The 57,671-nt window shown below is 64.5% G+C and carries 48 protein-coding genes (2 of these 48 only partly in view); 33 read left to right on the forward strand and 15 right to left on the reverse strand.

The genetic code is table 11. The features are described 5' to 3' along the window. The 5 genes in view from AC1X6S_RS08780 to AC1X6S_RS08800 are tightly spaced (at most 47 nt apart) and all read left to right on the forward strand, a layout consistent with a single transcriptional unit that may run on beyond the window. Window positions 1-308 carry the final stretch of an ABC transporter permease gene (locus tag AC1X6S_RS08780; protein ID WP_108962439.1) on the forward strand. Its footprint begins 655 nt before the window's first position, so the window shows 308 of its 963 coding nt (coding positions 656-963); its start codon lies off the left edge, out of view; it ends in the stop codon at window positions 306-308. Then, window positions 305-1,210 (forward strand): ABC transporter permease, encoded by a 906-nt coding sequence (locus AC1X6S_RS08785; RefSeq protein ID WP_483405370.1) that lies wholly within the window; start codon window positions 305-307, stop codon window positions 1,208-1,210. The genes AC1X6S_RS08780 and AC1X6S_RS08785 overlap by 4 nt, the downstream gene beginning before the upstream one ends. Before the next feature lie 7 nt (window positions 1,211-1,217). Next, window positions 1,218-2,414, forward strand: a complete 1,197-nt coding sequence (locus tag AC1X6S_RS08790) for a M24 family metallopeptidase (protein WP_483405371.1) — start codon at window positions 1,218-1,220, stop codon at window positions 2,412-2,414. 47 nt (window positions 2,415-2,461) lie between these two features. Further along, complete coding sequence (locus tag AC1X6S_RS08795) at window positions 2,462-3,376, forward strand: alpha/beta fold hydrolase (RefSeq protein ID WP_108962442.1); 915 nt, start codon at window positions 2,462-2,464, stop codon at window positions 3,374-3,376. Further along, window positions 3,304-4,395, forward strand: coding sequence for an Lrp/AsnC family transcriptional regulator (locus AC1X6S_RS08800; protein ID WP_483405372.1), 1,092 nt, complete (start codon window positions 3,304-3,306; stop codon window positions 4,393-4,395). The genes AC1X6S_RS08795 and AC1X6S_RS08800 overlap by 73 nt, the downstream gene beginning before the upstream one ends. Before the next feature lie 68 nt (window positions 4,396-4,463). Here AC1X6S_RS08800 and AC1X6S_RS08805 read toward each other — a convergent pair whose 3' ends face one another. The 5 genes from AC1X6S_RS08805 to AC1X6S_RS08825 form a co-directional block, all read right to left on the reverse strand. Beyond that, window positions 4,464-5,210 carry a CPBP family intramembrane glutamic endopeptidase gene (locus tag AC1X6S_RS08805; RefSeq protein WP_483405373.1) on the reverse strand — a complete coding sequence of 249 codons (747 nt, stop codon included), beginning with the start codon at window positions 5,208-5,210 and terminating at the stop codon, window positions 4,464-4,466. A 56-nt stretch (window positions 5,211-5,266) separates the two neighbouring features. Continuing rightward, window positions 5,267-5,923: a putative glycolipid-binding domain-containing protein gene (locus AC1X6S_RS08810; protein ID WP_483405374.1), complete on the reverse strand. Its 657-nt coding sequence runs from the start codon at window positions 5,921-5,923 to the stop codon at window positions 5,267-5,269. A gap of 3 nt (window positions 5,924-5,926) precedes the next feature. Then, entirely contained in the window at window positions 5,927-6,589 is a 663-nt protein-coding gene (locus tag AC1X6S_RS08815; RefSeq protein ID WP_483405375.1) for a cyclodeaminase/cyclohydrolase family protein, read from the reverse strand. Window positions 6,590-6,873: 284 nt separating this feature from the next. Then, entirely contained in the window at window positions 6,874-7,158 is a 285-nt protein-coding gene (locus AC1X6S_RS08820) for a hypothetical protein (RefSeq protein WP_483405376.1), read from the reverse strand. Between the two features lie 315 nt (window positions 7,159-7,473). Next, a complete protein-coding gene (locus AC1X6S_RS08825) occupies window positions 7,474-9,462 on the reverse strand; it encodes a beta-galactosidase (RefSeq protein ID WP_483405377.1) in 1,989 nt (662 codons plus the stop codon). Between the two features lie 234 nt (window positions 9,463-9,696). Here AC1X6S_RS08825 and AC1X6S_RS08830 point away from each other — a divergent pair, with 234 nt between their 5' ends. The 4 genes from AC1X6S_RS08830 (at window position 9,697) to AC1X6S_RS08845 (ending at window position 14,005) form a co-directional block, all read left to right on the forward strand. After that, on the forward strand, window positions 9,697-11,004 hold the full coding sequence (locus tag AC1X6S_RS08830; RefSeq protein WP_483405378.1) for an ABC transporter substrate-binding protein: 1,308 nt from the start codon (window positions 9,697-9,699) through the stop codon (window positions 11,002-11,004). 70 nt (window positions 11,005-11,074) lie between these two features. Then, window positions 11,075-12,067: a carbohydrate ABC transporter permease gene (locus tag AC1X6S_RS08835; RefSeq protein ID WP_232528894.1), complete on the forward strand. Its 993-nt coding sequence runs from the start codon at window positions 11,075-11,077 to the stop codon at window positions 12,065-12,067. Window position 12,068: 1 nt separating this feature from the next. Beyond that, window positions 12,069-12,962 (forward strand): carbohydrate ABC transporter permease, encoded by an 894-nt coding sequence (locus AC1X6S_RS08840; protein WP_483405379.1) that lies wholly within the window; start codon window positions 12,069-12,071, stop codon window positions 12,960-12,962. 26 nt (window positions 12,963-12,988) lie between these two features. Continuing rightward, window positions 12,989-14,005: a LacI family DNA-binding transcriptional regulator gene (locus AC1X6S_RS08845; protein ID WP_483405380.1), complete on the forward strand. Its 1,017-nt coding sequence runs from the start codon at window positions 12,989-12,991 to the stop codon at window positions 14,003-14,005. 148 nt (window positions 14,006-14,153) lie between these two features. On the opposite strand, the gene AC1X6S_RS08850 is transcribed toward AC1X6S_RS08845, so the two are convergent. After that, the gene (locus tag AC1X6S_RS08850; RefSeq protein WP_483405381.1) at window positions 14,154-14,969 is read right to left on the reverse strand and encodes a DeoR/GlpR family DNA-binding transcription regulator; all 816 of its coding nucleotides are present in this window, start codon (window positions 14,967-14,969) and stop codon (window positions 14,154-14,156) included. A gap of 104 nt (window positions 14,970-15,073) precedes the next feature. Here AC1X6S_RS08850 and melA point away from each other — a divergent pair, with 104 nt between their 5' ends. From melA to AC1X6S_RS08890, 8 genes are all read left to right on the forward strand, one after another. After that, window positions 15,074-16,402: an alpha-galactosidase gene (melA, locus tag AC1X6S_RS08855; RefSeq protein WP_483405382.1), complete on the forward strand. Its 1,329-nt coding sequence runs from the start codon at window positions 15,074-15,076 to the stop codon at window positions 16,400-16,402. Window positions 16,403-16,577: 175 nt separating this feature from the next. Next, window positions 16,578-17,531, forward strand: coding sequence for an SIS domain-containing protein (locus tag AC1X6S_RS08860; protein WP_483405383.1), 954 nt, complete (start codon window positions 16,578-16,580; stop codon window positions 17,529-17,531). 51 nt (window positions 17,532-17,582) lie between these two features. Beyond that, window positions 17,583-18,917: an ABC transporter substrate-binding protein gene (locus AC1X6S_RS08865; protein ID WP_483405384.1), complete on the forward strand. Its 1,335-nt coding sequence runs from the start codon at window positions 17,583-17,585 to the stop codon at window positions 18,915-18,917. A gap of 2 nt (window positions 18,918-18,919) precedes the next feature. Next, window positions 18,920-19,906: a carbohydrate ABC transporter permease gene (locus tag AC1X6S_RS08870; RefSeq protein WP_483405385.1), complete on the forward strand. Its 987-nt coding sequence runs from the start codon at window positions 18,920-18,922 to the stop codon at window positions 19,904-19,906. Next, a complete protein-coding gene (locus tag AC1X6S_RS08875; protein ID WP_483405386.1) occupies window positions 19,906-20,772 on the forward strand; it encodes a carbohydrate ABC transporter permease in 867 nt (288 codons plus the stop codon). The genes AC1X6S_RS08870 and AC1X6S_RS08875 overlap by 1 nt, the downstream gene beginning before the upstream one ends. Continuing rightward, complete coding sequence (locus tag AC1X6S_RS08880; protein WP_483405387.1) at window positions 20,772-21,803, forward strand: carbohydrate kinase family protein; 1,032 nt, start codon at window positions 20,772-20,774, stop codon at window positions 21,801-21,803. Before AC1X6S_RS08875 ends, AC1X6S_RS08880 begins: the two co-directional genes overlap by 1 nt. 28 nt (window positions 21,804-21,831) lie before the next feature. Further along, complete coding sequence (locus AC1X6S_RS08885; protein WP_483405388.1) at window positions 21,832-23,574, forward strand: hypothetical protein; 1,743 nt, start codon at window positions 21,832-21,834, stop codon at window positions 23,572-23,574. A gap of 463 nt (window positions 23,575-24,037) precedes the next feature. Next, on the forward strand, window positions 24,038-25,237 hold the full coding sequence (locus AC1X6S_RS08890) for an MFS transporter (protein WP_483405389.1): 1,200 nt from the start codon (window positions 24,038-24,040) through the stop codon (window positions 25,235-25,237). Window positions 25,238-25,727: 490 nt separating this feature from the next. Here AC1X6S_RS08890 and AC1X6S_RS08895 read toward each other — a convergent pair whose 3' ends face one another. The 3 genes from AC1X6S_RS08895 to AC1X6S_RS08905 form a co-directional block, all read right to left on the reverse strand. Beyond that, window positions 25,728-26,255: a helix-turn-helix domain-containing protein gene (locus AC1X6S_RS08895; protein ID WP_483405390.1), complete on the reverse strand. Its 528-nt coding sequence runs from the start codon at window positions 26,253-26,255 to the stop codon at window positions 25,728-25,730. A gap of 372 nt (window positions 26,256-26,627) precedes the next feature. Then, complete coding sequence (locus AC1X6S_RS08900; RefSeq protein WP_483405391.1) at window positions 26,628-27,569, reverse strand: hypothetical protein; 942 nt, start codon at window positions 27,567-27,569, stop codon at window positions 26,628-26,630. A 451-nt stretch (window positions 27,570-28,020) separates the two neighbouring features. Continuing rightward, entirely contained in the window at window positions 28,021-29,559 is a 1,539-nt protein-coding gene (locus AC1X6S_RS08905) for an MFS transporter (protein WP_483405392.1), read from the reverse strand. Between the two features lie 172 nt (window positions 29,560-29,731). Here AC1X6S_RS08905 and AC1X6S_RS08910 point away from each other — a divergent pair, with 172 nt between their 5' ends. The 6 genes from AC1X6S_RS08910 to AC1X6S_RS08935 all read left to right on the forward strand — a co-directional run bounded on the left by AC1X6S_RS08910 (window position 29,732) and on the right by AC1X6S_RS08935 (window position 37,090). Beyond that, window positions 29,732-30,574 (forward strand): DeoR/GlpR family DNA-binding transcription regulator, encoded by an 843-nt coding sequence (locus tag AC1X6S_RS08910; protein WP_483405393.1) that lies wholly within the window; start codon window positions 29,732-29,734, stop codon window positions 30,572-30,574. Between the two features lie 224 nt (window positions 30,575-30,798). Beyond that, the gene (locus tag AC1X6S_RS08915; protein WP_483405394.1) at window positions 30,799-32,136 is read left to right on the forward strand and encodes a Gfo/Idh/MocA family protein; all 1,338 of its coding nucleotides are present in this window, start codon (window positions 30,799-30,801) and stop codon (window positions 32,134-32,136) included. Beyond that, window positions 32,133-33,434 carry an ABC transporter substrate-binding protein gene (locus tag AC1X6S_RS08920; protein ID WP_483405395.1) on the forward strand — a complete coding sequence of 434 codons (1,302 nt, stop codon included), beginning with the start codon at window positions 32,133-32,135 and terminating at the stop codon, window positions 33,432-33,434. Before AC1X6S_RS08915 ends, AC1X6S_RS08920 begins: the two co-directional genes overlap by 4 nt. 3 nt (window positions 33,435-33,437) lie before the next feature. Next, window positions 33,438-34,412: a carbohydrate ABC transporter permease gene (locus AC1X6S_RS08925; RefSeq protein ID WP_483405396.1), complete on the forward strand. Its 975-nt coding sequence runs from the start codon at window positions 33,438-33,440 to the stop codon at window positions 34,410-34,412. 82 nt (window positions 34,413-34,494) lie between these two features. Next, window positions 34,495-35,292, forward strand: coding sequence for a carbohydrate ABC transporter permease (locus AC1X6S_RS08930; RefSeq protein ID WP_483405397.1), 798 nt, complete (start codon window positions 34,495-34,497; stop codon window positions 35,290-35,292). A 64-nt stretch (window positions 35,293-35,356) separates the two neighbouring features. Next, window positions 35,357-37,090: a DUF4832 domain-containing protein gene (locus tag AC1X6S_RS08935; RefSeq protein ID WP_483405398.1), complete on the forward strand. Its 1,734-nt coding sequence runs from the start codon at window positions 35,357-35,359 to the stop codon at window positions 37,088-37,090. A 112-nt stretch (window positions 37,091-37,202) separates the two neighbouring features. Here the strand turns inward: AC1X6S_RS08935 and AC1X6S_RS08940 are convergent, their stop codons facing one another. Further along, a complete protein-coding gene (locus tag AC1X6S_RS08940) occupies window positions 37,203-37,958 on the reverse strand; it encodes an SDR family NAD(P)-dependent oxidoreductase (protein ID WP_483405399.1) in 756 nt (251 codons plus the stop codon). 266 nt (window positions 37,959-38,224) lie between these two features. Between AC1X6S_RS08940 and AC1X6S_RS08945 the strand changes: the two genes are divergently transcribed. The 5 genes from AC1X6S_RS08945 (at window position 38,225) to AC1X6S_RS08965 (ending at window position 44,915) form a co-directional block, all read left to right on the forward strand. Continuing rightward, window positions 38,225-38,959: a YoaK family protein gene (locus AC1X6S_RS08945; protein ID WP_483405400.1), complete on the forward strand. Its 735-nt coding sequence runs from the start codon at window positions 38,225-38,227 to the stop codon at window positions 38,957-38,959. A 199-nt stretch (window positions 38,960-39,158) separates the two neighbouring features. Further along, the gene (locus AC1X6S_RS08950) at window positions 39,159-40,910 is read left to right on the forward strand and encodes an amidase family protein (RefSeq protein WP_483405401.1); all 1,752 of its coding nucleotides are present in this window, start codon (window positions 39,159-39,161) and stop codon (window positions 40,908-40,910) included. 57 nt (window positions 40,911-40,967) lie between these two features. Further along, window positions 40,968-41,702 (forward strand): cohesin domain-containing protein, encoded by a 735-nt coding sequence (locus AC1X6S_RS08955; RefSeq protein ID WP_483405402.1) that lies wholly within the window; start codon window positions 40,968-40,970, stop codon window positions 41,700-41,702. A gap of 387 nt (window positions 41,703-42,089) precedes the next feature. Beyond that, the gene (locus AC1X6S_RS08960) at window positions 42,090-43,187 is read left to right on the forward strand and encodes a glycosyltransferase (protein WP_483405403.1); all 1,098 of its coding nucleotides are present in this window, start codon (window positions 42,090-42,092) and stop codon (window positions 43,185-43,187) included. A gap of 333 nt (window positions 43,188-43,520) precedes the next feature. Next, a complete protein-coding gene (locus AC1X6S_RS08965) occupies window positions 43,521-44,915 on the forward strand; it encodes a tyrosine-protein kinase domain-containing protein (RefSeq protein WP_483405404.1) in 1,395 nt (464 codons plus the stop codon). Window positions 44,916-45,165: 250 nt separating this feature from the next. Here AC1X6S_RS08965 and AC1X6S_RS08970 read toward each other — a convergent pair whose 3' ends face one another. The 5 genes from AC1X6S_RS08970 to AC1X6S_RS08990 all read right to left on the reverse strand — a co-directional run bounded on the left by AC1X6S_RS08970 (window position 45,166) and on the right by AC1X6S_RS08990 (window position 51,987). Beyond that, window positions 45,166-46,302 carry a glycosyltransferase gene (locus AC1X6S_RS08970; protein ID WP_483405405.1) on the reverse strand — a complete coding sequence of 379 codons (1,137 nt, stop codon included), beginning with the start codon at window positions 46,300-46,302 and terminating at the stop codon, window positions 45,166-45,168. A gap of 67 nt (window positions 46,303-46,369) precedes the next feature. Next, entirely contained in the window at window positions 46,370-47,872 is a 1,503-nt protein-coding gene (gene murJ / locus AC1X6S_RS08975) for a murein biosynthesis integral membrane protein MurJ (RefSeq protein WP_483405406.1), read from the reverse strand. Beyond that, entirely contained in the window at window positions 47,869-49,116 is a 1,248-nt protein-coding gene (locus AC1X6S_RS08980; protein ID WP_483405407.1) for a glycosyltransferase, read from the reverse strand. The genes murJ and AC1X6S_RS08980 overlap by 4 nt, the downstream gene beginning before the upstream one ends. After that, the gene (locus tag AC1X6S_RS08985; RefSeq protein ID WP_483405408.1) at window positions 49,113-50,333 is read right to left on the reverse strand and encodes a glycosyltransferase; all 1,221 of its coding nucleotides are present in this window, start codon (window positions 50,331-50,333) and stop codon (window positions 49,113-49,115) included. The genes AC1X6S_RS08980 and AC1X6S_RS08985 overlap by 4 nt, the downstream gene beginning before the upstream one ends. Before the next feature lie 169 nt (window positions 50,334-50,502). Next, window positions 50,503-51,987, reverse strand: a complete 1,485-nt coding sequence (locus AC1X6S_RS08990) for a sugar transferase (protein WP_483405409.1) — start codon at window positions 51,985-51,987, stop codon at window positions 50,503-50,505. 209 nt (window positions 51,988-52,196) lie between these two features. On the opposite strand from AC1X6S_RS08990, the gene AC1X6S_RS08995 reads away from it, so the two are divergent. The 5 genes from AC1X6S_RS08995 to AC1X6S_RS09015 form a co-directional block, all read left to right on the forward strand. After that, complete coding sequence (locus AC1X6S_RS08995; protein ID WP_483405410.1) at window positions 52,197-54,008, forward strand: DUF4012 domain-containing protein; 1,812 nt, start codon at window positions 52,197-52,199, stop codon at window positions 54,006-54,008. Window positions 54,009-54,074: 66 nt separating this feature from the next. Further along, entirely contained in the window at window positions 54,075-54,623 is a 549-nt protein-coding gene (locus tag AC1X6S_RS09000) for a sortase (protein WP_483405411.1), read from the forward strand. Window positions 54,624-54,741: 118 nt separating this feature from the next. After that, window positions 54,742-56,064 carry a UDP-glucose dehydrogenase family protein gene (locus AC1X6S_RS09005; protein ID WP_483405412.1) on the forward strand — a complete coding sequence of 441 codons (1,323 nt, stop codon included), beginning with the start codon at window positions 54,742-54,744 and terminating at the stop codon, window positions 56,062-56,064. A gap of 13 nt (window positions 56,065-56,077) precedes the next feature. Continuing rightward, on the forward strand, window positions 56,078-57,130 hold the full coding sequence (locus AC1X6S_RS09010; protein WP_483405413.1) for an acyltransferase family protein: 1,053 nt from the start codon (window positions 56,078-56,080) through the stop codon (window positions 57,128-57,130). Between the two features lie 313 nt (window positions 57,131-57,443). Beyond that, window positions 57,444-57,671: the beginning of an arsenate reductase/protein-tyrosine-phosphatase family protein gene (locus tag AC1X6S_RS09015; protein ID WP_483405414.1), read on the forward strand. The gene runs 366 nt beyond the window's last position; only the first 228 of its 594 coding nucleotides appear in the window; the start codon lies at window positions 57,444-57,446; its stop codon lies off the right edge, out of view.

Below are 57,671 nucleotides of genomic sequence, written 5' to 3' on the forward strand. Positions count from 1 at the left end.
CCACCCTCGCCCAGGCCAATGGCGTTCCGCCGCGGAGGGTGCTGTGGAAGCACGCCCTTCGCAACGCGCTCCTGCCGACGACCACCCTCATCGGCCTTCAGCTCGGGTTCCTCGTCGGCGGCGCGGTGCTCACCGAGACCGTCTTCGCATACCCAGGCATCGGCCGTGGCATCTTCGAGGCGGTCACCCAACTCGACTTCCCGGTGCTCCAGGGTGCCTTCCTGATGCTGGCGGTCACCGTCGTCGTCATCAACATGATCACCGACATCGTCTACGGACTCCTCGACCCCCGGGTGAAAACAGCATGAGCATAGACAAAGCCGTTGGCGTCCCGATCCCCGACGTCGGCTCCGAACCCGTTGCAACCGAATCCGGCCGCGCCGGTGCTGCCACCTGGCGGGCGTTCCGCAAGGAACCGCTCGGCATCATCGCCGCCGTGGTCATGCTCGTGCTGCTTTTCGTCGCCGTTGCTGCGCCTCTCCTCGCCCCATACCCCGCCAGCTACGGCACCGCGGTGCTCAAGCCGCCGAGCGCCGAGAACTGGTTCGGCACCGACCCGCTCGGGCGGGACGTCTTCGGCGAGGTGATCTGGGGTACGCAGCAGAGCCTGCTCGTCGCCGTCGCCGCGAGCGTTATCGCGATCGCCGTCGGAACGCTCGTCGCCGTCATCGGCGCGTACTTCCGTCGCCTCGACGGTGCGATCAGCGTCTTCGTCGACCTGATGCTCTCGCTGCCGGTGCTGCCCCTGATGATCCTCATCGCCGCGCTGGTCGGGCCGAGCACGACCACGATCATCCTCGTGGTCGCCGCGTTCAGCTGGCCGGAGGTCACGAGGCTCGTACGCTCGCAGGCACTGACCGTCGTGAACCTGCCGTACATCGACGCGGCCCGGCTCATGACGACCTCGCCGGTCTGGATCATCACGAAACACGTGATCCCCGCCGTGACGCCGGTCATCGTCGTCTCGGTCGTTGTTACGGCGTCACGCGCCGTCCTCTCCGCGGCAGGCCTCGCCTTCCTCGGCCTCGGCGACCCGACCACCTGGTCGTGGGGCCGGATCCTCTACGAAGCACAGCAGTCCGGTGCGATGTCGAGTGCGTGGTGGCTCACCCTCTTCCCCTCGATCGCCATTTTCGCGCTCGTGCTCTCCGCGACGCTGCTCTCAATCGCGTACAACGACGCCCGCAACCCCAAGTCGCGGCGCAGGTAAGGAAACCATGACGGAACCCTCTCTCGGACTCTTCTCGCAACGGCTCGACGCGAGCTTCTTCGACGCGGTGCAGTCCGATGTGATCGGACGGATGCGTGACGCAGGGCTCGATGCGATCTTCACCGTCGATCCCGAAGACGTCGCCTACCTGACCGGCTTCTTCCACCACCCATGCGAGCGGCCCGTAGCGGTCTGGCTCGAAGCGACGGGGCGGTGCCTGCTGCTGGTTCCCGTGCTCGAACGCGACCACGCCGAGTCACAGAACGCCCACGCAGACATCGTTGACTATGCCGAGTTTCCGGGGCTGGAGAGCCCGTATGCGGTGCTCGCACGTGTGATCGATCCCGCTGTGCGCCGGGCAGGGCACTCGACGACGATCTCGTACGAACGCCTGGCGGCAGCAACCGAAACGCTTGAGGACGTCACCCTGATCCCCACTGGCCTCATCATGGAGGCAAGGTACATCAAGCATCCGGGCGAGGTCGCGCTCCATCAGGAGGCGGCACGCATCACGGATGCCATGATCGTCGCCGGGGTCGAACTCATCACCGGTGCCATTGCCGACGGCTCTGAGCTGCCGAGCGAGGCAGAACTCGCTGCCCACGTCGGCAGTGTCGGGACGGGCATGATGTACGCCCAGCACCGCGATGTCGTCGTCGTGTCGTTCATGGCTGGCGGCCTGGTCTATGCCGGTGCGAACAGCTCGCTTCCGCACGGCCTTCCGTCGAGCTACCGGCTGTCGAAGGGTGACACCTTCATGCTGTCGCTGGGCTGCGCCGTCGGCGGGAGGTTCGTCGAGGGTGAGCGCACCTTTGTGCTTGGCGAACCGACGCCGGAGCAGCGCCTGTTTCACGACACCATCCGCGATGCACAGCAGAGGGGGCTGGACACCATCCGTCCCGGTGTCGAGTGCCGCGAGGCCAACGCGGCCTGCCTCGACGTGATCCGCGAGGCCGGGTTCGGCGATTTCATCCTGCACCGTCAGGGACACGGCATCGGGCTCGGCATGCACGAGGCGCCGTGGCTCGAAGCCGGCGACGCCACCGTGCTCCGCGAGGGCATGGTCGTCTCCAACGAACCGGGCATCTACGTCCCGGGCCACGCCGGTTACCGCATCAGTGACAGCATGCTCGTCACAGCTGACGGGGCCAGGTCCCTCACCAGTTATCCGCGGAGTCTCGCGGACTGCACGATCCCGATCTAGCCGCCCAACGGCATCCGTTCGATTATGTATAGAGAGAGAAGACGCCCATGAGTAACGAGACAGTATCGCCCGAGTTCGCCAGGGCAACGACCGAAGCCGAGATGGTGGAGATCAACGGCAACAAGCTCGCCGTCGAGGTCCTTGGCCCCGAGGGTGCACCGGTGATCATCACCCACCACGGCGCACCCGGGCTGGGCTCGCGCGCTGAGCCTCGCGCGAGTTTCGGACGGCTTGCCGACGAATACCGGGTTGTCGTTTTCGATGCACGCGGGTCAGGCCAGAGCGAGGGTGCTGGTCCGTACACGCACGAGCAGTGGGCCGCAGACATCGAAGGACTGCGCGAGTGGATCGGCGCGGAGAAGATCGTCATGGCCGGCGGCTCGTACGGTGGCTTCATGGCGATGGAGTACGCGATCCGATACCCGGACAGGGTCTCAGCGCTCGTCTTGCGTGACACTGCCGCCGACAACAGCCACAGCGAGCTTGCGCGCGAAAACGCGCTCGCCACCGATCGAGTGACGATCGACATGGAGAAGTTCGACCGCATTGACTTTGGCCAGGTCCGCGACAACGACGACCTCCGTGACTGCTGGCGCGAAATCCTGCCGCTGTACGACTTCGACTACGACCCCGCGGCAGTCGAGCGCAAGGTCGAGGCGACCCCGTACCGGTTCGAGGCGCACAACTTCGCCTTTGCCCATAACCTGCCCGGATGGGACATCAAGCCGGACCTGGTAAAAATCACGGCGCCGACACTGATCACCGTTGGCCGCACTGACTGGATTACGCCAGTATCGTGTAGCGAGACCATTGACAATCTGATTCCCGACTCCACGCTTGTAATCTTCGAGAAGTCGGGCCATTCGCCCCAGATCGAGGAAGCAGAAGCATGGACGACGCACGTGCGGAACTTCCTGCACCGAGTCTTTCCGGCGACGGGAACGCCGACAACAGCCTCGTGAGCGTCAAGCTGCTCGATGAACTGAGCGATCTCGACCGGCGCATCATCGTTGCACTCCAGCACGACGGCCGCGCGAGCTGGCGTGCCATCGCTGAGATGGTCGACGGAACAGTGCCGACCGTGACCCGGAGGGGGCAGCACTTGCTCTCCTCCGGGGTGGTGAAGATCGTCGTGATGCCCACTCTCGGCAGCAGCGGCGCCGTTGACTCCTTCCTGGTGCGCATCAACTGCGCGCCTGGCACCCAGTTGCAGGTGGCAGAGGAACTGGCCGGCAACCGCGACGTGCGGTTCCTGACCATCGTCACCGGTGGGTACGACGTCATTGCTGAACTCGTCGTTCACGGTGGCGCCGCCCATTACCCACAGCTCATTCAGCAGCTGCAGTCCATCCGCGGCGTCGAGCGCTGGCGAAGCGACCTCATCATGCACGTCTACAAGGTGAGCTTCGATTGGAGCCGCCAGCTGTTCGACCGCACCATGCACCTTCCCGCCCAGCCGATTGAGACTCACGCTGCAGGGATAGGCAAGGGGTGCGCGCCCGACCACTTCGACGACCAGGACCGCAAGATCCTCGACTTCCTCAAACAGGACGGACGGATGGCGTTCAAGTCGGTTGCCGACGGTCTCGGGATGAACGAGTCGAGTGTGCGGCGTCGCTTCGAGCGTCTCCGGCAGAACGGGTGCGTCGACACGCTGGCGCTCGTCCCCGCATCCGCTCTGGGGATGGGGGCTGAAACCCTGCTCACCGTCGACGTTGACCCCGAGCGGCTCGAGTCGGTGGCACAGGAACTCGCGACCTACCCTGCGGTGCGCTACGTGGCGGCGACCCTTGACCGTAATTCGTTGTTCTGCGAGATCATCACCGCGTCGACCGATGATCTGCACCGCTTTATGACGTCGACGGTGTCGCCACTCGTCGGTGTGCGTGGCTGGACCGCGGCGATGGAGTTGCTCGTGCTCAAGCGCGGGTTCGTGGAGACGCCGTGGTGGCGCGCGCAGGTCGGAAAGCCGCAGGTGTAGGGCCGCGCATTCAGGGCCGGGGACCGGGGTGCGCTGTCGCGCCTCGAGCTAGCTTGGCTCTGAGCGGTTTAGAGCAGCGACCAGGCGACGATGAGCCCGTTGTAGGTGATGTGCGCGATGATGGCTGCACCGAGCCGACCCGTCGTCGCGGCGAGGATGCCGGTGCCGATTCCGACGACGAGCGTCGAGATTCCGACCACAGCGCCCTCCAGCCCGCCGTCGGTCTGCAACATGTGGACGCCGGCGAACACGAGGGCCGTCACACCGATGGCGACGATGACCGGGACCCGGGCGGCATTAGCCCTCGGTGAGAGCGCGCGGGCGGATGCTCGCACTAGCGCCCGTTGCATCAGCCCGCGGAAGAACAGCTCCTCGATGACCGGTGCGGCCAGCACCGGCGCGAGAATGGCGAACAGGAACCACCAGACGTCGTAGACGACGGGGCCGAACGTTGCCCCGCCGCTCGCGACCCGGCCGTAGAGAAGAATCTCGATCAGTGTCGTCGCCGCGCGCATCATGCCGCCGACGACGAGGCCGAAGAACAGGTCGATCCACTCGAACCGCAAACCGAAGTCGCGCGCGAGCGACCGGCGGCCCCGCAGGTACGAGGCGGCGACGACCGCACCGATCAGCGGGACCCACGCGGCGAGGTAACTCAGCGCGGTGCGGAGTTCCGGCGACGCCGGCCAGCCGCGGAGCGCAGCCCAGCCAACGGCCCACACGAGAACAACGGCGAGCCCAACGCCGACGGTCGCGTCGTTGAGCCCCCATCTCACCGGGCGGTCGTCGGCTGTGCCGGGGACAGTCGTACTCATACCCCAACGATAGGGCGCGCGCTGACGGTCGGGGATCAGGCGGGCGGACGGATCGCTTACCGGTCGGTCGCCACGGTCACGCGCCGCGCGAGGCCGGGGTAGTCGACGACCCATCCGTGTGAGTCGTACCGAATGTCTGCGCCGGTCGCCCCGTCGCCGAACCGGACGATACGCTCACCGAGGGCCGTATACGTCTGTGCGGATGCCACCACTTCAAGCGTTGGAGGTAAGACCCACGCGCTGACGAGGCTGGCGTGAGAGCCGCGCGGTGCGTTGAGGAGCCCGAGGCGGTTCACCGGCAGGGCGTTAGTGAGTGGCGACCCACCGATGTCGAGGTCGACCGCGGAGGACAGGGATTCCTGGTCCGAAATACCGGGCGGTGCCGGGGTTCGCAGACCGCTGCCGTCAAACGATGCCAGAGCGGGCGCCCCGTCGGTCTCTCCCAGAGCGGTCCACTTCGAGCCGGTGCGAGAGAGCTCCAGATCGCGAGTCCATCCCGCCCCCTCCGCGTGCGCGACCAACCGCATGGCCGACCAGGTGGCATCCGTCCAGAGTTCGTAGCTCAGTCGATAGGGCAGCGGATCGACCGCGTGTTGCGAACCACGCGCGTAGAGCCCGGTCGATGTGTCGAGTGTGACGACCTCGGACCCGGGAACATCGGTGCGCACCCACATCAGCACAACCGGCGGCGTTCGGCGATGCGCGGGCGACATCGGTCAGCCCTGGAGCTCCGCGGGCACGGCCTTGCCCTCGATGTCAGTGGTCAGCCGATCGATCCGACCGAGGATCTCATCGAGTTGCCGCACGGTTTCCCACAGCACCGGATGCTGTTCGCGAACGTCGTCGAGCGATTCGCCGCCCGAGGTAAGGGAGCCGAGATCGAAACTCATGTTGGTGCGCGCTCCGGCGACGGCCGCCCGGAGCGCCCCGCACGCGACGGCGACGTCGGCGACGAGAGCGGGGTTACCGTGCCTGGCGAGCCACTCCAGGTCGCCGACCGCGTCTGCGCCGGTGCGGCCCAGGTTGGCGGAGGTTTCGGCGGCGTTGACGGATGCCTCGCGGATGGCGTTCTCCCGCTCCTCGCCCGGTTCGAGACGGAACGCGCTGCCGAACGACTTCGAGGCGGCGGCATCCTCGTCGGCCAGGCGCAGGGCGGCGCGGCGGCCGGCGGTCGCGCGGTCCTTCAGGGCGTCGAGCTCCTGCTCGAGCGGACCGTCGACTGCGGTGTATCCGGCGACCATCGAGGTGAGTGCGTACGCCATGGCGAGCATGACGCCCGAGGCGGCCCCGCCCCCTGGTGAGCCGGTGGCGCGGGCGAGCGCATCCGTCCAGTCTTCGATGGTGGAGGCGGTGGCAGAGACTTTCGCTCGGTCATTCATGGGTCAAGTCTGGTCCCTCAGGCCTCGGAGCGCACGGCCCACCCACCCCGCCCCACCCAACCCGCCGAGCGCTCCACATCCATGCCCGCGCTGCAGAAGCTTCTGTAGCGCGAACATGGATGTGCAGCGGTGGATGCAGGTGCCCCCTCACGCAAGCTCCGTTCGCGCTTGAGTCCGCTCGCGCTTGAGCTCCGGTTGCGCTCAACGCGCCCGTGGCACGCGAAAAGGCCCCCTGCTCAGCAGGGGGCCTTTCACAGTAACGCTGTGTGTTAAGTCAGTGAGACTTAGCGACGAGCGTCGGTGTTGTTGGCGTCGCGGTCGTAGAACTCGCGGCTTCCGGACTTGGCGAGTCCGCGGCTGATCATGTAGCCGATGGTGAGGAGCGTTGCGTAAAGCCAAACGCTCTGAGCGCCGAAGCCCTGTCCGTCTTCGCCGTTGTCGACCATCGCGGAAGCGATGAACATCGAGATCAGGATGACGACGTAAGCGATGAACTCAGTGGTCTTGAATGCAGCCTTGGTCTCGGTGGAGAGGCGCGAGACGCGGCCGTTCGTGGTGGTGTTGCTCATGATGTCCCTCTTTCATGTGACGATCGTGGCGCACTTGCGCCTGAGCTATGTAAGCAGCCGGTGGGCAAGATGTGTGAATTGCCTGTTGCCCCTTGACATCGACGGGTGTATAAGCCATTCGCGTACGCGGGGGACTGTCTGCGTACGCGGGAGGGCGGCCCAGCGCGGCAGTTCCATGCCCGCGCTACAGAAGCTTCTGCAGCGCGGGCATGGATGTGCAGCGCCCGGCGCGGCGGGGCGGGCGCGGATGCGGGCGCGCACGGATGAGGGCGCGCACGGATACCGCGGCCGGGGCGGGGCGGATGCCCGGGGAGGCTACCGCCGCGCGGTCGCCACCACGCGCACCCCGCCAGCCGGAACCACCGAACCGGCCGACACCGGTTCACCCGTGACGACGTCTGTGCCCTCGATCGAAACCGGAGCAGCGGCATCCGCGTGGTTGATGAAGAAGGTGAAGCTCTCGGAATTGCTCGAGCGCGTGACGACCTCGAGGCCAGCGCGGGGCGCGTCGACCGCGACGCCGCTGTCGTCGAGCACCGCGGTTACGAACCCGCGCAGGTCGGAGCCGGTGAGCTTCGTCGAGACGTACCAGGCGGTGCCCGATCCGCGGGCGTTTCGGGTCATCGCGGGCTTGCCGGCGGCGGGGCCGTCGACGTAGGTCGCGACAGTCGTGGCCGTGTCGAGCACGATGTCGTCCGCCCACGCGCTGCCCGTCGACCCGTCGCTGAGCGCAACGGACTGCTCGGCGTAGAGCGGAAGGAACTCCTCGATCGACAGGCCGAGCACGTCGCGCAGCGCTCCCGGCGACGCACCGGCAGGGACCTCGTCGTTCTCCCCGACGATGCCGGAGAAGTACGAGACGACGAGTGTGCCGCCGCTCGATACGTAGCTGTCGATGTTCGCAGCGTCTGCCTCAGCGAGGAGGTAGAGGTTCGGCGCGAAGACCACGTCGTACCCCGACAGGTCCGAGCTCGGGTGCACGAAGTCGACGGTGACGCCCAAGCCCCACAGCGCGCCGTAGAACGCCTCGATGCGCTCGCGGTGTCCGAGTTCGACGGAGGGCCGCCACTCCAGGTCGAGCGCCCAGAACGACTCGATGCTCCAGACGATGGCAACGGATGCCGTCACCCGCGATCCGGCGACAGGCTCAAGTGCCCGGAGGTCGGAGCCCAGCTGCACGACCTCCTTCCAGATGCGCGTGCCGGTGCCGCCGTGGGGCAGCATCGCCGAGTGGAACTTCTCGGCGCCGAACCGGCTCGCACGGAACTGGAAGAACATCACGGCATCCGACCCTCTCGCCACGTGGGAGAGGCTGTTGCGGGCCATTTCGCCGGCGCGCTTGGCGATGTTGCGCGGCTGCCAGTTGACCGCCGAGGTGGAGTGCTCCATCAGGATCCAGGGCCTGGACCCGGCGAGCGAACGCGTGAAGTCGGCATCCATCGCCAGCAGCACGTGGTTGTCGGTGCGCTCGGCAACGAGGTAGTGGTCGTTCGCGACGATGTCGACCTCCTTCGCCCACTTCCAGTAGTCGATGGACGGGCAGTTCGTTGCCATGAAGTTCGTCGTGATCGGTGCGTCGGTGAATGCCCGGATCGCGTTGCGCTCGCCGATGAAGCAGGCGAGCAGGGCGTCGGAGGTGAATCGCTGGAAGTCGAGTCGCTGGGCCTGGTTCGACGTGCTCGCTGAGACCCGCGGCGCGTCGATCTCGTCCCACTCGCCGTAGGACTGGCCCCAGAACCGCGTTCCCCAGGCGCGGTTGAGCGCGTCGAGCGTGCCGTAGCGGGCCTGCAACCAGTCCCGGAATGCGGCCACCGAGTAATCGTCGTAGCTGTCGCTGATCGGCGCACCGTATTCGTTGTGCACGTGCCACATCACGACGGCCGGATGCTGCGCGTAGCGTTCGGCGAGTTTTGTCGCGATCGCAACGCTCGCGCGCCGGTACTCGGGTGAGCTCGGACTCACCATTCCTCGCGAACCGAAGCCGAGCGTGCGGCCGTCGCGGGTGACCGGGTGGGCGGACGGGTACTTCTTCCAGAACCAGGCCGGGGGAGCGGCAGTCGGGGTTCCGAGGTCGACGTCGATACCGGCATCCGCGAGGAGGCCGATGATGTCGTCGAGGAAGCTGAAGTGGTATTCGCCCTCACGCGGCTCGAGTACCACCCAGGAGAAGATGCCGATGCTGACGAGGTTGACGCCCGCCTCTTTCATGAGTGCGATGTCTTCGAGCCAGGTCTCGCGGTCCCACTGTTCGGGGTTGTAGTCGCCACCGTAACGAAGGCCTTTTGAACCGGGAATCCACGACATGTACTGATCTCCTTTGACACACGCACCCACTGTGCGCGCTCCCAGTTCTATCACAGCATATATCGCGGCCAATGACGCAGACAAGCTGTTTGACAACTCGATCGGCTGTGTGCCTTACTAGAACCGCTCACAGGTACAGTGCCGTTCTCCGCTCGAAGTCAACGATCCGACTTCGCAGGCTGCAGCACGCGCTGCACCGCCCCTGCACAACATCACAGCCACAAGGAGAACGACATGCGTTCATCAGTCCGCATGGGAGCGCTGGCATCCGTAGCCGCCGCAACCATGCTCTTCACCGGATGCTCCGCCGGAGGCGACTCCGCTGGCGGAGGCTCCGGTCCGGTCGAGCTCACCTACTGGGCCTGGGCCCCCAACCTCGACAAGGTCGTCGACATCTGGAACGAAGACAACCCCGACATTCAGGTCACCGTCAACAAGCAGGACGGCGGCGACCCCGCGATCACGAAGCTGCTCACCGCGATCAAGGCGGGCAGCGGCGCTCCCGACCTGATCCAGGCCGAGTACCAGAAGATCCCGACACTCGTGGCATCAGATGCTCTCGCTGACCTTTCCGAGAGCGGCGCAAGTGACGTTGCCGACCAGTTCCCGGCATCCGTCTGGGATTCCGTCACCCTCGGCTCCGACGCCGTGTACGCGATCCCGCAGGACACCGGCCCCATGATGGCGTACTACCGCGAGGACATCCTCGCCCAGCACGGCCTCAGCATCCCGACCACGTGGGAGGAGTACGCCGAAACCGCCCGTGCGCTGCACGCCGCAGACCCGACGAAGTACCTCGGCACGTTCTCGGCCAACGACGCGGGCTGGTTCACCGGACTCGCGCAGCAGGCCGGCGCCTCCTGGTGGTCCATTGACGGTGAGAGCTGGGGCGTCGAGATCGACGAAGAGCCCACGCAGAAGGTCGCTGAGTACTGGGGCGGTCTCGTCGAAGAGGGCGTCATCGACAACAAGCCGATGTATACCCCCGAGTGGAACGCCGGTCTCAACGACGGAACGCAGGCCGGCTGGGTCAGCTCCGTCTGGGGACCGGGCGTACTCGGGGGCAACGCGACCGACACCGCCGGCAAGTGGGTCGCCGCCGAGCTGCCGAACTGGGAGTCCGGTGAGGCATCCAACGGCAACTGGGGCGGCTCGTCGACCGCAGTGACCACGCAGTCGAAGCACCCGGAGCAGGCGATGGAGTTCATCGAGTGGCTGAACACGGACCCTGAGGCCATCCAGGCCCTCATCGACACGTCGGGCATCTATCCGGCGGCGACCGAGGCCGCGGCCGAAGCGCTGACCGAATCACCTGAATTCTTCAGCAACCAGGCCGACTTCTACGATGTCGCCGCCAAGGCAGCCGAGAGCGTATCCCCGTTCAGCTATGGACCGAACGTCAACGTGACGTTCAGCGCATATAACGACGAGTTCGCGAAGGCTGCCGAGTCGAAGAGCATCACGGCTTTCCTCGACGCGGTCGCTGCCATGCAGAAGATCACCACGGACGACCTCACGAAGAGCGGCTTCACCGTCAAATAGGTCGCCCGCACTAACACCCGCCACCGGGGCGCCTCAAGCGCCCCGGTGGCCTCAACCCCCGGAGATCTCCGTGACATCCCTCGCTGAACCCGCGCCGAAGAAGGCGCCATCCGCACCCGGAAAGAGCCGGCGAACGGATGCCGCCCGAAAGCGGCCGGGAAACTTCCGCACGCGGGTGCTCACCCCGTATCTCATGCTCGCGCCGGGCATCCTGCTGTTCACCCTGTTCATGCTCGCGCCGATCGTGTACACACTCTTCCTCAGCTTCCAGAAGAAGAAGGTCGTCGGCCTCGGTCTCGGTTCCGGTGGACAGACCCGCGTCTTCGCCGGTTTCGAGAACTACATCAGCACCTTCACCAACCCCGAGTTCGCGGCCAGCGTCGGCCGGGTCCTGCTCTACGGGGTCGTGCTCATCCCGACGATGCTCGCGCTCGCCCTGCTGTTCGCATTGCTGCTCGACTCGAAGCGCACCCGGGCAGCCGGGTTCTCCCGCATCTCGATCTTCCTGCCGTACGCGGTGCCCGCCGTAATCAGTTCGCTGCTCTGGGGCTTCCTCTACCTGCCGGCGGTCAGCCCGTTCTACTACATCTTCGACTTGCTCGGCTGGGACGTGCCGAGCATGCTGTCGAGTGGCCTCGTGCTCTTCGGCATCGCGAATATCGCGTTGTGGGGCGGCGTCGGCTTCAACATGATCGTCATCTACACGTCGCTCAAGGCCGTGCCAACCGAGATCTACGAAGCCGCGAAGATCGACGGTGCGAGCGAGGTGCAGATCGCGCTCCGCATCAAGATCCCGATTATCGCGCCCGCCCTGGTGATGACCGGTCTGTTCTCGATGATCGCCACGCTCCAGGTGTTCAGCGAGCCGACGATCCTCCGTCCGCTGTCGAACAGCCTCTCAACAAGCTGGTCACCGCTCATGCTCGTCTATCGTGACGCGTTCACCCGCGACGACATCTACTCGGCGGCAGCGACCTCGATGGTGATCGCGATCGCGACCTTCGCGCTCTCGTTCCTATTCCTCCGCATCGTCCAGAAGCGCGCTTTCGGACAGGAAGACTGACATGACCACTCTCTCCGCATCCCGGGTCCGGTCGACCGGCGCCGCGCCCCACGCGAAGGCCAAACGCGAGCCGATCAGTTTCGTCTCGACCGGCATCCTGATTCTTGGCGCCCTCTATTGCCTCTTCCCGGTGCTCTGGGTCGTCATGGCGTCGACGAAGAACGGCGCAGAGCTGTTCTCCACGTTCACCCTGATGCCGAGCACCCACCTGTGGGAGAACATCGTCGAGCTGACGCAGTATCGCGACGGCCTGTTCTGGCGCTGGATGCTGAACACCGCGTTGTACGCTGGCGTCGGTGCGCTCATCAGCACCTGGGTGTCGGCACTGTCCGGGTACGTGCTCGCGAAGTTCACCTTCCCGGGCAAGTCGATGGTGTTCAAGATCCTGCTCATGGGTGTGCTGGTCCCCGGCGTGATCCTCGCGATTCCGCAGTACTTCCTCATGGCGCAAGTGGGGCTGACGAACACCTACTGGGCCGTGTTGCTGCCGCAGCTCATCAGCCCGTACGGCATCTACCTGGCCAGGATCTACGCCGCGGCATCCGTACCCACCGACGTGATCGAAGCCGCACGCACCGAGGGTGCGGGGGAGATGGGGATCTTCGCGAAGATCGCCACACCGATGATGCTGCCCGGGCTCGTCACGATCTTCCTGTTCCAGTTCGTCGCTGTGTGGAACAACTTCATGCTGCCGTACATCATGCTCGGAAACGACAACCTGTTCCCGATCACCGTTGGGCTCAGCGGTCTGCTCAACCAGGGTGCGACGGCGCCTGCGCTCTACACGCTTGTGATCACCGGGGCGCTGCTCTCCGTCATCCCGCTCATCCTCCTGTTCCTGCTGCTGCAGCGCTTCTGGAAGGTGGACCTCGCCGCTGGCGCGGTGAAGGCGTGACGAACCGGGTCACCTATGCTGGGGGCGTGAGCACCCAGGGACCGCGTCGCAGGCCGACGATCGACGACGTCGCCGTTGAAGCCGGGGTGTCCCGCGGCACGGTGTCGCGCGTACTCAACGGCGGGCACTGGGTCAGCCCGGACTCGCTGTCGGCGGTGAATGCTGCGATCAAGAAGACCGGCTACCGGATCAACCCGCACGCGCGGAGCCTGGCGACGAGCAGGGCGAACTCGGTGGCGTTCCTGTTGACCGAACCGCATGAGCGATTGTTCGAAGACCCGAACTTCTCGCTGCTGATGCGCGGTGCAGCGCAGGCGCTCGAGCAGCGCGACATACCCCTCGTGTTGCTCATGGCCGGGACCGAGGCGGAGCAACGCCGGGTCACCGACTTCATCACCGCCGGGCACGTTGACGGGGTGTTGCTCGTCTCCTCGCACGCCGGTCGGCAGGGGTTTCTGTCGGAGCTCGTGCGGTCGAAGGTGCCGGCGATCGCCTGTGGCATCCCGCTGGGCTTTGAACGCAAGATCGGCTACGTCGCCGCCGACGATCAGCACGGGGCGCAGACCGCCGTTGAGTACCTGCAGGACCTCGGGCGCACGAGGATTGCGACGATCACCGGACCGCAGGACACATCGGGCGGGATCGGCCGGCTTGCTGGGTATCGCGACCAGCTCGGTGACGCGGTAGACGAGTCGCTCATTGCCATTGGCGACTACTCGCGGGCGAGCGGGGTGCGCGGGATGCGCGAGCTGCTCGAGCGTGACCCGTCGATCGATGCGGTGTTCGCGGGCAATGACCTGATGGCTGCGGGCGCGCTCGATGTGCTGGCAGAAGCGGGGCGGCGGGTGCCGGAGGATGTCGCGGTCGTCGGTTTCGATGACTCTCCTGTCGCCACCCAGACGAACCCGCAGCTCACGACGATGAAACAGCCGTTCGACCGGATCAGCTCGGAGATGGTGCGGCTCCTGCTCGAGGTGATCGACGGGAACCCGGCTGCAGCGATGACGCTGCCGACCCAGATGGTGCGGCGCGGCTCGGCGTAGGGCGCGCGTACGCGGTCTCCGTCGCGCGAGCGCGGCAGTTCCATGCCCGCGCTACAGAAGCTTCTGCAGCGCGGGCATGGATGTGCAGCGCCGGCGGATGAGCGCGCGGATGCGGGCGGGTGCGAGCGGATGCCGGGGGCGCGGGGCTTCAGGCCGCCACAACGTGCACATCGACACCGGCAGCGCGAATTGCAGCGACGGCGTCTGCGTCAGCGGAGGCATCCGTCACCAGCAGGTTGATGTCGGTGATGGGCGCGACCTCGGCGAGGGCGAGCCTGCCAACCTTCGACCCGTCGGCGACGACGATGGCGAACTGCGCGTTCTGAATCATCGCGTTGTTCGTGCGCGCCTCGGTCTCGTTGTGCGTCGTCACTCCACCGGATGCCGAGATTCCGTCGGCCCCGAGAATGGCGGTGCCCACATTCATGGCGTTGAACGTACGCTCGGCGAGCACACCGACGAGTTCGAGTGATTCGGCCCGGAGCGTTCCGCCCGTCATCACCACGCTCAGCTGTGGGTAGGTCGTGATGAGTCCCGCGATGGTGAGCGAGTTGGTGACGATCGTGAGTTCGCGGTGGTTTGAGAGAGCGTGGGCAACGGCAGACGTCGTTGAGCCGCCACAGAGCGCGACCGCGTGGCGACCGCCATTCGGGATGAGGCCCGCGACGTGCGCTGCGATCGTGCGCTTGGCCTCGTGGAATTTCGAGTCGCGAAGGGGAACGGGAAGCTCCGGATGAGACTCGATTGCGGCCGCTCCTCCGTGGGTGCGCAGCAAGAGTCTCTGCGCCTCAAGTTCCGCGAGATCGCGCCGAGCAGTCGCGGCTGAGACATCGAGCGTCTCAGCAAGATCGCTCAAACTAATCGTTCCGCGCTCCGACACGACCTCGAGGATGGCAAGCATGCGCTCCGATCGCTTGCCTGAGGCGGCTCGCAGCCGCGGAGTTCCGGTCCAGGGCAGTGTCACGGGAACCTCCGGCGGGTCGATGAGCGAGCAGTATGGTTGTTCACTTTAGCCATTTTTCGCTCAATTGGTTGCACGATTCGCGCAAGGCGGGCCAGACTCTCGGCATGCCTCGAATTGTTTTCATCGGCGCGGGAAGCGTCGTCTTCACCCGCCAGCTCCTCAACGACCTGTTGCGTTTCGATGACCTGCCGACGCTCAACATCGTGCTGCACGACATCGACGCCGAGCGCCTGGCTGTCGCCGAGGGCACAGCGCGTCAGGTCGCGCGCCGGCGCGGCAGGGCGCTCGACCTTGAGGTCACGGAGGATCGTCGAGCTGCGCTTGCCGGTGCGGACTTCGTCGTGAACATGATTCAGGTCGGAGGCGTCGCCGCCACGAAGGTCGATCTCGAGATCCCGGCGAAGCACGGCCTGCTCCAGACAATCGGCGACACGACGGGCGTCGGCGGAGTGTTCCGCGCGTTGCGCACGTTCCCCGTGCTCAGCGGGATTGCCCGCGACATGCAGGACCTGTGCCCTGACGCCTGGTTCCTCAACTACACGAACCCGATGGCGATGAACGTCTGGTGGACGTCGGTGGTCGCGCCGAACATCAAAACGCTCGGCCTCTGCCACAGCGTCTACTGGACCGTCAACGATCTCTGCGATCTCGTCGGTGTTCCGCTCGAGGAAACCCACTACCGCGCGGCCGGGGTTAACCACCAGTCCTGGCTCTACGAGTGGTCGCACAACGGTGAAGACCTCTATCCACGACTCCGTGCGCTCATCGAGTCGGACCCCGAGCTGCAGCGCCGGGTGCGCGCCGAGATCTTCCGGCGCATCGGCTTCTATCCGACCGAGACGAGTGAGCACTCGTCCGAATACCTGTCGTGGTTCCTGCGCGATCCGGCACAGATCGAACACTTCCGGATCGAACCGCTGCAGTACATCGGCATCAGCGACGATAACGTCGCGGAGTTCCACGCCGCCCGCGAGGCGCTCGACTCCGGCGCTGATCTCGAACTCGATGACGGAGCGGCCGAGTACGCGCCACAGGTGATCCACTCGATCCTCACAGGGACCGAGCGGGTCATCCACGTCAACGTCGTCAACGCTGGGCTCATCGACAACCTGCCCGAGGGTGCCGTAGTCGAGGTGCCCGCGCTCGTGAACGCGGAAGGGGTGCACCCGATCGCGGTCGGTTCGATCGCCGAGCAGGGGGCCGCACTCAACCGCACCTACCTCTCCGTCGCTGCCCTGGCAATCGAGGCCGCGCGCCACGGCGATCCGGAGCGGGTGCGGCAGGCGGTCCTCATCGATCCCAACGCCTCCTCGACGCTCACCCCGGCGCAGATATGGGCGCTGTGCGACGAGCTCACCGCGGCGCACGCGCAATACCTGCCTCGTGAACTCGGAGGCACCCTCGACCACGACCTGACGTCGGTCGGAGCGTAACCGACTTCACATTGTCGGAAGCGTCATCCCCCTCCACGATCGATCGATCGAGGAAGGGGAGGCGCCGTTTGTCGCGCCCGTTTCGCCCGCCGAAACCTCCTTGTAACAATCAATCACTCGAAATGATTAACTCAGACATTTTTCTTGTCAGGTGAGCAGTTCTCCCCGAGACTGTGTGACAACCCAACGACGGGTCGAGGACGCTCTCTCCCTCGCTCGACGGATCGCTCCCTCGACCATCGGACTCTCTATGACGATCACCCAGCTCGAGATCTCCAGTCAGCCCGCCACGTGGCGGGAAGCCCTCGGCGGCCTCGACGCGGCGCGCAATGCGCTCTGCCGCCGGGGAGAGAATGTTCTCGTCATCGGGTGCGGCACGTCGGCGTACGTCGCCGAGTCGTTTGCGGCACTGCGTGAGCAGGGCGGCTGGGGGCGAACGGATGCCGCATACGCGTCAGAACCGCGGGCATGGCGGGATTACGACACCGTGATTGCGCTGACCCGCTCGGGCACCACGACCGAAGTACTCGACGCTCTGCGCGAGGTTCCGTCCGGTGTCCACCGCATTGCGGTCACGGGGGTCTCGGAGTCCCCGGTCACCGAGCTCGCTGACAGCGTGCTCGGCCTTGATTTCGCCGACGAGCAATCCATCGTCCAGACCAGATTCCCGACGACATTCCTCCTTCTGGCACGGGCCGCGCTCGGGTACGACATCTCCGGGGTTGTCGAGCAGGCCGAGGCCGCATTGAGCGCACCTCTTCCGGTCAGCATCGAAGGAAAGAGCCACTTCGTCTACCTCGGGAGCGGCTGGACCTACGGCCTCGCCCAGGAGGCCGCGCTCAAGATCCGTGAGGCCGCACAGGCCTGGTCGGAGTCGTATCCCGTTCTCGACTTCCGTCACGGTCCTCTGGCCGTCGCGAGCGAGGCATCCGTCGTCTGGATCTTCAGTGACACCGATCCTGCGCTCGTCGAGCAGATCGAAGCGACCGGCGCGCACGTCGTCACCTCCGTCGCGGACCCACTTGTCGAACTCGTTCAGGCCCAGCGACTGGCCGTTGCGCTCGCCGAATCACGCGGCCTCAACCCCGACGCTCCCCGTCATCTCACCCGTTCAATCGTGCTCACCTGAGCTGCCCCGCTCGTTACCCCAAACGCCAACCCACCAGGAACAGAGGACACCATGAGGATCGGACGCCACACACGCACTGCCCGGAGTATCGGGCGCGTCTCCGCTATATTCGGCACCGTCGCGGTTCTGATCGGAGTGACAGCCTGCGGCGGATCTTCCCAGGGCGCGACGACGCTCGATGAGGACGCTGACGTCACGATCACGATGTGGAGCGGACAGACCGACGACGCCCAGAAGATCCTGGAGTCCCTGGCCGAGGAGTTCGAGGAAGAACACCCGAACGTGACCATCGATCTGTCGCCCGGCGCCTCGTCCACCGAGGACCTGCTCCAGAAGCTGTCCGCGGGGTTCGCCGGCGGGTCATACCCCGATATCTCCTACGCCTTCGGGTCGTGGGCGAGCCAGCTCGAACGCTCGAACCGCACCCTCGACATCACCGACCAGGTCGCTGAGGCCGACGTCGAGTGGGACGACTTCTCTGACGCCGCGCGCAAGACGGTGCAGCCGACGGGGGAGAAGACGATCGGGTTCCCCGCCATCGTCGACAACCTCTCGCTCATCTACAACAAGACGGTGTTCGACGCTGCCGGTGTCGCGTATCCGACCGCCGACTGGACGTGGGAGGACTTCCGTGCGGCGGCTGCTGAATTGACGGATGCCGCGACCAACACTTATGGATACGCCTACTCCGTCTCCGGATCGGAGGAGACCACCTGGCAGTTCTGGCCGCACCTGTGGCAGCGCGGTGGTGCAATCCTCAGCGACGACGAGAAGACCGCGGAGTTCGCATCCGATGCAGGAGTAGAGGCACTGACCTTCCTGCAGGGCATGGCGGTCGATGACAAGAGCGTCTACCTCGACCAGACCGACACGAAGTTCGCGCAGCTCTTCGCAACCGACCGGATCGCGATGATGACCTCGGGCCCGTGGCAGCTGTACGACCTCAACACCGCCGGCACGAACTACGGCGTGACCGTTCTGCCGGGAACCGATGGCGACCACACCACAGTCTCGGGACCGGACATTTGGGCGCTGTTTGACCACAAGGACAAGAACCGCGAGTACTGGGCGTTCGAGTTCACCAAGTGGCTCACGTCGGCGGAGCAGGATGAGCGCTGGAACGTCGAGGTCGGCAACCTCCCGATCCGGGCCTCGTCAGCGGATTCTGAGGCGTTTGCCGCCCAAGTCGAGAACTATCCCGGACTCGACATCATGGCCGAGAACAACGCCAACGCGAAGCAGGCGCGACCGACCGTTCCGGGTTACGTCGGCCTGTCGGAAGCGATCGCGGATGCCATCGCCGAAGTGCTTCAGGGGCAGGGCGAACCGCAGGCCGCTCTCGAGGAAGCGGCTGAGCGCGCGAACTCCGCGCTGAGCGAAGAGTAATAATGACGGCGTCTCTGTCCACCGGTAAGGACAGTCGCAGGCGCGCCGGCAAGACCGGTGCGCCTGCGCTCACCTTCACGGTGCCGACAGCCCAGCGGCAACAAGCGCAACGCAAAGCCAGCCGTCGGCGTGCACTCGACGGCTGGACCTTTGTCGGGCCGGCGACCCTCATCATTCTCGGGCTGTCGATCTTCCCGGCCGTGTGGGCGTTCGTGCTGTCGCTGCAAAAGTGGGACGGCTTCAGCGATCCGCAGTTTGTCGGGACCACGAACTACGAGCGGCTCGTCAGCGACGACAAGTTCTTCGACGCGATCACCCACACGGGGCTGTACACGATCCTCTTCGTCCCGATGTCGGTGCTCGGTGGGCTGTTTCTCGCGGTCGCACTGAACCGGAACATCCGTTTCATCGGGCTGTATCGCACGGCCATCTTCGTGCCGTTCGTCGCGTCGGCCGCAGCAACCGGCATCCTGTCCACCTACCTGTTCAACCCGCAGTACGGAATCGTCAACAACGTGCTTCGGATGCTTGGGCTCCCGCAGCAGGGATGGCTTGAAGACCCGGCCCAGGCCATGGTCGTCATCGCGATCATGTCGCTCTGGGGGCAGGCCGCATTCACGACGGTCATCTACCTCGCGGCGTTGCAGGACATCCCGCCTGAACTGCTTGAGGCCGCCCGCATTGACGGGGCCAGTCGCTGGCAGGCCTTCTGGCATGTGGTGTGGCCGCAACTCGCTCCGGTCACTGTCTTCGTCGCCATCTGGCAGGTCATCGGCGCGATCCAGCTCTTCGACCTTGTCTATACGACGACCAGGGGCGGGCCGCTCGACGCGACGAAAACAATCGTGTACTTCCTCTGGGAGCGCGCCTTCCGCGGGCTCGAGTTCGGCTACGGCTCGGCCGTTGCGTATGCCCTCTTCGCCCTCACTCTCGTGATCACCCTGTTCGTCGTCTGGTACTCGCGGCGCCGCAACCTGGAGGCCTTCTGATGAGCACGTCCCTGCTGAACCCGGCAGTTGAGCTCGCGACGCCGAAGAAACGAGGTCGCGGCTTCAGTGGCTGGCACTTCTTCCTCGCCCCGGTCGCACTGCTGTTCCTCCTGCCGTTCGCGCAAATGTTCCTCGCCGCGCTGTCTCCTGCTGAGGAACTCGTGAGCTTCCCGCCGCCGCTCATCCCGTCGCGGCTCACCCTCGACGGGTTTGCTGGTCTGTTCGCGGACTCGGACATTCTGCTGTGGCTCGGCAACACGGTGATTGTCTCGAGCGCCGCGATTCTGTCGCACATCGTCCTGTGTTCCCTGGCCGGGTACGGCTTCGCCCGGATGAAGTTCGCCGGTCGCGGCCTCGGCTTCTTCCTGATCCTCGGCACGATCATGATCCCGACCCAGCTTCTGATGATCCCGACCTACATTCTGTTCGCCCGGCTCGGTCTGATCGACGGCCTCGGTGCGGCGATCGTGCCGTGGCTGGCATCCGCTTTCGGGATCTTCCTGATGCGCCAGTTCTTCCTCTCCCTCCCAGCAGAACTCGAGGAAGCAGCGATCATCGACGGTTGCAGCAAATGGCAGGTGTTCTTCCGGGTCGTCCTCCCACTCGCGAAGCCGGCGATCGCCACCCTCGCGATCTTTACCCTCCTGAGTTCGTGGAACGACCTGGTCTGGCCCCTCATCGCGATCAACAACGAGAACGCGTTCACGCTGCAGCTCGGCATCGCCAACTTCCAGGGCACCCGCCGCACCCAGTGGGACCTCCTCATGGCCGGCAACGTCATCGCGACGCTTCCGCTGATTCTGTTCTTTCTGGTCGCGCAGCGGCAGTTCATCGCGACGATGTCGTTCTCCGGAATGAAGGGTTGATGGGAGGCGAACGGATGCCGTCAGCTGGCGACTCCCCGGACGGCTCGGTTGACGTGCTGGTCGTCGGCGACGCCAACCCGGACCTTGTGCTCCGGGGCGACGTCGTTCCCCGGTTCGGCCAGGCCGAGCAGTTGCTCGACGCCGCCGACCTGGTGATGGGCGGCAGCGCCACGATCGCGGCGTGCGGACTGGCCCGGCTCGGGGTCTCGACCGCCGTCTCCGCCGTTGTCGGCGACGACGTGTTCGGCCGATTCACCGTCGGATTGCTCCGGGATGCCGGACTCGACGTGTCGGGCATCCGGGTGGACCCGGTCATCCCGACCGGGTTGAGTGTCATCCTCTCGAGCGCGTCCGATCGTTCGATCCTCACCCTTCCCGGAACGATTCCGGCGCTCACCGCAGCCGATATCGATGCGGCGGTGGCTCGTCTCCGTCCCCAGCACGTCCACGTGGCATCCTTCTTCCTCCAGCCGGGTCTTGCCGCCGAGCTGCCCGCGCTGCTGGGGCGCATTCGCGCTACCGGGGCATCGGTCAGCCTCGACACCAACTGGGATCCGGCCGGGCGGTGGGAGGGTCTCGCCGAGGTGCTTCCCCTCGTCGACGTGCTGCTGCCCAACACCGAAGAGGTGCTCGCGATCGCTGAGGCTCTTCCCGGTGCCGGTTCTGCAGCGGGTGACGATCCGGTCGCGCTCGCAGCGGCGCAGATTTCAGCGTTCGGTCCCGTCGTTGCGGTCAAGTCGGGCAAGGCGGGCGGCCGGGCGTTCTCGCCGGACGGCCATGAATTCGCCGCGCCAGGGCTGACGCTCGAGGTTGTCGACACGACCGGTGCCGGTGACAGCTTCGATGCCGGTTACCTCGCGGCGCTGATCGCCGGGGTTTCGGACGAGACCGAGCGGGTGCGCTGGGCCGCGGTTGCCGGGTCGCTCTCCGTCCGTGCGGCCGGTGGCACCGGCGCGCAGGCGACGCGGGCCGAGTTGAACGCACATCTCGGCACTCGCCGCGGCGCGCACTTCGGTACGGTGAGGTCCTGAAACGGATGCCACGACGACGGGAGATCGCATGGCGAACGCCGATCGAGACGGGCGGCCCGCCCGTTCCCGGCTTCTGCCGCGCCGTGTGGCTGCGTTTGTCTCTCTCGTTGCGGTCACCCTCGTGACGGCGTGCGCGAGCCCGGTCCCGGCTGCCTCGACGCCGCCGGCCCCTCCGGCCCCGAACGCGGACGGGCCAGCATTTGAGTTTCTCGATTCGGGAAACGGCGTCGAGATTCGACCGGGCGACGACTGGAGCCTGCCGGCATCCGCACGACCGGCGCCGAATTCCGGGTTCTTCTCGGAGGAGGCATCCGTTTCGGACCACGTGTTCGTTCGATCCGTCGATGTCAGCTGGCGGCAGATCCAGCCGCGGCAGGGAGACCTCGACCGCGGCGCGAGTGGAGAGGCACAGGGCCTGAGTTTCGACTCGCTCGACGCGCAGCTGGCCGGACCCGACCGGTTCTGGATGCGCATCTTCGCGAGCGGTGAGAGCTGGGCGCCGGAGTGGGTGGCCGAGGAGTGCGGTGTCTCGACCTACGGGCCGGATTACGACGGCGAGAGGCACCTGCCGATCTGGGATGAGTGCGTGTGGGGTCATTTGCTCGACACCTACCGGCGGGTCTTTGTCGACGGCGGTCTCGCCGCCGATCCGCGCCTGTCGTTCGTTTACGTTCCCGGCGCGTTCACCTGGGCCGAGTTCGACTACGAAATGGTGACCGCCGCCGTCGAGGCTGGCGACCTCGATCTCGAGACCTACCTCGCCTGGTACGACCACGCCTGGACCGACCTTGCCGAGTTGTTCGGCGAGAACGCGAACAAGCTCGTCTTCACCGGCGAGGACTACCCCTTCGGTCCGTTCGGGGCCGACGACGACCTGCTCGCGGCGCAGGCGGTCGACGCGGGTCTCGGCATCCGTACCGGCATCACCGAGCTGTCGAACTTTCACCTGAGCGAGGCGCCGGCGTACGGGTCGCACATCCTGCCGAATGGGCACCTCGCGCTCGACGACTCTCTGCCGGTGCACGACGGCACGCGCGTCGTCGCCACCGAGAACGAGTGCTACAACGACTGCGGCTATGAGACCGACGACCCGTACTACGCCGTTCGGCAGTCGAACCTCAAGGCGCTGCAGTTGCGCACGAACTGGATCTACGTCGTGCCAGGCCCGTCGTACTTCGCCGAGTATCCGGAGCACTGGGACTGGGTGCGGCTGTCGATGGGCGCGACGGCGGCGACGTCGGCGGATGCCTGGGCCGCGTTGCGCGATGCCGAAGACACCTACTGGGCGGGCGACGAGGTCGGGCCGTTTGGTGACGGCTCCGAGTCGTGGACCAGCCGCCCGTGGGTGCGCAACCTGGAACGCTGGCTCGTGCAGGTCGATGAACCGGGTTCGGTCGCGCACCGCTCGGACGACGACGTGCATGTGGAGGTCTTCGAACCCGACAACGGGACTGCTCACGAGGGCTTGCGAACGGATGCCGCTGGCGGCGACACCGGATTCGTCTTCGAGCTCGATTCCCGATTCACGGCGGCATCCGAGGCGTGCGTGGTCAAGGTGACGTACCTCGACTCGGGGACCGGCGCGTTCACCGTGGATGTGGGGGACTGGTCGTCGCCACCGGTCGAGCGCACCGGGGATGGTGTCTGGAAAACCGCGACAGTGGCGGTTCCGTCGGGAGCCCTCGCGGAGCATCCGTCGTTCAGGGTTTCGCTCGCGGCCGACGCCGATGACCTGACGGCGCGGTTCGTGCGGGTGGTGCGGTCCTCGTGACGAGCGCGGCACTTCCATGCTCGCGCCGCAGATACTTCTGTAGCGCGGGCATGGGTCTGCAGCGGTGGGTGCTGGCCTGCGCTCAGGGCCGGTCGGCGTCCGGTTCGTGGGGGAATGAAACGGATGCCGCGGGTCGACGTGGCGGACGGCGACGACCGCACGGTGCGGTTCGTGCGGGTGGTGCGGTCCTCGTGACGAGCGCGGCACTTCCATGCTCGCGCTGCAGATACTTCTGTAGCGCGGGCATGGATCTGCAGCGGTGGGTGCTGGCCTGCGCTCAGGGCCGGTCGGTGTCCGGCTCGTGGGTGAGTGAAACGGATGCCGCACGTCGACGTGGCGGACGGCGACGACCTCACGGCGCGGTTCGTGCGGGTGGTGCGGTCCTCGTGACGAGCGCTGTACTTGCATGTTCGGGCTGCAGATACTTCTGTAGCGCGAGCATGGATCTGCAGCGGTGGATGCTGTGAGTACGGAGGAGACGCGCTCGGAGCTGCGTGCGACGACGCCGTTCCCCGTGGTGCCGCTCGTGGCCCTCGCCGTCGCCGTGTTCGTCAGTGTGACGACGGAGTTTCTGCCGACCGCCGTGCTGACGCCGATGGCGCGGGACTTGCACGTCGATCCCGCAGCGCTGCCCCTCCTCGTCACGGTGTTTGCGGTCGCCGTTGTGGCGCTCACCCCGTTGCTCGTGCGGCTGACCCTGCGTTTTGAACGCCGCAGCCTCCTCATGATCGCGCTCGCCGTGATGGCGCTCGCGAACCTGGGCGCCGCTGCAGCGGGAGGGATGCCGATGATCGTGCTCGCGCGCATCGTGGCCGGCGCGGCGCACGGGCTGTTCTGGGCGGTGACCGGCAGCTACACCGCCCAGCTCGTGCCGGGGCATCGCCTGGCGCAGGCTGTGGCGATCACCGGTGCCGGCGTCAGCGCGGCGTTCGTGCTCGGTGTGCCAGCGGGAGCGGCGCTCGCCGACGGGTTCGGCTGGCGGATGCCGTTTGTCGTCGTCGCGGCTGCCCTGCTCCTCGTCGTTGGGATGCTGCGGCTGGTGCTTCCGCGGGTTCCCGGGGTTGAGCACGGTCCGACCGCCGGCGGAACCGGGGGAGCGGACCGCTCACGCGGCCGGGTGCTCGCGCTCTGTGGCATCGTCGTTCTCGTGATGGGGTCGCAGTACGCGCTGTTCTCACTCGTGAGCCCCTACCTGCTCGACGTCGTCGGCATCGCACCCGCCGCGCTCCCGATGGTGCTCGTCGTCTACGGCGTGCTCGGCATCGGCGGGCTCATCGGTGCGGGAGTGGCGGGCACGCGCTGGCCGCACGCGACACCGGTCGCACTCGTCGCCGGACTCGCGGTCGGGGTCGCGCTGCTTGCGCTCGCCGCGGATCGGCCTGTACTCGGTGTCGTGGGAGTCGGGGTGTGGGGGATCGCCTTCGGCGGTGTGCCCGCCATTCTGCAATTCGCGGTGCTGGCTGCGGCATCCGAGGAGCTTCGCCCGCGGGCATCCGCCTGGCTCACCAGCACGTTCAACGCGGCGATCGGTGGCGGCGCGGCGGCCGGGGCCGCGATTGCGTCGCTGGCGGGAGCTGGGGTGCTGGCGTGGGCCGCCCTTCCCGGGCTCGTGTTCGCGGTGGTGGGGCTGTTGCTGCTCGCCCGCTCGCGTGAGGCGCGTTGATTGAGACGTGCTGGGCGATTCGGCGTCGAGCGCGGCAGTTCCATGCCCGCGCTACAGAAGCTTCTGCAGCGCGGGCATGGATGTGCAGCGTTGAGAGAGGGTGCGGGTGGCGGTGAGGGATGAGAGCGCGTGCGGATGCCGGGGTGCGGCTAGCCACGATGGGGGCATCACACCCGCAGAGCGGATCGATCGCACGGCGTCAGCCCCGGCCCGCAGGCATCCGTTTTCAGCAGAGCGGATCGATCTCACGGGGCCAGCCGCGGCCCGCAGGCATCCGTTTCTGCAGCGCTGAGCGAGGGTGCGGGTGGCGGCGAGGGATAAAGGCGCGTACGGATGCCGGGGCGCGGGGATTCAGGTAGCCACGATGTGCGCATCACACCCGCAGAGCGGATCGATCTCACGGCGCCAGCCGCGGCCCGCAGGCATCCGTTTCTGCAGAGCGGATCGATCGCACGGCGTCAGCCCCGGCCCGCAGGCATCCGTTCGCGTGTTAAATCTCGGCGGGAGTCTTCTCTGCCGTGGGCTGGGCGTGGTTGCGGCTCGCGCGTCGTTCGCGACGGGACGGGGTGGTTCGGGACAGCGGGTACTTCTCGTCGAGGTGGGGTTCGAGGTAGAGCCGGCGAAGCGCGAGCAGGATCATCGTGCCGCCCACCCAGTAGCCGAGGAACAACACCATGCCCTGGGCGAAAGTGAAGCTGACCAGGGTGAGGACGATGCCGATCCCGAGATAGAGCCAGCGCCAGGCGCCGGTGATCCGGTCGCGCGCGGCCTGCTGGTGCGCGGTGCGGTCCTCGAGTGAGTCCACCCGGCTGTTCAGTTCCGCGTCGTCGATCGCTGAGAAGAGGTCGCGCACCGAAACTCGGAGGGCGTCCGCCACCAGGGACAGGGTTTCCAGACTTGCGTCCTCGCCCGCCTCCAGACGCTGAACCGTCCTGAGTCCGATTCCGCTCTCGGTCGCGAGTCGCTCCTGGGTCCAGCCCTGTGCCTGTCGAAGCTCAATAATTCGTGTCTTATTCATAGAACCCATGCTCGCTCCGCCCGGTTCGGTGGCACCACGCCAGGAGGACGCCAGTGTGCCGCCACCTGCCCGCCAGCGTACCGCCACCGGATTGTGCAGGGGACGGGCTCGTCCGTGAGCGGGTGGTCGGTCGGTGCGCGAGCGCTGGATAGTGAGCGAGCGCTGCACTTCCATGCCCGCGCTACAGAAGCTTCTGCAGCGCGGGCATGGATCTGCAGCGCTGGGCGCGAGGTGGGCCAGCGAGCAGGGCGAGCGGCTGCCGGCGCGGGCACGGGCGACGGCGAGGGAGAGCGGGGAGCGGGGAGCGACCAGGGTCAGCGGGCGACTGCCAAGGTCAGCGGGCGCCTGGCAGGGTGCAGGTCGACGCACGCGTCATGGGCGCCGCTTCGACGAGGGCAGCCCGTCGAACGTGAGCCTGTCGTAGAGCCGGCGCGGCGGATAGAGGTCCCGCGGCTCCCAGCGCGAGAGGCGGCCGACCACCTGGCGCAGCTCGTTCTCGCGGTTCTTCTCGTCGATGACGGCCTTCTCGGGTGTGCGTCCGTGAAGGTAGCGGGGATCCGTGTATTTGGCTCGCCCGTCGCACTCCCCGGCGTGATCGAAGTCGTTCCAGTAAAAGTCCGGCCTGGCTGTGCGTCCGCTCGGGAGGCGGAACTCGACCTGAAGCAATGGAGGGGGAAAACCGAGAAGGTGGATCCACACACGGCTGTGCGACTCCTCCGGTGAATCCGATTGGCTCGTCGCGAAAGCCGCCGCCGCGTGCGCCTTGCGGTAGCCCCGTTGACCGGATGCCGCTTCGACGCAGCGGGTGATGGCATCCGTCGTGGTCAGGGCACCAGCGTGGCGCGCCTCGTGCAGTGCGGAGTCCATCGCCACGACGCCGTCGGCAAACGGCAGGTCGCGCGCGAGATCGACGACCGTCTGGGCGGGAGTGGTCAGGAACAGGCCGTCGAGCTCAACGATCTCAACAGACGTGAGCGGGCGGCAGTGGCGCTTCACCGCACCGGATGAGCGGCCGCCGCGCGATTGGTCGGTCGTCACGTCGATTCTCTCCGGCCAGGAACCCAGAATCCGGATGCCCCAGAGGGCGGCGGCTGCGTAATGGGAGTACAGCACTGTGCCTCGCGCTCGACCCGCGGCCTCCAGAACCTTGAGTCGGTGCTGCTCGTGGCGCGCGAGGCCGCCCCAGAACGCCGAGGGGGCGTACGAGCCGTGGGCGATGCGCACTATCGCGCCGTTGCGGGACGATCGGCGAAGTGTCGAGTCGTTGGCCCCCGTGGCCAGCTCCTCGTGTCTGCGGATGATGAAATCGGGCACCCCTCAACTGTCGGCCGCTTCGAGGGGTGGCGGGCGGCATCCGTTCGATGGGGGATAGACGAACGAATGCACGCTGCTGTGAAGGAGTCGCGGCCCGGTGTTGGGTGCCCGGGCGCGGATGGGAACGATGGCATCCCCCCGGGCGTCGAGCGCGGCACTTCCATGCTTGCGCTGCAGTTACTTCTGCCGCTTGGGCATGGATGTGCAGCGCTCGCGGGGGAGGGGTAGTCGAGTTGCAGCGCTCGGATGAGAGATGGTCGGGGACGCCCGCGGGCACACTGGCGCGCGGAGGGGCGGCCCCGTGCTGAGCGCGGCACTCCCATGCTCGCGCTCCAGTTACTTCTGCCGCTTGGGCATGGATGTGCAGCGCTCGGCAAAAGGCGGGACGGATGTGAGCCCGCGAGGCCCGGATGTGCAGCGCTCGGACGGTTAGGGAGGGCCGGCGCCGCCGCTACCGCGCGTCGGCCCCTCGCTTCGCGTCGTTCGCGTCGGCCCCTCGCTTCGCGTCGTTCGCGTCGGCCCCTCGCTTCGCGTCGTTCGCGTCGGCCCCTCGCTTCGCGGCGTCCGTAGCACTCGTAGCACCCGTAGCACCCGTAGCACCCGCGGCACCCGCGGCGTCCGCGTCGCCCGCCGCGTCCGCGGCACCCGCGTCGCCCGCGGCGTCCGCCCCGTCCGCGGAACGCCCACCCGCCGGACGCTGCGCCCGAGCCGCCGCAATCGCCGCCCGCCCCGACGGCAGCAACACGGCCACCGCCATCACGAGAATCGTCACGATTCCGGCGATGACGAGGAGTATCTGCACGCTGATCACGTCGGCCAGCGGCCCGAACACCGTCATGCCGATCGGGGTCGCCAGCGCCATCACGATGCCGACGTAACTGAACACCCGCCCGTGCATCTCGGGTTCCACCGTCTCCTGCACGAGGGTCATGAACGGCGCGGAGAACAGCGGAACGAGCAGCCCGAACGCAAACATGAAGGCGTAGAACAGCCACAGGTCGGGCGCGAGCCCGAGCGCGATGGTGAAGGCGGCGAAACCGAACGTCGCGAACAGGATGAGCGGCATCCGGCCGAATTTCGCCAGCACCGTCGCCACCAGAACCCCTCCGAGGATCATGCCAACGCTGAACGCGACCTCGAGCACCGTCACCATCCAGACCTCGGTACCGAAGGTGCGCGCGATCAGAAGTGGCGTGATGAACGACGGCGCAACGGTCAGCAGGAAGATGATGGCGAACACGCCGAGCAGCCAGCGAACCACCCGGTGCTGCCAGATGTACCGCATTCCCTCGACCAGGTCCTCGCGGTAACTCGTGGTCTTCGACGCAATCGACGCGAGCGTCGGCACCGAGACGAAGGCGAGGAAACCGACACCGATCACGGCGGTGACGACGTCGATAAAGAACACGGGCACGATGCCCCACAGCCCGAAGACGGCACCAGCGGCAGCGGGCGCGAGCAGCGCCATCGCCGACTGAATCGACCCGAACAGCCCGTTCACCCGCATCAGGTTCTCCGCCGGCACGATCTGCGGGATCATCGCCTGCACTGCCGGGGTCTGGAACCCCGCCCCGATCGATCTTGCTCCCACAGCGAGCAAAATCACCCAGAGGTCGGTGATGCCGTTGAACATCGCGATCGCGAGCACCAGCGTCACCGCCGCGATCGTGCTGTCGGCAATGATCACGAGCACACGCCGGTTCATCCGGTCAGCGACGACACCGCCAAAGATCGACACAACGCCCTGCGGAAGGAACGCGGCGAGGGCATAGAGCGCGATCGCAAAGCCCGACTGGGTCGCGAAAGTGACGTACCACATCACCGCGTACTGCACGATCATCGACCCGAACAGCGAGATGGTCTGGCCGCTGAGAAAGAGCGCGACGTTCCGTTTCCAGTGCGGGGGCACAGCGGATGCCTCGGCGCCGGTCGCGAGGATGCCGTCAGCGGATATGTCGTCAGTAGACGATGAGGCTGGCTCAGAACTCACCGGTTAAGGCTACGGGTCGCCGCTGACATGGGCCACCCGCCGCGGCTGCCATCAAAGCCCGACTTCGCGCCAAGTTCCCCACCTCATACTGGAAATGATCGATATGGTCAGACTTGATCAATTTCAATCACGTCGTGTCGGATGTGATGACAGCGTGAGAAGGAGGGTCGCCGTGATTCAACAGGGCCGCCTCAATGTCGTACTCGAACTCGTCGGTGAACGGGGCAATGTGTCGATCGCCGAGGTCAGCCAGGCGCTCGGCGTCTCAACGGCCACGGTACGCCGCGACCTCAACGCGCTCGCCGAGCAGGGACTCGTGACCCGCACCCACGGCGGGGCGTCCGCGCTCGGCTCGGCATACGAGCTCCCGCTGCAATACAAGATCGCGCGCCAGGCCGAGGCCAAGGTCGCGATCGCCAGGGCCGTCGCCGACCTCATCAATCCGGGGGAGTCCGTCGGCCTGAACGGCGGCACGACGACGAGCGAGGTCGCACGGATGCTCGGACGGAGCGAGCGACTCCGCGTCGGTCCCGACAAGGTCGGCGTCACGATCGTCACCAACGCCCTCAACATCGCCTACGAGATGTCGGTGCGCGACCACATCAAAATCGTGGTCACGGGCGGTTTCCCGCGCCGTCAGTCGTACGAACTGGTCGGCCCGCTCGTCGGTGCGGCCCTGCGCGGCTTCAGCCTCGACACCGCAGTGCTCGGCGTCGACGGGCTCAGCGCCGCATTCGGCGCGACCACCATTCACGAGGGAGAAGCGGATGCCAGCAGCGAGATCGCCGGCGTCGCCCAGCGTGTGATCGTGGCTGCGGACTCCACCAAACTCGGGCGCAGTACCTTCGCCCGCATCTGCCCGCTGAACGCGATCGACATCCTCGTCACCGATGCCGAGGTGTCGCCCGGGTTTGCCGCTGACCTCGCCGCGGCTGGCGTCGAACTCGTCGTGGCCGCACCCGCTGAGGCGGGCGACACGGATGGAGCCGGCCCGACGACGAGAGCCGCGGACTGACCCGGCCGGAGCGGCGGCGCAGAGCCCCGCCCCCGGCATCCACTGAAGTCCCAGCACTGCACCGGCGCAGTGTTACGGCCAGGTAAATAAGCGAAACCGATCCTTCCCTACCGAGGGTGAGCAGCATTAGTGTGCTGTTTTGTGATCATTTCTATATCAAACGTGACAAACTCGCGCAACATGGTGCAAGATGGCAGAAGACACAACGAAGTGGAATCCAGCAGATGAATCTCAGTTCAACTCGCGGCACCAGCGACGCCGGTGACGGGCACGGCGCAGGCACCGGCAACGGCAGCAGCACGGGCACCGGCAACGGCAGCAACGGCAGGGCCGCGGCGCCATCCCTGGCCGTCGCCGTCATCGGAACCGGCGCCCGCAGCGTGATCGCGCACCACGTCGCCGAGGCACGTCCCGGCGCACGGGTCGTCGCTGCCGTCGACACCACCGAACCCGGCCGCGACCGGGCACGCTCCCTTTTTCCTGACGCGACGGTCTACGAGTCGCTCGACGAGCTCATCGCCGCCGGCGGAATCGACGCGGCGATCGTCACCACCCCCGATCACACCCACGAGAACATCGCTGTCGCCCTGCTCGAGGCCGGCATCGCCGTCTACCTCGAGAAGCCACTCGCCATCTCCCTCGAGGGTGCCGATCGGGTGCTCACGACAGCGGCCGAGACGGGCACCCCGCTGTACGTCGGCCACAACTTCCGACACTCCGGCGTGGTCCGCGTGATGCGCGAGATCATCGAACGCGGCGAGATCGGCGAGGTCAAGGCCGTCTGGGTCCGCCACTTCGTCGGCAACGGCGGCGACTACTACTTCAAGGACTGGCACGCCGACCGATCCAAGACAGGCACCCTCCTGCTGCAGAAGGCCAGCCACGACATCGACATCGTGCACTATCTCGCCTCCGGGTACACCCGCCGCGTCGTCGGCATGGGCGACCTCATGGTCTACGGCGACATCACCGACCGCCGCGAGCGCCCGGGTGAGGTCATGGAGGACTGGTTCTCCTACGACAACTGGCCGCCGGCCGCGCAGACCGGACTCAACCCCGTCGTCGACGTCGAAGACGTCTCGATGATGCTGATGACCCTCGACAACGGCGTGCAGGCGAGCTACCAGCAGTGCCACTTCACCCCCGATTACTGGCGCAACTACACGGTCATCGGCACCGAGGGTCGCCTGGAAAACTTCGGCGACACCGCTGGCGGCACCGTCAGGGTCTGGAACCGCCGCCACGAGTGGCAGGAATCGGGAGACGCCGAGTACCCGATCGAGGGCGTCGCGAGCGGGCACGCGGATGCCGATTTGCTCACGATGACAGAATTCCTGGCCCACGTGCTCGACGGCGCCCCCACTATCGTGTCGCCCATCGCCGCACGCGAAGCCGTCGCTGCCGGGTCGCTCGCCGCGGCATCCCTCCGTGCCGGTTCCACCCCCATGACCGTCCCGGACCTGGCGCCGGCGGTTCTCTCCCACTTCACCTCCCGTACTGCCCCCTTGCACCACCCGACAATCACAACAGACGCGCTACCCAGTGAAAGGACCACCTCATGACCTCGTCCACCCCCTCCGCCCGGCGGTTGACCGCCGGAGTGGCCGCAGCCATGGGCCTCATGCTCGCGGTCAGCGGCTGCAGCTCGGATGCCGGAACCAGCGACAGCGGCGAATACGGCGCCCCCGATAAAGACCTGAAGGCATCCATCACCTACGGGCTGTGGGACAAGAACCAGGTGTCCGCGATCGAAGAGAACATCGACGCGTTCAACGAGCTCTACCCGAACATCGAAGTGAACGTCAACGTGACGCCGTACTCCGAGTACTGGACCAAGCTGCAGACGCAGGGTTCGAGCAAGACGCTTCCCGACGTGTTCTGGATGAACGGCCCGAACATCGGCCTGTACGCGTCCAACGGCCTGCTCGAGCCGATCGCCGACGCGGTTGACGCCGGCGACATCGAGCTGTCGAACTATCCGGAGTCGCTCGTCGACCTCTACAACGTCGGTGACGAGCAGTACGGCGTTCCGAAGGACTTCGACACGATCGGCGTCTGGACCAACAAGGCACTGTTCGAACAGGCCGGGGTCGAACTGCCGAGCGAGGACTGGACCTGGGACGACTTCCAGACCGCGGCCACCGACATCTCCACCGCACTCGCGGCTGAGGGAATCTATGGCGGCGCCGGCGGCATGGACGGCCAGACCACCTACTACAACACGATCTTCCAGGCCGGCGGCTCGGTCATCGACGGTGACACCTCCGGGTACGCTTCGGAAGGATCACAGGCCGGCATCCAGTTCTGGAGCGACCTCATCGCGAGCGGCGGGTCACCGTCCATCCAGCAGCTGACCGACACCACGGCAGACCAGTGGTTCACCTCCGGCAAGCTCGCCATGTACTGGGGCGGCAGCTGGTTCCGCTCGGCGCTGACCGACCTCCCGTTCGCCGGTGACATCACGGCGCTTCCGCTGCCCACGGGCGAGGAGCAGGCCACCGTCATCCACGGTGTCTCGAACGTCGTCTCCGCTGACTCCAAGAACAAGCAGGCCGCCCAGGCGTTCCAGGTCTTCCTCGCCAGCGAAGAAGCCCAGCAGCAGCAGGGTGACGCCGGCGCGATGATCCCGGCATTCACCGGAACACAGGATGCCTTCACCCAGTCGATGCCTGACGCCAACCTGCAGATCTTCCTCGACGCTGTCGAGTACTCGAAGCCCCTCCCGGTGAGCAACAACTCTGCCGTCTGGAACGCATTCGAGACCGAACTGCTGCCGCAGGCGTTCTCGGGTGAGCGCCCGACCGCTGAGGTCACCGCGGAACTCGCCGAGCAGATGGATGCGGCTCTCGCCGAGGAGTAACCAGTGACAACCGAAACGCACACTCCCGGCTCGCCCGCCCCGACCCGCACGGGTCGGGCGGCGCGAGCCGGGAGCGGCGCCCCGCCCCAGACACCGCGGCGTCGCTTCGCCGGTGACGGCATCTGGCCGTGGCTCTTCCTCGCACCACTGGTCGGCGGGATCTCGGTGTTCTACTTCTGGCCGATCCTCCAGACCGCGTTCTACTCCCTTACGGACTGGGGAGCATTCGGCGGGTGGGACTTCGCCGGATTCGAGAACTACGTCGCCCTGTTCGCCGACCCGGCGCTCTACCTCTCCTTCGGCAACACCCTGCTCTACACGGCAATCGTGCTGCTCGGCATCCCGATCGCCGTCTTCCTCGCCAGCCTGCTGAACCTGCCTGGCCTCCGTTTCGCGTCGCTCTACCGGGTGCTGTTCTTCCTCCCGTACGTGGCGATGCCGACGGCGGTAGCCATGGTCTGGCGCATCATTTTCAACGGCGACTTTGGACTCTTGAACTATGGGCTCGGTTTTCTCGGCATCGACGGACCGTACTGGATCAGCACCCCCGGTGCCGCAACAGTCGCCGTCGCGATCGTCGGCCTCTGGTCGTCGCTTGGGTTCGCGATGATCGTGCTCGCCGCCGGACTCAAGAGCATCCCGCCCGAAATGTATGAGGCATCCGAACTCGACGGAGCAACCAGGTGGCGGCAGTTTCGTTCGATCACCGTCCCGCTGCTCACGCCGAGCATCTTCTTCATCTCCATCGTCACGATCATCTCGAGCTTCCAGGTCTTCGACCTGCTCTACGCAATCCTCGGCAGCTCCAACCCGGTGCTGCCCAAGAGCATGTCGCTCGTCTACTTCTTCTATCGCGAGGGTTTCGTGAACAACGACAAGGGTTACGCGGCGGCGATCGCCATGGTGATCTTCGTCATCATCGGAATCGTGACCGCGATCCAGTTCCGCTTGCAGAAACGGTGGGTCCAGGTTGACTGAGGCAGTGGCATCCGTTCGGGTTCCTCCCGCAGCGAGGAAACCGACCCCGCGTCGCCGAGCCCCGCGTCGCGGCGGGTCGCACGTGTTCGCGCACATCATCCTCGGCGGAGGCGGGCTGCTGATGGCCTTCCCGTTCGTGTGGCAGATCATCATGTCGCTGTCGACGAACGCAGAGGTGCAGAGCGTCACGCCCGTGTTCTGGCCGGCCGAACTGCAGTGGCAGAACTACGCCGCCGTGTTCACCCGCCTGCCGTTCCTGGAACAGCTGACGACGTCGGTGGTGATCACGGTGATCCGCACGGTCGCCCAGATCCTGTTCTGCACCCTCGCCGGGTATGCGTTCGCGCGCATGCGGTTCCGGGGCAGGGGCATCCTGCTCGCGCTCGTGCTCTCCATCCTGATGGTGCCGTCGCAGGTGTACCTGCTGTCGCAGTACCAGATCGTGCAGAACCTCGGCCTGCTCAACACGCTCGGCGGCCTGGTGCTGCCCGGCCTGTTCAGCGCGTTCGGCACCTTCCTGATGCGCACCGCGTTCCTCGCGATGCCGGTCGAGCTCGAAGAAGCGGCCCGCCTCGACGGTGCGAACCCTTTCCAGGTCTTCTGGAAGGTCATGCTCCCGCTGGCCGGCCCGACGATCAGCGTGCTCGCGATCACCACAGTGCTGTGGTCGTGGAACGAGCTGCTCTGGCCGCTCGTTGTCACCACATTCAGCGATCGGATGCCGTTATCGGCGGGGCTCGCAACGCTCATTGGTGACCGCACCACCGACTACCCGGTTGTGATGGCAGCGAGCCTGCTCGCCATGGCACCCGTGTTGATCATGTTCGTTGTTTTGCAACGTCGGGTCATCGACGGCCTCGCTTCCAGCGGGCTGAAGTAACCGGCATCCAGTACGCAATTTTCCGTTCCACACAAAGCATCATCCGACTCAAAGGAGATCCACCGTGCACCAAAGGAAACATCACAAGAGATTCGTACCGATCGGAATCGCACTGGCGGGGATTGCGGCGTTGGCCATCCCGTCCGCCGCGATCGCCGCGCCGGGGGACGTCACCGTTCAATATGAAGAAAGTGCGGGGGTCATCGCCAACCCCGAGCGCGGGTTCTATGACCACACCGAAACGCACTACCGGGCTGACGGTTCCGGTTATGTGCCGCTTGTCCGTGCGGAAATCGAGGCGTTCCGCACCGAGGGTGTCACCCAGATCCTCCGGGTGTTCTACCTGGAGAAGTTCGTCAACACCCCGACGCTTGACCCCGAGTTCCTCGCCCTCGTCCAGGCCGACTACGACACGGCGCGCGAGGCTGGCATTTCCGTGATCACCCGGTTCGCCTACGTGCAGGGCGGCGCCTGGCCATACGAGCCGCCGCACGGTGACGCACCGCTCGACATCGTTCTCGCACACATCGAGCAGCTCACGCCGATTCTCCGGGCGAACGCGGATGTCATTCCCGTCGTTCAGAACGGACTGATCGGCCTTTGGGGCGAGGGCTACTACACCGACCACTTCGTCGCAGACCCCGCCAACCCCGGTGTCGTCACGGAGGAGGACTGGGCCAACCGGTCAGCGGTGACCGATGCGCTGCTCGAGGCGCTTCCCGAAGACCGTTCGGTTCAGGTGCGTACGATGCTCTCGAAGCAGGAACTCTTCGACGTGCCCACCGGCGCGGCGGGCGCCATCACGCCCGCCCAGGCGCACGACGGCAGCGACATCTCCCGCGTCGGTCACCACAACGACTGCTTCCTCGCGGCGCCCGATGACTGGGGAACGTTCCTGTCCGACCCGATCGAACTCGACCAGGAGTACCTCGAGGCGGACAGCAAGTACGTGCCCATCGGTGGTGAGACCTGCAACGTCAACCCGCCGCGCTCCGAGTGGGCGAGCGCATCGGCAGAGATGGCGCGCTACAACTACAGCTACCTCAACCGTGACTACAACCAGGCGGTCCTCAACACCTGGGGTGCCGAGGGCATCGAAGAGACAGCGCAGCGACTGGGCTACCGCTTCGTGATGACCGAGAGCACTGTCTCGGCGGATGCCGACGGCGCGACCCAGCTCACCCTCGGGGTGCGCAATGACGGTTGGGCAGCTCCGTACAACCCGAGGACCGCCGTTCTGGTGCTCGAGGGTGACGCCGGCAGCTTCGAAGTGCCGTTCACCGACAACGACGATGCGCGCATGTGGATGCCGGGTACGACCACAACGCTCACCGCATCGTTCGCGGGTGTCCCCGACGGGGAGTACCAGGCGTACCTCGCTCTTCCAGCGGGAGATGCCGGCACGAGTGTGGACGCCCCCCTGGCCGGTCAGGCCGTGAGCGACGACCCGCGGTTCGCCATTCAGGCCGCGAACGTCGGCACCTGGGATGCGACCACCGGTCTCAACGCGCTCGGCCAGACGGTGACGATCGGCGCCGCGGCTCCGGTGATCACGCCGGCTCCCGTTGACCCCGCGGATCCCGCACCTGAAGTGCCGGCCCCGGCCGCGCCGGGCGCTGCTCCTGGCACCGTCGCTCCGGTCGTGACCGGTGACGGGACGACGGATGCCCGCGACCGGCTCGTGAACACCGGTACCGAGACCAGCCCGCTTGGCCTCGCCGTCGCTGCGGCGGTTGCGATGCTGATCGGCACCGGTGCGCTCGTCGCGCTCCGTCGCCGACAGAGCCAGCTCAGCTAGGCCGGCGCTCGCCGAAACGCCGAACGGGCACCGGATGTCGTCATCCGGTGCCCGTTCGCGTGTGTCACGCCAGGTCAGCGGTCCGTGACCGGTCCGCTGATCGATGAGACGTTTAGACGGTGGTGTAGCCGCCGTCGACCAGCACGTACGCGCCGGTCATGAAGCTTGCCTTGTCTGACAGCAGGAACGCTGCGACGTTGGCGATTTCCTCGGGACGGCCGAGGCGTCCGAGCGGGTGCTTGCCCTTGAGGCCCTCGAGCATCTCAGCGGGAGCGGCTTCGAGCAGCGGGGTGTCGATGTAGCCGGGGCCGACGGCGTTGATGCGCAGGCCCTGTGCTCCGTACTCCGCAGCGGCGTTCTTGGTGAGGCCGACGACCGCGTGCTTTGACGCGGTGTACGCCGACGAGCCGAGGGCTGCGACGGTGCCGTGGATCGAGGCCATGTTGACGATGCCGCCTTCGGCCGCACCGGACTCGAGGATGGCGGGGATCTGGTACCGCATACCGAACAGCACACCGTTGAGGTTGATGCCGATGACGCGTTCCCAGTTCTCGAGGTCGGTGTCACCGGTCAGGGCGGGGGCGCCACCGATGCCGGCGTTGTTCACCGCGTAGTTGAGGGCGCCGAAGGTCTCGACGGCGAAGTCGACGGCCTTCTTGCTGTCTTCAGCGATCATGGTGTTCGACTGGAACGGAACAGCGGTTCCGCCAGCGGCGGTAATCTCGTCGGCGACGCGGGTCGCGCTCTCGAGGTTGATGTCAGCGACGACGACCTTGGCGCCGTTGCTGGCGAGTTCCTTGCTGATCGCTTCGCCGATGCCTGAGCCGCCACCGGTGACGAGTGCGGTCTTTCCTTCAAAGTTGCCCATTGTGTTTCCTTGCTCGGGACAGAGTCCCGCGTTTCTGGATAGGGGCGGTTCTTCCGAACCGTCTAGAGGCATAACGGCCTCCGAGCCCAGCCTATTTCATCACTCTGCATAGACTTCCCCGCCAAACCTGAGCAAAGCTTCCGTTCGGGTGGCGTCGTGCGCTGATCGGCAGCTGGCCGCGTGTCATCCGCCTCTGGCTGATCACCGGCAACGGCACTGTCATGGTGCCGACGCCGAGTGCGTTGCCACATCACCAGGAGGCGACAATGACGAACCCCCCAGCCAGTACCCCTGCGGCACAGTCGGCGACCGCTGCCCGCGACACCGGGCTGGTGGCCGCGCTTCTCGTCCTGTCGATATCCACCGGCATCCTCGATGGCGTGAGCTATCAGGCGCTCGATCAGGTCTTCACCGGCAACATGACGGGCAACGTGCTGTTTCTCGGATTCGCACTCGGTGGGCAGCAGGAACTCCCCGTCGTCAATCTGCTCGTCGCCCTCGGAGTCTTCTTCCTCGGTGCGGTCACCGCGGCCCGAGTCCTTCGGATCAGGCCGACACACGATCGGGTCCCGCTCGCGACGACCGCGACCCTCGCGTGTGGCGCCGTCGTGACCCTGGGCGTCGGTGTCGGGTGGGCGGTGATCGGGCCGCCGAACGACGCCGCGATCGTCGTGATCACGGGGGTGCTCGCCTTCGCCCTCGGCGCCCAGGCCTCGGCCCTCAAGCCGGTGGGCATCAGAGACATCAGCACTGTAGTCGTCACCATGACCATGGTGAACCTGGCCCACGACGGCTGGCTCTCCGGCAAGCACGACCCGCACTGGCTGCGCAAGCTTCTCGCGATTCTCGCTATGGGGCTCGGCGCCTTCCTCGGTTCGGCGCTCTACTTCTCCTTCGGCGCCCCGGTCGCGACGTGCGCCGGCGCCGTCGTGATGGGGTGCGGAGCCGTGGTGCTCAGGGTGGTGTCGAACCGGGTGTCGGCATCCGGAGCACGGTTGTAACGCCGTCGCCCGATTGAGCCAGCCCTCGAAACCCCGGCGTTACACCCCCGCAACACGGGGCTGTGAGCATCGGAATCACGCCGCAGAATGCGTCGTCACGCCGCGCTCTGCGCGTCGATTCCTTGCCTGCCCCGAGAGGAACACCTTGAGTCAGCCACCACGGCACCGATTCCGAAAATTCGTTCTGCTGCCGGGAGCGATGGTCGCAGTCGCGGCCACCAGCCTCGGCGGCCTCACCGTCGCCACTGCGGCACCGTCAGACACCACGGGACTGAACTTTCTCGCTCCCTTCTATATAGAGGCAGATCTCACCGGAGACGACGCTGTCGATGAGGTCGATATCGCCCAGCTCATGGCGGCGCTCGGCAGCACGAACGCCGACCCGACCTGGGCGGGCGTGAGGGTGGCCGACTTCGACGGCAACGGAACGATCACCGTCACCGATGTCGCGCAGCTGAGCCAGCGTGCGCTCTACGACGACGGTCCGTTCTCCGCGGTCGAGGCGAGCACGATCGACGCACAGAAGGCGATGAACGCCGGTGTGATCAGCGCCGTGTCACTGACGAAGATGTACCTCGACCGAATCGCCGCATACGACGACCAGGGCGAGAAGCTCAACTCGATCATCTCGGTCAACGAGCACGCGTTGGAGATCGCTGCCCAGCTGGATGCGGAACGCGCCGCGGGCGGTCCCCGCAGCATGCTCCACGGCATCCCGGTAATCGCAAAAGACAACTACAACACTGTCGATATGCCGACGACCGCCGGGTGCACCTGCCTGAAGAACAACCAGACGGATGCCGACAGCCAGATGGTCGAACAGATGCGCGCTGACGGGGCGGTCATTTTGGCGAAGGCCAACCTCGACGAGTTCGCATTCAACCTCACCACCGACAGCTCGCTCGGAGGACCGACGATGAGCCCGTACGTCCGCAACCAGAACGCGGGCGGATCCAGCGGAGGAACCGGCGCATCCATCGCCGCCAACCTCGGCATCATCGGACTCGGCACAGACACCGGCGGATCGATCCGGGTGCCGTCGTCGTTCAACCAGCTCGTTGGCGTTCGGCCGACGGTTGGCCTCGCCAGCCGTGACGGCATCATCCCGCTCGCACTGTCGCAGGACACCGGTGGCCCGATGACCCGCACGGTTGCCGATGCGGCGATTGCGCTCGACTCGGTCGTCGGGTTCGACTCCGAAGACCCGATCACCGCAGAGTCCAACGGCAACATCCCGGGCACGTACACGTCCAGCCTCGACGACTCAAGCCTCGAGGGTGCGCGGATCGGTTACGTTCCGTCCATCGTCGGCTCGAACCCAGCGGTGTTGCGCCTGTTCAACCAGGCGAAGGCGGACCTCGAGGCGCAGGGCGCGACCGTCGTCGAGATGGTGATCCCCGACCTCGCCACAGTGCAGGGCTACTCGAGCGGAAGCACCAACGAGTTCAAGCACGACCTCAACGAGTACCTCGCCAAGTTCGTCACCGACCCCGACGTGCCGTACGAGACGCTCACCGAGATCATCGCTGCCAACGACTACCAGTACCCGTCGCGCACCAACACGTACAACGCCAGGGAGCGGGTGACCGAGGAGCAGTACCAGGCCTGGATCACGCAGCACAACGCCGAAATTGCCAATGGCGAGTCGATCCTCACCGGGGCGATGAACACGTACAACGTGTCGGCGATGATCTATCCGACGACGACCGGCCAGTACAGCGCCGGCGCCAACAACCGCCTCAGCCCGTATGGCGGGATGCCGGCCGTCACCGTTCCGATGGGGATGTCGTCGACCGCGATCGACGGAAGCGCGATCGACGGAGCGCCATCGAACATCGAGTTCCTCGGCCGGTCATACGCCGAGTCGACGCTGCTCGGGTTCGCGTACGACTACGAGCAGGCCACGAAGCACCGCACCTCACCGTCCCTCTTCCCGGAACTGGTGGGTTAAACCATGGCGACGATACGGCGAGTGCAACAGCAGACAGAACTGAAAGGTAACGAGTCCATGTCATCAGCGGGGAGCATCCGTCGACGAGTAACATTCGCGGGCCCGGTGTTCGCCGCGATGGTCGGCGGCCTGGTGCTGGCCGCACCGCTGTCGGCAACGGCGGTTCCGAGCGTCGCGACCTTTGCGGTTGCGGTGTCGGATGCCACGGTGCAGGTCGGCGAGACTGTGGACGTCACGGTGTCGGTCACGGGTGCGGTCGACGTGTACGCGTATGAGCTCGCGCTGGGCTTCGACCCGGACGTGCTCGAGTATGTCGACGGCAGCGCGCAGACCCCGGTGTCGGGAGTCGGGGCCGCGACCGTGGAGGGCAGTGAGCTGCAGTATGTGCACACCAAGCTCGGTACGTCGCCCAGCGCGACCGGTGACCTGACGCTCGCGACCCTGTCGTTCGAGGCGATCGGCGCGGGCGATGTGACGCTCGCTCTCGACGCAGAACTGGTCGGGGCGGATGCCGTGTCGCTGGTCGTCGCGGATGCCGCGTCGGCCGACGTCGAGGTGCTGGCGCCGGCGGCGCCGGTGACTTCGCCGTCGGCCGCTCCGGCGGCTCCCGTAACGCCGGGTGGATCCGCGGGGGAGGACGCCGACCCGGTTTCCGGACCGGGCCGTGACATCCTGTCGGGCACCGGCACGGACCTGGCGGCGTGGCCGTTCGTCGGTGCGGGTGCTGCGCTCCTGTTCGGGGCGCTGCTCGCGTTCGGGGCGCGGCGGAAGCGGGCCAGCCAGGCCTGGTAAGGACCCTTCCTTCATAGAGGAGGTACAAGTGGCGGCTGGAGCACCGTGCCGGCCGCCACTTTCGCTTCTCGGATCGCCTGTGCGGCAATGCCACGCGAGAGGATCGCCACCATGTTCTCGATCGCGGAGGTCGACAAGGCTCGGTCAAGGGCGGCGCCCGCACGACGCGGAAGTTGATGCCTAGGCCAATGTCAACGGCGCCGTTCTCGCACTTGCACTGCAGCAGGCCGGTCTCGGCGTCCTGTTGACCATCCTTCCCAGCCGTACTTGAGTGAGATCTTGTTGAAACCCAATCCGTTACTCTGGCAACACCGCCATAGGCTGCTTGTTGTCGACCTCCAGTGCCGACACGAGAGTCCGTGGAACAAGAAGTATTAGGGGGAAGATTTGTCTGGGGTAATCGTCCATGAATGGCTTGCGAAACACGGGGGCTCGGAAAATGTTGTTGTGGAAATGGCGAGAACATTCCCTGACGCACCCATTCAATGTCTCTGGGACGACTCTCCGGAGCGCTTCGCGCCTGGTCGGGTAAGAGACACGTGGCTTGCTCGGACGCCGCTGAGAAATCACAAGAGCGCCGCGCTCCCTTTCATGCCAGCCACATGGCGGGCGCTGCCCAAGACCGACGTCGACTGGCTCCTGTGCAGTTCGCATTTGTTCGCGCATCACGCGAGATTTGGTGGGCTGGCGTCGAAAGCGCCCAAGTTTGTCTACGCGTACACGCCCGCTCGCTACATCTGGACGCCTGAGTTAGACCGACGGGGTTCTTCCTTCTCCGCGCGCGTAGGTTCCGCGGTGCTGAAGCCCCTTGATCGTCACCGCGCTCAAGAAGCCCACTCCGTCGCGGCGATCAGCAACTTCGTCGCAGACAGGATCAGAGAGCACTGGGGCGTCGAAAGCACCGTCATCTACCCTCCGGTGGACGTTTCTGCGTTCGTGGAGTCCTCAGCCGCCGATCTCACGGACGAAGAGCGGGACATCTTGTCCGCGTTGCCAACCACCTTCGTGCTTGGAGCATCCCGCTTTATTCCTTACAAGCAGCTCGAACTGGTAATCAGTCTCGGGTTGGCCGCTGACGTGCACGTTGTGTTGGCTGGAGATGGCCCTTCCCTGCCTTACCTTCGCGCTCAGGCGGACGAGCGACCGGGGCTGGTCACGTTCGTCCCGCGCCCGTCTCACGCCATGCTGAATGAGCTCTATAGGCGAGCACTCGTGTATATGTTTCCGCCGGTGGAGGACTTTGGCATTATGCCCGTCGAAGCCATGGCGACGGGGACACCCGTGATTGCCCGGAGTTGGGGCGGAGCCGCAGAAACAGTTGTGGACAACCAGACGGGGGCGTTGTTCCAGTCGGAGGACCCCGCATCCCTTGTGGATGCGCTCGAGAGAGCTGTGAAGGCCAACTCGGCGGACTGCATCGCACGCGCGTGGGAGTTCGACGCGACTTTGTTTCGCGGTCACCTCGAGCGCTGGGTGACCCTGTGATGAGTTGAGTGGATCTGGATCGCTTCCGAAAACATCGGAAGGCCAGAGGCGCACCGTTGGGCATTATCGCCGGCCTGGCAGCCTGGCAGCCTGGCAGGTCGGCAGCGAGCGCCTCTAGCGCCGTAGCGGCTGACCGCTTGATTCTCCGAAGAAATTCGCCGAAGCGTACCTTTCTGTTCGGTCGCCACTGCTGCTCAAGAGCAGTTTCCCGTTGAGCACATCCACTCGCCGTGCAGATACCGTGCGGTACGGTGTCGCTCGAGTTGTCTCCGTGTGGGAACATGGAGGGCGGGCTGCCGGAGTCCCGCCCTCGACCGATGGAAGGCCGCACACGTGGAGCTTCGCGACTATATTCGACTGCTGCTCAAGAGCTGGATTTTGATCGTCACGCTCACTGTGGTTGGTGTAGCAGGCGCGGGTGCATATTCCGTAATTCAGACGCCGGAATATGCGGCAACATCCAAGGTGTTTGTTTCGACTTCATCCGGTCAAACGACGCAAGATCTAGTTCAAGGCAACAGTTTTACCGTGCAGCGAGTTAAGACATACTCTGACCTTGCCACCACACCGATCGTCCTCCTCCCCGTCATAGCGGAGTTGGATCTATCCGTCACGGCGGGCCGGCTGGCGGAACAGGTGTCCGTCTCCGCAGCGCTGGACACGACGATCATAGAAATATCCGCGACTGACTCTGATCCTGTAACAGCTGCGGAAATAGCCAACGCCATTTCGGCCAGCTTGGCATCTGCGGTCGAGCGCATCGAGGCTCCATCGGCAGGGGAGTCAGTATCACCGGTCAAACTCACGCGCATCCAACAGGCTGATGTACCGGGAGCCCCGGTAAGTCCGCAGCTGCCCGTGAACCTCGCGATGGGCGGTCTCATCGGATTAGCCCTTGGCGTCGGCATCGCAGTGCTCAGGGACAGATTAGACAACAGGATACGCAGCGAACGTGATGTCGAAGCAATCACCGATGCCCCCATTATCGGCGGGATGGCATTCGACGCGAAGGCTAAGGTCAACCCGCTTATCGTCCAGGTGGACCCACGCAGCCCCCGGGCTGAGTCTTTCCGGACACTTCGCACAAACCTCTCGTTCTTAGATGTGGGCGACCGAGGTCGAACTTTCGTCGTTACTTCGTCAGTTGAAAGCGAAGGCAAGAGCACGACCGCGACGAACCTCGCCATATCCTTGGCGGATTCAGGTGCGCGGGTTTTGCTAGTTGATGCGGACCTCCGTCGACCCCGGATCGCGGAGTACATGGGCATTGAAGGTTCGGTGGGGGTAACCGATGTGTTGATCGGAAAAGCGGAACTGCTGGATGTGGTGCAGCCATGGGGCCGGTCGAAATTGTTTGTGCTGCCAGCAGGGCGGATCCCACCGAATCCCAGCGAACTGTTGGCCTCAAGAGCTATGGCTGAATTGATTGCCGTTTTCACAAGGGAGTTCGACGCTGTGATTTTTGACGCGCCGCCTTTATTGCCGGTCACCGACGCCGCAATTCTCGCAAAGGGAGTCGGCGGCGCAATTCTGGTTGTGGCAGCTGGGCGAACCCACAAGAATCAGCTCAAGGGCGCTGTGAGCGCTCTGGCGAATATCGGCGCTCCGCTTTCCGGAATCGTTCTAACAATGTTGCCGAAGAAGGGGCCAGACGCCTACGGATACGGGGCATATGGTGGCCTCTATGGCTATGACAGCGTGGAAGTCGAGCCCAGCAAGGCTCGATGAGCGCTCTTGTGCCCGGGCTTGCCTAGGCCCGTGTAGTTCGGAAGACAGTCAGTGCGCCTAAGCCGGATACTCCGTGTTTGTTCAAAACCCCGACGCTAGGTGAGCACAAATCAGGCGAAGTCGGGCAATCAGCGAGCTTACGTGCAAACTCGGTCTTAGAACGCTCCCTTTCGAATGCGGTGCATCGGGTGCTGAGGCGGCGGCCACCTGGGCGCCTATCGTGCGCTCGAGTGCCAACTGCGCCAGTCGACTACAGCAGCGAGCGATAGAGACTCTCCACTTTTCGCGCCTGTGATCGCAGGTCAAATTCACGCACGACAAATTGACGCGCCGTTTTGCCGAGTCGCGCGGCGAACTTGTCGGAAGCGAGGATCTCCACCAACGCCTCGGCTAACTCCCCGACGCTTCTTTCTGGGACGAGTATGCCCGTTTCGCCATCGAGAACCCCGTCGGTGATTCCGCCATGAACCGTCGCAACGACAGGACGTCCGATTGCTCCGGCCTCAAGCAAAACCTGCCCTAGGCCCTCTTGGTCACCGGACTTGGCCGTGACGCTCGGGAGGCATAGTACCCGTGCGCTTGCGATCGCGTCGAGAACCTCCGCGTGCGATTTGGGCCCCCGAAAGTCGACTCTGTGGTCGATCTGGAGGTCGGCCGCGAGGGATTTGAGGGCTGGGAGGAGCGGACCCGTTCCAACGATGTTTAGCCGTGCCTCGGGGACTTTGGACAACACGACCGCGAACGCCCGAAGAAGAACTTCTGTGCCCTTCTTTTCCACGAGTCGGGCAACATGGACGATGGTCGGCGCTTCAGGCAATGAAGAGAAGGCAATATGGCGTGTGTCTACACCCGTTCCGATGACGAAGGTTTTTTCTGGGTTCGCCCCCAAAGCAATCGCCAATCGCTGCACGTGAGACGACACGCACACAAGAGCGCTTCCAGACCTCATGAGCTGTGCCCGTTTGGCGCTGTAGTACTCCCATGCGGGTTTCATAGACCGCCGGAGTGCCCGCGGCGAGAGCGAAACGTCGAACCCGTGCAGAGTTACCACGTGAGGAATGTCGGTCCTCGCTGCGGCTGCGCGCGAGTACATCCCCTCGACTCCGAAATGAGCGTGAAGCACCTCCACCCTCTCCTGTAGCACCACGCGCGTGAGCGGACCTGGATCCATGAGCAGCGTGTGCCTGAGCACTGCAGTCCTGCCCTGGCTGCTCAGGCTCACGCCCCTCAGCCGATCGTCCGCGTTGACGATTTCGTCTCGCGCAAACATCGTGACGTTCGTCTTCTCGAGCGCCGCTGCTTGATCCGGTATGAATCGCTCGGAGGGCAAATAGAGCGTGTGCCTAAATATGCCTGCGGAAACTGCGCTCGGTGACAAACGGTTCATGGGCATCCTTCTTTGTTCACTCCTTGGCGACGTTGCGGTTTGCGTGGCTTGTTCAGGCAGCCACACTCTAGTGGCCGCTATTCTTTCGAAACCGCGCTTCGAGCCAGCGCCAGATGGGGCCGGCCTGCGCTGCCAGTGGTCGACGCAGAATCGGGGCTGCGAGAATGTTTGCAGTCCACGCAGCTAATACGGTCGCGATACTGAGAAGGTAGTTGTCGGCGACAACGAGCGCTATGGCGGTAACAAGAATCGCAGGCGTGGCGGCGAGGCACTGGAGCCCGATTTTCCCAAGCACTCCGAGCGCGTGGGCACACCCGACGGTGAGTAGCACCCCAAAGACAGAGGGCCCGAGTCCGATCGCTAGTGACCCGATGGTAAATATGCCAATTCCTTGGACCCCAACCTGCCCCACTAACGCGATGGATGTGTACTTGAGCACTGCGGAGTTCTTGCCGTTTGCGGTTAGCGCTCGGGAGAGCGAATACCCGAGCACTTGGAAAGCAAGGCCGAGCGACAGTCCGGTGAGAACTTGGCTGGTCAATCGCGCTGCCTCAGCGTCAAATTGCCCGCGTGCGTACAATGCAGTCACTATGGGTAGAGCAGAGACAGCCACGATCGCTGAGACCGGCAGCATGGCCGCAACGACAACGCTAGTCATGGTGGACACCGCCGACGAGTACCGCTCCGAGGTGAGGGCACTCAACTTAGTAAGACCGAGTACGCCTAATGGGACAGCCACCAAAGACATCAGGGAGTCCGACACCGTGCGCGCGTAATCGACCGCAGCTATCAGCCCCGGTTCGCCGAAAGAAGCGAACGCTCGTTCCGCGATTATGGAAGCTTGGATCGCAAACGTGAGTACAAAAAGTGGAGCGACTAGGCGGGCACCATCGACTATAAAAACCCAGCTTCTCAAGAGCTCACCGACCCGAGGTGGAGGCAGCAGGCCGGAACGCACCACCAGCGCGATAGTGAAAGCCGTGTAAACAGCCCAGGCGCTAACGAAACCTACTGCCAGCCAAGGAATCCAGCCGGTGAGGATCGCAAGAAAGGTGCCGAGAAGCAGCCCGACGCTTTGAATTAGCGGGCGTAGTGACGTGGCAGCATAGCGACCGTGGGCCCCGAGAGCGTAAGAAAGCACCGCTGAGAGCCCGTACAGGGGCATCGTCCAAGAGAGGATACCTAGTAGCGCTGCCGCCTGATTGCGGAGCTCCGAGCCTCCGCCCGGAACGATCCACGTAACTATGGCTTCGCGACCAACGAACACGACCAAAGCGACAACGATCAGGAGCGTCGTCAACCAAATCGAGTAGCCCCACAATTGCGATGCAGCCCTTCGTGGGTCGCGCTTGCACTCGAGCGCGTAGGAAGGCACAAACGCGGCTGATAAGAGGTCGCCGGCCACGAGGTTGGCAGGGACGATAGATGCCGTTTGAGCCACGCGAAACCCTGAAGCCACAGAGCCGACGCCGAAGGCCCCAGCGAACACGATCTCTCGAGCGAGCGCCACTAGCTTGCCGAGTAGGTTACCGCCGGCGAGGACGGCAAATCCTCTTCGGAACCCACTCATGCGTTGCTAGTTCGCCTTCTCTTGTTCCGGCGGCGTCGTGCAGCGTCCTCTATATTCCGCGCCAGCTCGAGATACGATTTCGCAGCGGACGCCCACCCGTGCTCGGCGACCGTGGACCGTATCTGCAGACGGTGGCCGGGAAGAAGGCTCAACGAAGCTGCCTTCAGAACTGCGCCCGAAATATCTGAAGGATTGTGCCCGGTCAACTCGCCGTTGACGCCGGGCTGTAGTAGTTCGGCCGCAGGGCATTCAGCGGTGAGAACTGCTGGTCTCCCGGAGGCCCAAGCTTCTAACGCCACCAGTGGCATGGTCTCGTAATAGCTCGGGAGGCAAAAAACCGAGCTAGCACGAATAAAAGGACGTACATCTCCGTGCTCACCGGCGAACAGCACGCGGTCGCTGATGCCTAGGTTGCGCGCAAGAGCCGCGTACTTCGCCGCGTCCTGGGACATTCCACCCACAACCATCAAAGTGAATTTGCTCGGGAGGTGGCTGAGCGCGCCCATGAGGTCATCAAGTCCCTTACGGGCGTACTCATGTCCGATGAACAATACTTGAATCGCCATCGGGTTCTGTGCCAACCAGTTTCTTAGAATATCCGGGTCCGAGACCGGAGGATCAAGGCGGAAGGTTTCGAGGTCTACGCCGTTCGGAATCGTCGTCGTCCGTGCTCGCGATCCAAGCGCCGCAACGTCGGGCTGGGCCGCTGGGGACACCGCTACGAGTTTGCGCCCGAATGGCTTAGCGGACAGCGTAAGTTCCTTGGCTATTCTCATCAGTCGGACCGGGTTAGCCATTGCCTTGATTACGCCCGGAATGCCCAGTTGTCGTCTCTTTAGTTCTGCAGAAAAGACGTTGTGCATAACCAGGACTTGTCCCACAAGTGACTCGCAGTTGTGGTTGAAAATGACCGCATGTTGCAACCTGTAGCGGATCGCGACGAGACTCGAGAAGACGGTGAAAGTTGAGATCTGCAACGCATGGCGAAGTACCCAACCGGCCCTGGACTTAGGCTTCCATTTGAGAAGACGCGGGCCAAGAAATGTTTGCCGGACCTGAACCGCGCTGCCCAAATCGACGCCCGGCGTGTCAGTGATTATGACCACCCGCGCGCCATACTCCGCCATATAGCGGGAGACTTGTTTTGCCACCTCGCCGCCACCACTCGCCATGATGTCGCGCGCGATGTGGCAAACGAATATACCGCGGTATCTCTCCCGAAGCTCGGTCGCTGAGTCGATCACAGCGAAGCGCCAGTTATTCCCGACAAGCCTTCGAGGATCAACTCCCGGGCGTCTTGCCCGCGCTGCGTCCAAGAATGCAATTCCGCCAATGCAACTCGTTGCTCCGCCAAGGACGACCCATCCTCGAGTAACCTGGCTGTCACCAATTCTATGAAATCGTCCACGTCTGCAGCCCTGGCGACGTGCCGTTCGTCTGCGGATACTCCAGGCAAGGCCGTTGCGACAACGGACAAGCCGGCCGCGAGATATTCATACGTTTTGAGGGGGCTCACGCCCAGTGTGTAGGAATTCAGCTGGTACGGGATTAGACCCACTTTGCAACGGAGCATCAGCGACGTGAGCGATGACAGATCGAGGACACCATGATAGTGCGCGCCAGCCTCGATGAGGCGTTTGACTGCAGCTTCGCTTTCGCCGCCGCCCTCGGCGATAGGCCCCGCCAAATGAAGCTCCACTCCGTCGGCAACCAGTCGCGAAAGGATATCGAAATCGACCTTCTTTTCGCTCAAGTTGCCGGAAAAGATGACTCCGGACCGCGGCCTCTCCCTGGAACCTTGGGCGGTTGCCCTAATGGTTTCGGTGTCCGCGACGTTTGGCCAGTACAGCACGTGCCGAAAGCCTTGGCGCTCGAGGTGCTTTACAACGACGTGGCTGCTCCCGATGGCGATGACGTCCTTTAGCGCCAGTTCTCGTTCCGCCCGGTCGATGAGCTCGCCATCGATGCCGGGGAACTCGCCATACAAGTCCACGCAATGATAGACGCGTAGGTCCCCGTGATCCTCGAAACCATAAGTAACCGGCGAGTAGGTCCAATAGACGCGGGGACCCTCGCCATCGAGCCACTTGTGAAGAGTTTTGTTCAAGATGAGCCGGTTGAGAACGGTCCATGGCTTCTTGTGAAGGGGGATGACCTTCGGCGACAGGACCGAAACGCTAGGTGATTGGGGCCGCCTCGAAGCGCCTGGAGACACTCGCGGGGACAGGCGCTGGAAGGCGCGTTTCATGTCGCGTGAGGTGAACTCAGGCCTGCGCAGGCCTAGAGAAGCGACAAACGTTACCTGAAATGCTTTTCCAAGTTCTCGAACCATGTAGTGCTGATTGGTAGCGATCGGTTGATCCCACTCGGCCGTTCCCTGAACAAGAATCTTGCAGTGGTTAGGTGTTACTTGACTCAATGCTGTGTCGCTCCATTCGATGAAATCCAGGCTTCGAGCCATTGAGCAAATGGCCCCTCGCCGAAGACTGGATTGGCGCGGCGTGCTACTTCGCGCGTGTCCCAATTCAAGGCAGGCTCGACGCCGGGTTTCAGGGCGTCGGCGCTGAAACTATCGGGTACCATTCCGCCGTCGGGAGCCTCAAACCACTCATGAGTTGTGAGACCCGCCATCAGTGGGCGCTCTCCCCTGGAAGTGTGACAGCCTTCAAAGTCCGCCACAGGATTATCAGGTCGCCAGTCATCGACCAGTTCTCTACGTAATAGAGGTCTAGACGGATCGCGTCCTCCCACGATAGCGAAGAGCGCCCGCTCACTTGCCAAAGTCCGCTCATACCTGGCTTCAAGAGGAGTCGCCGGTATGCAGCTTTGTCGTAAAGCGCCACTTCCCCGTCACGTTGTGGTCTGGGTCCCACGAGGCTCATTTCACCGCGCAGCACGTTGATTAGCTGGGGGAATTCATCGAGTGAGTACTTCCGTAGGATCTTTCCGACCGGCGTGACTCGTGGGTCGTTCTGGACCTTGAAAAGCGGTGTTTCTGCTTTGCCTTGCTGGCTCAGTAGTTGCTGAAGCTTGTCATCGGAACCGACCTCCATCGAGCGAAATTTCAACATGTCGAAATGTTGGCCGTTGATCCCTACGCGTTCTTGTCGGAAGAAGACCGGCCCTTCGCTTGTGAGCTTAATCACTGCGGCGACAAGCAGGAATACCGGTGCCAGGAGAACAACGAAGAGGCCTGCACCAACAACATCGAAGGCTCGCTTTGCGAACAGTTTGCCCCCTTCGTAGCGCGGTGTCTCTACGTGAATCAGTGGTAGGCCTGCGACGGGACGCGTGTGGATCCGGGGGCCACCTATACCAGTAAGGCTGGGGGCAACGATCAGATGCTGTCGACCAGGCTCGAGGCTCCAGCTCAACTCCCGGATCTTCTGTGGTGTGAGTTCTTCCGAGCTTGTAATGGCCACTGTGTCCGCACCGGCGGTCTGCATAGCTTCAATCACCGAGTCGACATTCCCTACAACGGGGATGGTGGTCCCGGCCAGGTAACTTCCCGGCGATCGGCTCGATAAGCACGCACCGACAATTTGATAGCCGGATTCCACGAAGCGAGACAGCTCTTTCGCAATATGTGCCGCAGAGACTTCGGAGCCGACTAGCAGAACTCGCGAGGCATATCCGCCCTGCTGCCGCTGTACCCCCAGCCACTGGCGCCATAGCCACCTTGAAAAGCAGAGCACTAATATCCCGCAAGGGAAGGCCAGCAGAATATATCCGCGGGCGAGATCGATTTTCAGTAAGAACGCAGCGATGGCGACTAATCCAAATACCCGAACGCTTGCGTCAGTCACCAGTTTGTACTCGGCAGCACCCGTCCCAATGACACGAAAATCGCGAGTTCCCGTTATCAAGAGGGTAGCCATCCAACCCCCAACTATCGCGACCGATATAACGGTGTAGCTGAGCGCCAGGTCTTCAGGCGTTCCCGCGACATCTGCAGAGCCAGATTCGAAACCAAGCCACGCAAACTGCACGCCGAACACAACCCAGACAACGACTAGAAGGTCGGTGAGCGCCAATCGTCGCGCAAACGCGGACCTCCAGTCGCCGACGCGTCTACGGTCGTCCAAAGGACGAATGCTGCGCGTGATGCTACTCATGGATCCCCCCCACGGCTCAGACTGGCACCGGACCCCGTTGTTCCTATTGCATGCTAGCTGACAGCCGCGGCACCCCGCACCGCTCATCCCGTTGTACCTGTGTATGTAGGACCGGGTCCGCTCTTACCTGCTCAGGGTGCTGACAAGATCGCGGGAAGTGGCACATGGTGCGGTTTTGTGTGAGCGGTCCGTGCTGGTTGGATGAGGGCATGACAGCCGCACTCTCGCCCAGGCACCGACATCGCCGCGTCAAGCGTGTGCCGAGACTCTGGCGTGCCGCGTTGATTGCAGGCGTTTTCTTCGTGGTTGCGTTGTCGACTTGGGTTGGCGTCCGCGGCTTTCTTGCTAAAGGCGAGATGGACTCCGCGGTCCCCCTGTCGATCGACTTAAAGGAACAGATCCTTGCTCAGGATCCAAAGGCGGCGAAATCAACAGCATTGGCGCTCGACGGGCACGTCCAGAAGGCGGCCACATTGACCAGCGACGCAGGCTGGCGACTGGTGGAGTTCGTGCCCTTGGTTGGCCCGAATCTCACCGCGTTCCGCGAGCTGGTCGCCGTAGTCGACGCGCTGTCTGACGATGCCGTGGGACCGTTGGCTGAATTAGCCCAGTCAGTCGATGGGACAGCTTTTAGACCTGCGGATGGCCAAGTTAACCTGCAACCCATCATCGAAGCGCGACCGGTGGTACAGCACGCCGCGGACGCCCTCGAGCGCGCGGAGCGATCTATAGCTGCGATCAACACCGCCGCGACTGTCCCAGCGATTCGCGAGGCGCATGAAGCAATCAGTAATCAGCTCTCGGCTGTCGCTGGTCCTGTGCGGGCAATTCGCACTGCCACTACACTCGTTCCCGACATGCTAGGTGGGTCGGAACCGCGCGACTTCTTGTTGCTAGTTCAGAACCCGGCGGAGCTGCGCGCCACCGGTGGGATTTCGGGTGCAATGGCCCTCCTGCGTGCCGACAACGGCCGGATAGCTCTTGTCCAGCAAGCTTCTTCCGGCGATTTCCCGCGCTTTGAGAAACCAGTGCTCTCGCTTGATAGGGACACCCGGAGCCTCTACAACGACATCACAGGACAGTACATTCAAAACGTCAACCTGACGCCGAGATTCCCCTTGACCGCTGAGATATCGCGCCAGATGTGGAAAGAACGATTTGGTACGGAAGTCAGCGGCGTGCTCTCGATTGATCCGGTCGCATTGAGCTACCTGCTTGACGCAACCGGTCCCATCGAACTGCCGACTGGCGATGTGTTGTCCGCCGAGAACGCGGTCTCCCTATTGCTGCGCGATGTGTACGTTCGTTACAACGCCCCTGCTCAGCAGGACGTGTTTTTCGCCGCTGCGGCATCGGCGGTTTTTGAGAAAGTGGCTAACGGCAATCTTGACTCTTCAAAGCTGATCGACGCGCTCGCGAAATCGGGAGACGAGCGTCGGATCAGCGTATGGAGCTCGGTCGAGCTTGAACAACAGGAGTTGCAATCAACGACCCTGGCTGGGACGCTGCCGGAGAAGACCCAAAAGGGTCAACCTTTCGGCGTCTACCTGAATGACGCCACTGCATCGAAGATGGACTTCTACCTCGACGTGCACATAGCAGCGGCTCAAGTCACGTGCAGAAAAGACGGGCGCCCCAATTTCGGAATAGTGGTGACGTTACGCAATACCGCACCTCTTGACGCAGCGTCGACGTTTCCGGATTATGTCACCGGCGGAGGGAGCTTCGGTGTGACGCCTGGAAATATCAAAACGTTGGTAAACGTGTACGGCACCCCCGAGTTACAGAACCTCGGTGTTGTGCGGGATGGCCAGGCAGTTCCTTACCTCCCGGCCACCGACCTCGGGTACCAGGTCAGCCAGGTTGCAGTGGAACTCGCCCCCGGCGACGAGGCCACGCTTCATTTCGGTTTCCTTGGAGATGCTCCGTTCGCAGGTGACATCGTTATTCGGCAGACCCCCGTAATTAATCTTCACGAAACAAAAAAGCTGGCGCTCACCTGTGAGTCTCCCCTATGGTAGGAGTCGTGTCATTTGAGGCACGTATTTTGTCGGATCGACAAACCATAGTCCTGGGGGTCTATAAAAATGTTCAAGAAATCACTTGCGGCGCTTGCGCTCGCAGTCATGGCAATCTTTGCTGTCCCGGCGGCTGCGACCGCTTACGGACCGCAGGCGGACGGAACGGTCGTCGGAGACGTCGTTGCCGGCGGTAACGTCACCATCAACTTTGGCCCGGGTGCTTTCGCCGGAGCCGAGAACGTCACCTTCATCATTGAGGGTAATGGCGCAGTAACCATCGCGGCATTCAAGGCGGCGACGGACAACGCGGTGAAGACCGCAGCAGCAGACGGATCGGTCAGCGCTGTTGCTTCCCTTCCGGCTGACGCTTCGGGTACCTACAACGTAACCGCCACCGGACAGACCTCCGGAACCATCGGCACCGCGACGCTCACTGTTGCAGCTGCTGATGCCGGATCAAACGGCGGATCGGACACCGACGGCAACGGACTGCCCGACACTGGTGCAGAGGTACCCGTCCTCGCACTCTGGACTGCCGGCGGAGCCCTCGCTCTCGGTGCAGCTCTCATTGCTGTCATGACGATCGTTCGTCGTCAGCGTCTCTCACAGGACTAGGACTCGCAACCCGACATTTGCGAGGCTCTAAGAAAATCACCGAAGAAGGTCCCAAGCTCCGGCTTGGGGCCTTCTTCGCGTCTTGGCCACGAATAGCGAACCTCTAGGCTGGAGCACTATGAAGATATCGGTTATCGGCTGCGGATACCTCGGAGCCGTTCACGCGGCCTCTATGGCTCAGCTCGGGCACGACGTCGTTGGCATTGATGTCGACAAACCCAAGATCGAGGCGCTCAGCCAGGGGCGTGCTCCCTTCTTCGAACCGGGGTTGCCAGAATTGCTCGTCGAGGGCGTTCAGGCCGGGTCGCTCCGATTCAGTACGGACATGTCTGACGCTGCCGATGCCGTGACCCACTTCGTCGCGGTAGGAACACCCCAGCAGAAGAACGGTTCGGGCGCTGACCTCACCTACGTGGACGGCGCCATCGATGCCCTTCTGCCATATCTCAAGCCGGGCGACCTCGTCGTGGGTAAATCGACGGTTCCCGTCGGAACCGCCGAACGCCTGGCTGCTCTCGTCGAACCCACTGGAGCGCAGCTCGCCTGGAACCCCGAGTTCCTCCGCGAGGGTTTCGCGGTAAGAGATACGATCGCGCCCGACCGCTTGGTGTACGGAGTGCGGCAGGGTTCCGGGCCTGAGGAGACGGACGGGCCCCGCAACGCGGTCGACATCCTCAACGAGGTCTACGCTCAGGCCATCGCAAACGAAACTCCGCTCGTCGTCACCGACTACGCCACGGCCGAACTCGTCAAGGTGGCGGCGAACGCCTTCCTCGCGACGAAAATCTCCTTCATCAATGCGATGGCAGAAATCGCCGAGGTCGCCGGTGCCGACGTCACTGAGCTCGCGGACGCGATTGGGTATGACGTCCGGATTGGACGCAAATTCCTCAACGCCGGCGTCGGTTTTGGTGGGGGATGCCTGCCCAAGGACATCCGGGCGTTCACCGCTCGTGCCGAGGAGCTCGGCCGGGGGGAGTCCGTTGCCTTCCTTAAAGAGGTCGACGCTATCAACCTCCGACGCCGGGACCGCGTAGTTGAACTCGTGGTCGACGCTCTTGGAGGGAGCGCGTACCAAAAGAAGGTCGCCGTGCTCGGTCTGGCATTCAAGCCCGACAGCGACGACATCCGAGACTCTCCAGCGCTCGATGTGGCCGTCCGACTCCACGGTCTAGGCGCTTACGTCGTCGCGACAGACCCCGAGGCGATCGCGAACTCCCACGTCAAGCACCCGCAACTAACCTTCGGGTCGACCGCTGAGGCTCTCGACGGCGCTGACATTGTCGTCGTCCTGACCGAGTGGAAAACGTACCGGGCGCTGGATCCGGTGGAAACAAAGTCGGCCGTCAACCAGCCGATCCTGGTCGACGGGCGCAACTGTCTCGATGCCTCCGCCTGGCGGGCGGCGGGCTGGCGCTACATCGGGCTTGGGCGTCGCTAACATTCAGCGCGCGATGACGCTCGACGAATCGTTCGATCCCCGGCGGAACTCGCTAAACGCCCTGCGCCTGGTGATGGCGTCCCTTGTGGTCGTCTCACACTCGTGGCTGCTCAGCGGGTCCGGCCCGCAGCCGGAACTCGGTGGTATTGCACTGGGCAGCTGGGCGGTAATCGGGTTCTTCGCGCTCTCGGGCTTCCTGATCACGCGCAGTCGGCTCTCGAGCGATTCGGCCGCGGCTTACTATCGAAATCGCCTTCTCCGGATCGGGCCGGCATTTCTGGTGTGCATCCTCGCCGTCGCATTCCTTTTCGCCCCCGCATCGGTCTTACTGGGCGCGGACACCTCTTATTCCGTGGGAAGTGCCCTGAGCTATGTGGTCACGAACCTGCCGTTGGGTGCCCAGTTCGTCGCGAACGTGGGTGTTGAGAGGACCTTGCAGGGGCTACCGGTCACCGGCGTCTGGAACGGTCCGCTGTGGACACTGTTCTGGGAAGCCTGTTGTTACGTGATCATTGGCGTCGCGGTCAGCGTCATCGGCCGCCGCGCGCTGCTCGCGGCCGTAACGGTTTTGTTCCTGGGGGCAACAGTTATTGGCGTTCTCATCACGGCCGGTGGGCTCCAACTCGATCCCACACTCGAGCCGGTAGCTCCACTGTTCATCGCCTTCTTTGCGGGTAGCCTGACCTATCTACTCCGAACGCGGATTGATGCTTCCTGGCCAACAATGGTGGCCTACGTGCTGGGTGTCGTTGCGGTGGTTCTTGTGGGGCAAGCGGCGGTCCTGGTGGCGCTGCCCGTCGCCATCCTGTTGATTCGGTTGGGCGCTCTACTGCCTCTGCATCGGGTGGGAAGTCGTTTTGATATTTCCTATGGCATGTACATCTATGGCTGGCCGGTTCAACAGATCATCGCCCTCGTCACTTTCGGCACGGGCCTTCATATCGGATGGTTTGTCGCCCTGAGCTTGGGGCTCACGATTCCTCTTGCGCTGCTGAGTTGTGTTCTCGTCGAGAGGCCGGCGCTTCGGTTCAAGTCGTTGGTTCCCGCGGCATCTGCCGCGCGCTGACGGCCAGACGCCAAGAGAGGGTTCCAGGTTAGACCTGGAACCCTCTCTTGCTCTTTGCAGTCAGTCCTGGGGGGATTTTCTACTCAGAGGTCGGGAAAACCCGATGTGGATAGCGTACACCATTTATTGAGGGGTGCTCACGTTATTTTCTTAGTGGTTTCCTGCGTGTGCTAACTTGCGGGCCGGACCGTCGTGACTGTTGCCTGTGTCGAGGGCGTCGACGCCCCGTAGACCGCCTTCCCCAACCGAGGTGGCGGAGTGTGGAAAGCTGGGCGTAGCGCCGGAAACCAGCACGGCGGGTAGTGGAGTGACCGTGGGCGACTTTTCCATCCTGACCGTGTGCTCGGGCAACATCTGCCGGTCGCCGATGGCGGAGCAGCTTCTGCGCGCCGGTCTCGCCGCGCATCCCGAGATACGCGTGTCGAGTGCGGGAACCGTTGGCCTCGTCGGGCACCCGATGGACACACAGGCCGCGGCCCTTGCAGCCCAGCTGGGAGTGACTGACACGGGAGGGCACGTCGCCCGCGAACTCGATGCGTCC

The organism is Mycetocola sp. Y442 (genome assembly GCF_056898615.1).

Bases quoted from the DNA above. Each gene is read 5' to 3' on its own strand.
- AC1X6S_RS08955 (WP_483405402.1), top strand. From the start codon at position 40,968: ATGTCATCAGCGGGGAGCATCCGTCGACGAGTAACATTCGCGGGCCCG.
- AC1X6S_RS08945 (WP_483405400.1), top strand. From the start codon at position 38,225: ATGACGAACCCCCCAGCCAGTACCCCTGCGGCACAGTCGGCGACCGCT.
- AC1X6S_RS08885 (WP_483405388.1), top strand. From the start codon at position 21,832: ATGGCGAACGCCGATCGAGACGGGCGGCCCGCCCGTTCCCGGCTTCTG.
- AC1X6S_RS08870 (WP_483405385.1), top strand. From the start codon at position 18,920: ATGACGGCGTCTCTGTCCACCGGTAAGGACAGTCGCAGGCGCGCCGGC.
- AC1X6S_RS08830 (WP_483405378.1), top strand. From the start codon at position 9,697: ATGCGTTCATCAGTCCGCATGGGAGCGCTGGCATCCGTAGCCGCCGCA.
- AC1X6S_RS08865 (WP_483405384.1), top strand. From the start codon at position 17,583: ATGAGGATCGGACGCCACACACGCACTGCCCGGAGTATCGGGCGCGTC.
- AC1X6S_RS08970 (WP_483405405.1), bottom strand. From the start codon at position 46,302: ATGAACCGTTTGTCACCGAGCGCAGTTTCCGCAGGCATATTTAGGCAC.
- AC1X6S_RS09000 (WP_483405411.1), top strand. From the start codon at position 54,075: ATGTTCAAGAAATCACTTGCGGCGCTTGCGCTCGCAGTCATGGCAATC.
- AC1X6S_RS08875 (WP_483405386.1), top strand. From the start codon at position 19,906: ATGAGCACGTCCCTGCTGAACCCGGCAGTTGAGCTCGCGACGCCGAAG.
- AC1X6S_RS09010 (WP_483405413.1), top strand. From the start codon at position 56,078: ATGACGCTCGACGAATCGTTCGATCCCCGGCGGAACTCGCTAAACGCC.
- AC1X6S_RS08790 (WP_483405371.1), top strand. From the start codon at position 1,218: ATGACGGAACCCTCTCTCGGACTCTTCTCGCAACGGCTCGACGCGAGC.
- murJ (WP_483405406.1), bottom strand. From the start codon at position 47,872: ATGAGTGGGTTCCGAAGAGGATTTGCCGTCCTCGCCGGCGGTAACCTA.
- AC1X6S_RS08805 (WP_483405373.1), bottom strand. From the start codon at position 5,210: ATGAGTACGACTGTCCCCGGCACAGCCGACGACCGCCCGGTGAGATGG.
- melA (WP_483405382.1), top strand. From the start codon at position 15,074: ATGCCTCGAATTGTTTTCATCGGCGCGGGAAGCGTCGTCTTCACCCGC.
- AC1X6S_RS08985 (WP_483405408.1), bottom strand. From the start codon at position 50,333: ATGGCTCGAAGCCTGGATTTCATCGAATGGAGCGACACAGCATTGAGT.
- AC1X6S_RS08895 (WP_483405390.1), bottom strand. From the start codon at position 26,255: ATGAATAAGACACGAATTATTGAGCTTCGACAGGCACAGGGCTGGACC.
- AC1X6S_RS08810 (WP_483405374.1), bottom strand. From the start codon at position 5,923: ATGTCGCCCGCGCATCGCCGAACGCCGCCGGTTGTGCTGATGTGGGTG.
- AC1X6S_RS09005 (WP_483405412.1), top strand. From the start codon at position 54,742: ATGAAGATATCGGTTATCGGCTGCGGATACCTCGGAGCCGTTCACGCG.
- AC1X6S_RS08990 (WP_483405409.1), bottom strand. From the start codon at position 51,987: ATGAGTAGCATCACGCGCAGCATTCGTCCTTTGGACGACCGTAGACGC.
- AC1X6S_RS08840 (WP_483405379.1), top strand. From the start codon at position 12,069: ATGACCACTCTCTCCGCATCCCGGGTCCGGTCGACCGGCGCCGCGCCC.
- AC1X6S_RS08785 (WP_483405370.1), top strand. From the start codon at position 305: ATGAGCATAGACAAAGCCGTTGGCGTCCCGATCCCCGACGTCGGCTCC.
- AC1X6S_RS08820 (WP_483405376.1), bottom strand. From the start codon at position 7,158: ATGAGCAACACCACCACGAACGGCCGCGTCTCGCGCCTCTCCACCGAG.
- AC1X6S_RS08825 (WP_483405377.1), bottom strand. From the start codon at position 9,462: ATGTCGTGGATTCCCGGTTCAAAAGGCCTTCGTTACGGTGGCGACTAC.
- AC1X6S_RS08915 (WP_483405394.1), top strand. From the start codon at position 30,799: ATGAATCTCAGTTCAACTCGCGGCACCAGCGACGCCGGTGACGGGCAC.
- AC1X6S_RS08795 (WP_108962442.1), top strand. From the start codon at position 2,462: ATGAGTAACGAGACAGTATCGCCCGAGTTCGCCAGGGCAACGACCGAA.
- AC1X6S_RS08940 (WP_483405399.1), bottom strand. From the start codon at position 37,958: ATGGGCAACTTTGAAGGAAAGACCGCACTCGTCACCGGTGGCGGCTCA.
- AC1X6S_RS08950 (WP_483405401.1), top strand. From the start codon at position 39,159: ATGGTCGCAGTCGCGGCCACCAGCCTCGGCGGCCTCACCGTCGCCACT.
- AC1X6S_RS08880 (WP_483405387.1), top strand. From the start codon at position 20,772: ATGGGAGGCGAACGGATGCCGTCAGCTGGCGACTCCCCGGACGGCTCG.
- AC1X6S_RS08800 (WP_483405372.1), top strand. From the start codon at position 3,304: ATGGACGACGCACGTGCGGAACTTCCTGCACCGAGTCTTTCCGGCGAC.
- AC1X6S_RS08815 (WP_483405375.1), bottom strand. From the start codon at position 6,589: ATGAATGACCGAGCGAAAGTCTCTGCCACCGCCTCCACCATCGAAGAC.
- AC1X6S_RS08920 (WP_483405395.1), top strand. From the start codon at position 32,133: ATGACCTCGTCCACCCCCTCCGCCCGGCGGTTGACCGCCGGAGTGGCC.
- AC1X6S_RS08995 (WP_483405410.1), top strand. From the start codon at position 52,197: ATGACAGCCGCACTCTCGCCCAGGCACCGACATCGCCGCGTCAAGCGT.